Annotated in this window: 41 protein-coding genes and 1 other RNA gene (2 of these 42 only partly in view); 14 read left to right on the forward strand and 28 right to left on the reverse strand. The window is 73.2% G+C overall.

Features of this window, described 5'->3' with window-relative positions:
• Both ACIRQY_RS30255 and ACIRQY_RS30260 read right to left on the reverse strand, forming a co-directional pair.
• Window positions 1-272: the 5' portion of a DUF3039 domain-containing protein gene (locus ACIRQY_RS30255; protein ID WP_351782898.1), read on the reverse strand. 22 nt of this gene lie to the left of the window's left edge; 272 of the gene's 294 nt are visible here — the first part of the coding sequence; the start codon lies at window positions 270-272; the stop codon falls past the left edge of the window.
• A gap of 29 nt (window positions 273-301) precedes the next feature.
• Complete coding sequence (locus ACIRQY_RS30260) at window positions 302-862, reverse strand: YqgE/AlgH family protein (protein WP_351782901.1); 561 nt, start codon at window positions 860-862, stop codon at window positions 302-304.
• Window positions 863-1,152: 290 nt separating this feature from the next.
• On the opposite strand from ACIRQY_RS30260, the gene murA reads away from it, so the two are divergent.
• Window positions 1,153-2,493 carry a UDP-N-acetylglucosamine 1-carboxyvinyltransferase gene (gene murA, locus ACIRQY_RS30265; RefSeq protein ID WP_351782904.1) on the forward strand — a complete coding sequence of 447 codons (1,341 nt, stop codon included), beginning with the start codon at window positions 1,153-1,155 and terminating at the stop codon, window positions 2,491-2,493.
• A 317-nt stretch (window positions 2,494-2,810) separates the two neighbouring features.
• Here murA and ACIRQY_RS30270 read toward each other — a convergent pair whose 3' ends face one another.
• The 6 genes from ACIRQY_RS30270 to ACIRQY_RS30295 form a co-directional block, all read right to left on the reverse strand.
• A complete protein-coding gene (locus ACIRQY_RS30270; RefSeq protein ID WP_351782906.1) occupies window positions 2,811-3,092 on the reverse strand; it encodes an HU family DNA-binding protein in 282 nt (93 codons plus the stop codon).
• A gap of 312 nt (window positions 3,093-3,404) precedes the next feature.
• Window positions 3,405-4,835, reverse strand: coding sequence for an NAD-dependent malic enzyme (locus ACIRQY_RS30275; protein WP_351782909.1), 1,431 nt, complete (start codon window positions 4,833-4,835; stop codon window positions 3,405-3,407).
• A gap of 482 nt (window positions 4,836-5,317) precedes the next feature.
• Window positions 5,318-7,654, reverse strand: a complete 2,337-nt coding sequence (locus ACIRQY_RS30280; protein ID WP_403931001.1) for a HelD family protein — start codon at window positions 7,652-7,654, stop codon at window positions 5,318-5,320.
• Window positions 7,655-7,717: 63 nt separating this feature from the next.
• Window positions 7,718-8,272: a GNAT family N-acetyltransferase gene (locus tag ACIRQY_RS30285; RefSeq protein ID WP_403931003.1), complete on the reverse strand. Its 555-nt coding sequence runs from the start codon at window positions 8,270-8,272 to the stop codon at window positions 7,718-7,720.
• A gap of 416 nt (window positions 8,273-8,688) precedes the next feature.
• Complete coding sequence (locus ACIRQY_RS30290) at window positions 8,689-9,813, reverse strand: uroporphyrinogen-III synthase (protein ID WP_403931005.1); 1,125 nt, start codon at window positions 9,811-9,813, stop codon at window positions 8,689-8,691.
• Between the two features lie 524 nt (window positions 9,814-10,337).
• The gene (locus tag ACIRQY_RS30295; protein WP_403931007.1) at window positions 10,338-11,321 is read right to left on the reverse strand and encodes a LysR family transcriptional regulator; all 984 of its coding nucleotides are present in this window, start codon (window positions 11,319-11,321) and stop codon (window positions 10,338-10,340) included.
• A 317-nt stretch (window positions 11,322-11,638) separates the two neighbouring features.
• On the opposite strand from ACIRQY_RS30295, the gene ACIRQY_RS30300 reads away from it, so the two are divergent.
• A complete protein-coding gene (locus tag ACIRQY_RS30300; RefSeq protein WP_403931054.1) occupies window positions 11,639-13,012 on the forward strand; it encodes an MFS transporter in 1,374 nt (457 codons plus the stop codon).
• A gap of 146 nt (window positions 13,013-13,158) precedes the next feature.
• Here ACIRQY_RS30300 and ssrA read toward each other — a convergent pair.
• The 5 genes from ssrA to ftsE form a co-directional block, all read right to left on the reverse strand.
• Window positions 13,159-13,551: a transfer-messenger RNA gene (gene ssrA / locus ACIRQY_RS30305) on the reverse strand.
• A 151-nt stretch (window positions 13,552-13,702) separates the two neighbouring features.
• Window positions 13,703-14,239: an SsrA-binding protein SmpB gene (smpB, locus tag ACIRQY_RS30310; protein ID WP_351782924.1), complete on the reverse strand. Its 537-nt coding sequence runs from the start codon at window positions 14,237-14,239 to the stop codon at window positions 13,703-13,705.
• A gap of 18 nt (window positions 14,240-14,257) precedes the next feature.
• Window positions 14,258-15,433: a S41 family peptidase gene (locus tag ACIRQY_RS30315; RefSeq protein WP_403931009.1), complete on the reverse strand. Its 1,176-nt coding sequence runs from the start codon at window positions 15,431-15,433 to the stop codon at window positions 14,258-14,260.
• A 78-nt stretch (window positions 15,434-15,511) separates the two neighbouring features.
• Entirely contained in the window at window positions 15,512-16,429 is a 918-nt protein-coding gene (ftsX, locus tag ACIRQY_RS30320) for a permease-like cell division protein FtsX (RefSeq protein WP_351782930.1), read from the reverse strand.
• A 21-nt stretch (window positions 16,430-16,450) separates the two neighbouring features.
• Window positions 16,451-17,140: a cell division ATP-binding protein FtsE gene (gene ftsE / locus ACIRQY_RS30325; RefSeq protein WP_351782933.1), complete on the reverse strand. Its 690-nt coding sequence runs from the start codon at window positions 17,138-17,140 to the stop codon at window positions 16,451-16,453.
• Between the two features lie 234 nt (window positions 17,141-17,374).
• Between ftsE and ACIRQY_RS30330 the strand changes: the two genes are divergently transcribed.
• Complete coding sequence (locus ACIRQY_RS30330) at window positions 17,375-17,557, forward strand: hypothetical protein (protein ID WP_403931012.1); 183 nt, start codon at window positions 17,375-17,377, stop codon at window positions 17,555-17,557.
• Between the two features lie 121 nt (window positions 17,558-17,678).
• Here ACIRQY_RS30330 and ACIRQY_RS30335 read toward each other — a convergent pair whose 3' ends face one another.
• From ACIRQY_RS30335 to ACIRQY_RS30350, 4 genes are all read right to left on the reverse strand, one after another.
• Window positions 17,679-18,428 carry an LPXTG cell wall anchor domain-containing protein gene (locus ACIRQY_RS30335; protein WP_403931014.1) on the reverse strand — a complete coding sequence of 250 codons (750 nt, stop codon included), beginning with the start codon at window positions 18,426-18,428 and terminating at the stop codon, window positions 17,679-17,681.
• A 379-nt stretch (window positions 18,429-18,807) separates the two neighbouring features.
• Window positions 18,808-19,911, reverse strand: a complete 1,104-nt coding sequence (gene prfB, locus ACIRQY_RS30340) for a peptide chain release factor 2 (RefSeq protein WP_351782941.1) — start codon at window positions 19,909-19,911, stop codon at window positions 18,808-18,810.
• A 111-nt stretch (window positions 19,912-20,022) separates the two neighbouring features.
• A complete protein-coding gene (locus ACIRQY_RS30345) occupies window positions 20,023-21,261 on the reverse strand; it encodes a serine/threonine-protein kinase (protein ID WP_403931016.1) in 1,239 nt (412 codons plus the stop codon).
• 107 nt (window positions 21,262-21,368) lie between these two features.
• On the reverse strand, window positions 21,369-23,198 hold the full coding sequence (locus tag ACIRQY_RS30350) for a serine/threonine-protein kinase (protein ID WP_403931018.1): 1,830 nt from the start codon (window positions 23,196-23,198) through the stop codon (window positions 21,369-21,371).
• A 456-nt stretch (window positions 23,199-23,654) separates the two neighbouring features.
• Between ACIRQY_RS30350 and ACIRQY_RS30355 the strand changes: the two genes are divergently transcribed.
• Window positions 23,655-27,926, forward strand: a complete 4,272-nt coding sequence (locus ACIRQY_RS30355) for an FHA domain-containing protein (RefSeq protein ID WP_403931020.1) — start codon at window positions 23,655-23,657, stop codon at window positions 27,924-27,926.
• A 593-nt stretch (window positions 27,927-28,519) separates the two neighbouring features.
• Here the strand turns inward: ACIRQY_RS30355 and ACIRQY_RS30360 are convergent.
• Complete coding sequence (locus ACIRQY_RS30360; protein WP_384863978.1) at window positions 28,520-29,128, reverse strand: TetR/AcrR family transcriptional regulator; 609 nt, start codon at window positions 29,126-29,128, stop codon at window positions 28,520-28,522.
• A 109-nt stretch (window positions 29,129-29,237) separates the two neighbouring features.
• On the opposite strand from ACIRQY_RS30360, the gene ACIRQY_RS30365 reads away from it, so the two are divergent.
• The 3 genes from ACIRQY_RS30365 to ACIRQY_RS30375 all read left to right on the forward strand — a co-directional run bounded on the left by ACIRQY_RS30365 (window position 29,238) and on the right by ACIRQY_RS30375 (window position 32,460).
• Window positions 29,238-30,188, forward strand: coding sequence for an ABC transporter permease (locus ACIRQY_RS30365; RefSeq protein WP_403931022.1), 951 nt, complete (start codon window positions 29,238-29,240; stop codon window positions 30,186-30,188).
• A complete protein-coding gene (locus ACIRQY_RS30370; RefSeq protein ID WP_351782959.1) occupies window positions 30,181-30,975 on the forward strand; it encodes an ABC transporter ATP-binding protein in 795 nt (264 codons plus the stop codon). Before ACIRQY_RS30365 ends, ACIRQY_RS30370 begins: the two co-directional genes overlap by 8 nt.
• Window positions 30,976-31,155: 180 nt before the next feature.
• Window positions 31,156-32,460, forward strand: a complete 1,305-nt coding sequence (locus ACIRQY_RS30375; RefSeq protein ID WP_403931024.1) for a glycosyltransferase 87 family protein — start codon at window positions 31,156-31,158, stop codon at window positions 32,458-32,460.
• Between the two features lie 91 nt (window positions 32,461-32,551).
• Here ACIRQY_RS30375 and ACIRQY_RS30380 read toward each other — a convergent pair whose 3' ends face one another.
• On the reverse strand, window positions 32,552-37,519 hold the full coding sequence (locus ACIRQY_RS30380; protein WP_403931026.1) for an NAD-glutamate dehydrogenase: 4,968 nt from the start codon (window positions 37,517-37,519) through the stop codon (window positions 32,552-32,554).
• Between the two features lie 431 nt (window positions 37,520-37,950).
• Between ACIRQY_RS30380 and ACIRQY_RS30385 the strand changes: the two genes are divergently transcribed.
• Window positions 37,951-38,505, forward strand: coding sequence for a DJ-1/PfpI family protein (locus ACIRQY_RS30385; RefSeq protein WP_403931028.1), 555 nt, complete (start codon window positions 37,951-37,953; stop codon window positions 38,503-38,505).
• Window positions 38,506-38,861: 356 nt separating this feature from the next.
• On the opposite strand, the gene ACIRQY_RS30390 is transcribed toward ACIRQY_RS30385, so the two are convergent.
• Both ACIRQY_RS30390 and ACIRQY_RS30395 read right to left on the reverse strand, forming a co-directional pair.
• Window positions 38,862-39,533 (reverse strand): HAD family hydrolase, encoded by a 672-nt coding sequence (locus tag ACIRQY_RS30390; protein ID WP_403931030.1) that lies wholly within the window; start codon window positions 39,531-39,533, stop codon window positions 38,862-38,864.
• A 49-nt stretch (window positions 39,534-39,582) separates the two neighbouring features.
• Complete coding sequence (locus ACIRQY_RS30395; RefSeq protein ID WP_351782974.1) at window positions 39,583-40,089, reverse strand: DUF6912 family protein; 507 nt, start codon at window positions 40,087-40,089, stop codon at window positions 39,583-39,585.
• 285 nt (window positions 40,090-40,374) lie between these two features.
• On the opposite strand from ACIRQY_RS30395, the gene ACIRQY_RS30400 reads away from it, so the two are divergent.
• Window positions 40,375-40,971: an Rv3235 family protein gene (locus tag ACIRQY_RS30400; protein WP_403931032.1), complete on the forward strand. Its 597-nt coding sequence runs from the start codon at window positions 40,375-40,377 to the stop codon at window positions 40,969-40,971.
• 202 nt (window positions 40,972-41,173) lie between these two features.
• Here ACIRQY_RS30400 and secA read toward each other — a convergent pair whose 3' ends face one another.
• The gene (gene secA, locus ACIRQY_RS30405; protein WP_351782980.1) at window positions 41,174-43,978 is read right to left on the reverse strand and encodes a preprotein translocase subunit SecA; all 2,805 of its coding nucleotides are present in this window, start codon (window positions 43,976-43,978) and stop codon (window positions 41,174-41,176) included.
• A gap of 240 nt (window positions 43,979-44,218) precedes the next feature.
• Here secA and ACIRQY_RS30410 point away from each other — a divergent pair, with 240 nt between their 5' ends.
• Window positions 44,219-44,806, forward strand: a complete 588-nt coding sequence (locus ACIRQY_RS30410) for a GNAT family N-acetyltransferase (protein WP_403931034.1) — start codon at window positions 44,219-44,221, stop codon at window positions 44,804-44,806.
• A 63-nt stretch (window positions 44,807-44,869) separates the two neighbouring features.
• Window positions 44,870-46,039: a winged helix-turn-helix domain-containing protein gene (locus ACIRQY_RS30415; protein WP_403931036.1), complete on the forward strand. Its 1,170-nt coding sequence runs from the start codon at window positions 44,870-44,872 to the stop codon at window positions 46,037-46,039.
• Window positions 46,040-46,375: 336 nt separating this feature from the next.
• Here the strand turns inward: ACIRQY_RS30415 and ACIRQY_RS30420 are convergent, their stop codons facing one another.
• The 6 genes from ACIRQY_RS30420 to mtrA all read right to left on the reverse strand — a co-directional run bounded on the left by ACIRQY_RS30420 (window position 46,376) and on the right by mtrA (window position 53,971).
• The gene (locus ACIRQY_RS30420; RefSeq protein WP_351782989.1) at window positions 46,376-47,128 is read right to left on the reverse strand and encodes a response regulator transcription factor; all 753 of its coding nucleotides are present in this window, start codon (window positions 47,126-47,128) and stop codon (window positions 46,376-46,378) included.
• Window positions 47,129-47,333: 205 nt separating this feature from the next.
• Window positions 47,334-48,014, reverse strand: coding sequence for a ribosome hibernation-promoting factor, HPF/YfiA family (hpf, locus tag ACIRQY_RS30425; protein ID WP_351782992.1), 681 nt, complete (start codon window positions 48,012-48,014; stop codon window positions 47,334-47,336).
• Between the two features lie 296 nt (window positions 48,015-48,310).
• Window positions 48,311-49,123 carry a ComF family protein gene (locus tag ACIRQY_RS30430; protein WP_403931039.1) on the reverse strand — a complete coding sequence of 271 codons (813 nt, stop codon included), beginning with the start codon at window positions 49,121-49,123 and terminating at the stop codon, window positions 48,311-48,313.
• Window positions 49,124-49,412: 289 nt separating this feature from the next.
• Window positions 49,413-51,278 (reverse strand): LpqB family beta-propeller domain-containing protein, encoded by a 1,866-nt coding sequence (locus tag ACIRQY_RS30435; RefSeq protein WP_403931041.1) that lies wholly within the window; start codon window positions 51,276-51,278, stop codon window positions 49,413-49,415.
• A complete protein-coding gene (mtrB, locus tag ACIRQY_RS30440; protein WP_403931043.1) occupies window positions 51,268-53,292 on the reverse strand; it encodes an MtrAB system histidine kinase MtrB in 2,025 nt (674 codons plus the stop codon). Before mtrB ends, ACIRQY_RS30435 begins: the two co-directional genes overlap by 11 nt.
• A gap of 1 nt (window position 53,293) precedes the next feature.
• A complete protein-coding gene (mtrA, locus tag ACIRQY_RS30445; RefSeq protein WP_010356958.1) occupies window positions 53,294-53,971 on the reverse strand; it encodes a two-component system response regulator MtrA in 678 nt (225 codons plus the stop codon).
• 1,072 nt (window positions 53,972-55,043) lie between these two features.
• On the opposite strand from mtrA, the gene ACIRQY_RS30450 reads away from it, so the two are divergent.
• The 3 genes in view from ACIRQY_RS30450 to ACIRQY_RS30460 are tightly spaced (at most 4 nt apart) and all read left to right on the forward strand, a layout consistent with a single transcriptional unit that may run on beyond the window.
• Window positions 55,044-56,258, forward strand: coding sequence for a hypothetical protein (locus ACIRQY_RS30450; RefSeq protein ID WP_403931044.1), 1,215 nt, complete (start codon window positions 55,044-55,046; stop codon window positions 56,256-56,258).
• 4 nt (window positions 56,259-56,262) lie between these two features.
• Window positions 56,263-56,955, forward strand: a complete 693-nt coding sequence (locus ACIRQY_RS30455; protein ID WP_403931046.1) for a DUF4129 domain-containing protein — start codon at window positions 56,263-56,265, stop codon at window positions 56,953-56,955.
• Window positions 56,952-57,671: the 5' portion of a DUF4350 domain-containing protein gene (locus ACIRQY_RS30460; RefSeq protein ID WP_403931048.1), read on the forward strand. It continues 477 nt past the right edge of the window; 720 of the gene's 1,197 nt are visible here — the first part of the coding sequence; the start codon lies at window positions 56,952-56,954; its stop codon lies off the right edge, out of view. Before ACIRQY_RS30455 ends, ACIRQY_RS30460 begins: the two co-directional genes overlap by 4 nt.

Raw genomic sequence — 57,671 nt, forward strand, 5'->3', positions numbered from 1 at the left:
CCCTTGTCCTTGTCGCCGCCGCCCGCGCCCATGGACTCGTAGATCTCCTTGCACATGGGGCAGACCGGGTACTTCTTGGGGTCGCGCCCCGGTACCCAGACCTTCCCGCACAGCGCCACGACGGGCGTGCCGTCGAGGGCGCTCGCCATGATCTTGTCCTTCTGGACGTAATGGGCGTAGCGCTCGTGGTCGCCGTCACCGTGGGACACCTGCGGCGTCGGCTCGACGAGGGTTCCCGTACCTGCCCCGCGCTCGGGCTCGAGAGTGCTCATAACCGCCAAGGGTACTGAAAGCCGGGGCCTCAGTTGAGTGACGGGTCGTCGGGGTACGTGGCGATCATCGCCAGCTCCCCGCGCTGGCGCCGCAGCACCTGCCGCCAGAGCGTCTCGGGGCGGGGCGAGGAGACGTCCCCGGGCTCCGACTCGACCACGTACCAGGCGCCGTCGGCCAGCTCCGCCTCCAGCTGGCCGGGCCCCCAGCCCGCGTACCCGGCGAAGATCCGCAGCGCGCCGAGGGCGGGTCCGAGGAGTTCGGGCGGGGTCTCCAGGTCGACCAGACCGATCGCCCCGAACACCCGCCGCCAGCCGAGGGGTCCCTCGTCGCCGGGGATCACGGCGAGGCCGAGCGCCGCGTCGAGGGCGACGGGCCCGCCCTGGAAGACGACGCCGGGTTCACCGGCGAGTCCGGCCCAGGGGGCGAGGACGTCGCCGACGGTCACCGGTGTGGGCCGGTTGAGGGCCACGCCGAGCGAACCCTCGTCGTCGTGGTCGAGCAACAGCACCACGGCACGGTCGAAATTCGGGTCCGCGAGGGCGGGGGTGGCGACGAGCAGCCGGCCTGTGAGCGAGGACACCTCGGTCATGCGACACATGATCCCGCATCTTCGGCGCGCGCGGGGCCCGTCCGGCCCGAAGGGCGGGCGCGGTGACCGGCGGGTGAGCGGCGCCGCAGATCAGAGGGGACGGCGCGGTCCGCCCGGGAGGACGGGCCGGACCAAGCGGACGGTCACACTCCGCAAGATCACGGAAGCGGAGGGTGTTGTGCCGAATTCATTACATCTGCCAGGCCCCCCGGGGCACCCGATCGGGGTCTCCGGGACCCTTACCCTTTTCACTGGCCACCCGACCGACCCCACTCCGGAACGCGAGATTCATGACCGGCACAGACGATGTCCTGCTTGTCCACGGCGGAACCCCGCTGGAGGGTGAGATCCGCGTTCGCGGCGCGAAGAACCTCGTGCCCAAGGCGATGGTCGCCGCACTGCTCGGCAGCGGCCCCAGCCGCCTGCGCAATGTGCCCGACATCCGTGACGTCCGCGTCGTGCGCGGGCTGCTGCAGCTGCACGGGGTGACGGTCCGTCCGGGTGAGGAGCCCGGCGAGCTCGTCCTCGACCCGACGCACGTCGAGTCCGCGAACGTCGCCGACATCGACGCCCACGCCGGTTCGTCCCGCATCCCGATCCTCTTCTGCGGCCCGCTGCTGCACCGCCTCGGCCACGCCTTCATCCCGGGCCTGGGCGGCTGTGACATCGGCGGCCGTCCCATCGACTTCCACTTCGACGTGCTGCGCCAGTTCGGTGCCACCATCGAGAAGCGGGAGGGCGGGCAGTACCTGGAGGCCCCGCAGCGGCTGCGCGGCTGCAAGATCCGGCTGCCGTACCCCTCGGTCGGCTCGACCGAGCAGGTGCTGCTGACGGCGGTGCTCGCCGAGGGTGTCACCGAGCTGTCGAACGCCGCCGTGGAGCCCGAGATCGAGGACCTCATCTGCGTGCTGCAGAAGATGGGCGCGATCATCTCCCTGGACACCGACCGGACCATCCGGATCACCGGTGTGGACCGGCTCGACGGCTACACCCACCGGGCGCTCCCGGACCGCCTGGAGGCGGCCTCCTGGGCGTCGGCGGCGCTGGCCACCGAGGGTGACATCTATGTGCGCGGCGCCCAGCAGCGCTCGATGATGACCTTCCTCAACACCTACCGGAAGGTCGGCGGCGCCTTCGAGATCGACGACGAGGGCATCCGCTTCTGGCACCCGGGCGGCTCGCTCAACGCGATCGCCCTGGAGACCGACGTGCACCCCGGCTTCCAGACGGACTGGCAGCAGCCGCTGGTCGTGGCCCTGACGCAGGCGTCCGGCCTCTCCATCGTCCACGAGACGGTGTACGAGTCCCGACTCGGCTTCACCTCCGCGCTCAACCAGATGGGCGCGCACATCCAGCTCTACGCCGAATGCCTGGGCGGCTCCGACTGCCGCTTCGGGCAGCGCAACTTCCTGCACTCGGCGGTCGTGTCCGGCCCGACGAAGCTCCAGGGCGCCGACCTGGTCATCCCGGACCTGCGCGGCGGCTTCTCGTACCTGATCGCGGCGCTCGCGGCGCAGGGCACCTCCCGGGTGCACGGCATCGAGCTGATCAACCGGGGCTACGAGAACTTCATGGAGAAGCTCGTCGAGCTGGGCGCCAAGGTCGAGCTGCCGGGCAGCGCGCTGGTCTAGGCGGCGCGCCGGTCCGGGCGGGTCGCCTCCCGGCGCCGCCTCGTGGCGGCCGGGTCGCGCGCGTACGGTCCGGTCCGGCGGGACGCACAGCCGTCCCGCCGGGCCGGACCGTACGTGTCTCCGGCCGGGTCGGACCGGCCCTGCCGGAGCGCCGGGCCCGACCGGGATGGCGTCACCCGTCCCGCCGGTCGCACCGGCCCGTCGTCCCGTCCGGCCGGCGGGACGCCTCCCGGGCCCGTGGACGGCCTCTGACGGGCATGCGGAAGGGCGGCCACCCCCTGACAGGGTGGCCGCCCTTCCGTCGCCTCTGGACTGCCTTACTTGCCCTTGGCGGCTTCCTTGAGCTTCGAGCCCGCGGAGACCTTCACGCTGAAGCCGGCGGGGATGTTGATCGGGTCGCCGGTCTGCGGGTTGCGCGCGGTGCGAGCGGCACGGTGGGTGCGCTCGAAGGTCAGGAAGCCGGGGATGGTGACCTTCTCGTCGCCCTTGGCGACGATCTCGCCGACGGTCTCGGCGAGAGCGGCCAGCACGGCGTCGGCGTCCTTGCGGGTCACCTCGGCACGGTCGGCCAGGGCGGCCACCAGCTCACTGCGGTTCATGTTCTTACTCCCGTGTTCTTCTTGCCTGTGAGGCGTGCCACGCGGCGGAAGCCGCGTGAGGTGGTTCGGCGATGCCGATGCTGCCAGGGCCTTCGGACAGTCCCCGGACCCGGGTCCGATGCCGGACCCTCGCGCCCAAACACGCATCCTGCCCCCACCAGCGGCGGGAACGCCAATCCGGCACCCCCGGGGGTCACACGAAAAGCGCCAGAGCCCCGTGGTGGTGACGTGCTGTCGACCACGCGCACACGACGCGGAGCCGAAAAGCCACCCTAAAGGCGGGTTTACGGCTCCGCGAATCGCGACGCGCCGTCAGCGGTCTTCGGCCGCGAGAGCCGCGGTCGCGGCCTTCGCCGCCTTGCGGACCGCTCCGGCGACCGCGCCAGCGACCTTGTCGTTGAAGACCGACGGGATGATGTAGTTCGGGTTCAGCTCGCCCTCGGTGACGACATCGGCCAGCGCCGTGGCGGCGGCCAGCATCATCTCCGTGTTGACGGTGCGGGACTGGGCGTCGAGCAGACCCCGGAAGACACCCGGGAAGACCAGCACGTTGTTGATCTGGTTGGGGAAGTCGGAGCGGCCGGTGGCGACGACGGCGGCCGTCTGGCGGGCGGCGGCCGGGTCGACCTCCGGGTCCGGGTTCGCGAGCGCGAAGACGATCGCGCCCTCCGCCATCGCGGCGACGTCGGTCTCGTCGAGCAGGTTGGGGGCGGAGACGCCGATGAAGACGTCGGCGCCGACCACGGCCTGCTTGAGGGTGCCGGTGACGCCCTCCGGGTTGGTGTTGTCGGCGATCCAGCGCAGCGGCGAGTCGGCCGGGGCGTCCACCAGGTCCTCGCGGCCCGCGTGCACCACGCCGTGGATGTCGGCGACCACCGCGTGCTTGACGCCCGCGGCGAGGAGCAGCTTCAGGATGGCCGTACCGGCGGCGCCCGCGCCGGACATGACGACCCGTACGTCGCCGATGCCCTTGTCGACCACGCGGAGCGCGTTGGTGAGGGCGGCGAGGACGACGATGGCGGTGCCGTGCTGGTCGTCGTGGAAGACCGGGATGTCGAGGGCCTCGCGCAGCCGGGCCTCGATCTCGAAGCAGCGGGGCGCCGAGATGTCCTCCAGGTTGATGCCCGCGAAGCCGGGGGCGATGGCCTTGACGATGGCGACGATCTCGTCGGTGTCCTGCGTGTCGAGGCAGATCGGCCAGGCGTCGATGCCCGCGAAGCGCTTGAAGAGGGCCGCCTTGCCCTCCATGACGGGCAGGGAGGCCATCGGGCCGATGTTGCCGAGGCCGAGGACGGCGGAGCCGTCGGTGACGACCGCGACGGAGTTGCGCTTGATGGTGAGGCGGCGGGCGTCCTCGGGGTTCTCGGCGATGGCCATGCACACCCGGGCCACACCCGGGGTGTAGATCATGGACAGGTCGTCACGGTTGCGGATGGGGTGCTTCGACGCCATCTCGATCTTGCCGCCGAGGTGCATCAGGAACGTACGGTCGGAGACCTTGCCGAGGACGACGCCCTCGATGCCCCGCAGCTGCTGCACGATCAGATCGGCGTGGGCCGTGGAGGTCGCGGCGATGGTGACGTCGATACGGAGCTTCTCGTGGCCGGAAGCGGTCACGTCGAGGCCGGTGACGGAACCGCCGGACGACTCCACCGCCGTGGTGAGCTGGGAGACCGCGGTCCCGCTCGCGGGAACCTCCAGCCGGACCGTCATCGAGTACGAGACGCTGGGCGCCGTTGCCATGGCCGACTTCCTCTGCTTTTCCTGAGCTTCGTTGCTACGCCGCCCCGGCTGGTTGCCCGGCTGCGCCCTCCGATGGTCGCACCTACCTGCCGGTAGCAGGTAATGCGGTCATTTTGTTTTCGGAAACTACTTTCCACCATACGAGAGAGATCGGGGAAACAGAAGAGGTCCCCGCCACCAGGTGGTGACGGGGACCTCGACTTCGTAGCTACGCACTAGGTGGCACCGACCCGCCATGCTCGCCTCGCGGCAAGTGGTCCCTCTGGGGGACGAAGGTTGGGCCCGGGGGCTTGGATCGAGCCGGTGCCACGACAAGGCTAACAAACCACCCCGCCCGGCGATTCCAGCGCCACAGGTTGACCGGAAATCAGTCCTGCGCCCGCGGGGCGGCCCGGATTCCTGCTAGGGCGTGTCCCGGAAGCAGCACCGTCCGCCCGGCGGGCAGACCCGGCGGGACCTTCGCAACGCGCCCCGGGGCCGCCCTAGTCCCTCAGCAGATCCGGCACCCCCGCCGCGTCCGGCATGTCCCCCGCCGCCGCGACCACCGTGAGCTGCTGCGTCGCCCGGGTCAGGGCCACGTAGAGCACCCGCAGACCGGCCGGGGACTCGTCGGCGATCTCGGCGGGCGAGACGACCACCGTGGCGTCGTACTCCAGCCCCTTCGCCTCCAGGGAGCCCAGCGCCACCACGCGGTCGCCCAGTTCGGCGAGCCAGCGGGCCGCCTCCTCGCGGCGCCGCATGGCGACGACGACACCGACCGTGCCCTCGACCCGCTCAAGCAGCAGTCGCGCCTCGGACCGAACAGTTTCGGCCAGATCCGGCTTCCCGGGCCCCTCCGGCACCGCCACGAACCGGGGCTCGACGCCCGTCGAGCGGACCGCGCGCGGCGACTCCTTGCCCGGCATCGCCAGGGCGAGGACCTTCGCGGCCAGCTCGGCGATCTCCGCCGGGTTCCGGTAGTTCACGGTCAGTTCGAAGCGGCGGCGCGGCCGGGAGCCGAGGGCCTCGTCGCGGGCCGTCGCCGCCTCGTCCGGGTCCGACCAGGAGGACTGCGCCGGGTCGCCGACGACCGTCCAGGTGGCGTGCCGACCGCGCCTGCCGACCATCCGCCACTGCATCGGCGTGAGGTCCTGCGCCTCGTCGACGATCACGTGCGCGTACTCGGTGCGCTCGGCCGCGAGCCGCTCGGCCCGCTCCCACTGCGTCTCCTCCCGCACCGGCATCAGCTCCTCCAGACCGGTGAGCTGGTCCAGCGGGTCGTACTCCTTGCGCTTCCTCGGCCGGGCCGGGGCGCCCAGCAGGGTGCCCAGCTCGTCGAGGAGGGCCACGTCGTGGACGGACAGCGCGCGGCGGCGCAGCGAGCGGGCCAGCCGCCGCACCTCGCCGGGGTTGAGGATCCGGCGGGCCCAGCGGCCGAGCCGCCGCTCGTCGGCCATCGCGTCGAGGACCCCGCGCGGGGTCAGCTCCGGCCACCAGGCGTCGAGGAAGGAGAGGAAGGAGTCCTCGGTGGAGACGTCCTCGTCGAAGGAGGAGCGCAGCTCGGCGGCGAGTTCGGGGTCGCTGTGCCGCCCGACCGCCCCCGACCTGGCGTACAGGGCGTCGAGGAGGAGGCGGCGGGCGCGCGGGCGGAGCAGGTTGACGGGGGCGGTGCCGCCGAGGACGTTGTGGCGGATGCGCCGCAGGTCGTCGGCCTCCAGCTCCAGGCGGCGGCCGAAGGCGACCACCCGCAGCCGGGTGGGGGTGCCCGTGCTGACCGGCTCGTCCTCGCCCAGCTCGGGCTGGGCCCGGGGCGGCGGGGTCTCCAGGGCGCCGCGCGCGGCCTTGCGCAGGACGGCGAGCATCCGGGAGGAGCCCTTGATCCGGGCGACGGCCGGATCGTCGTAGGCGGTGGCCTCGGCCCCGTCGACGAGCGAGCCGACCGCGCGGATGGCGACCTGGCCCTCCTCGCCGAGGGAGGGCAGGACGCCCTCGGTGTACGAGACGAGCAGCGGGGTCGGGGAGACGATCAGGATGCCGCCCGCGTACCGCCGCCGGTCCTGGTAGAGCAGATAGGCGGCCCGGTGCAGGGCGACGGCGGTCTTGCCGGTGCCGGGGCCGCCCTCGACGTACGTGACGGAGGCGGCGGGGGCCCGGATGACCAGGTCCTGCTCGGCCTGGATCGAGGAGACGATGTCCCGCATGGTGTGGCTGCGGGCCTGGCCGAGGGCGGCCATCAGGGCGCCGTCGCCGATGACCGGCAGCTCGTGCCCGTCGAGGGTGGCCCGCAGTTCGGGGCGCATCAGGTCGTCCTCGACGCCGAGGACCCGGCGGCCCTTGGAGCGGATGACGCGGCGGCGCACGACCCGGCCGGGATCGACCGGGGTGGACCGGTAGAAGGGCGCGGCGGCGGGCGCGCGCCAGTCGATGACCAGCGGCGCGTAGTCGGAGTCGAGGACTCCGATGCGGCCGATGTGGAGGGTCTCCCCGATCTCGGCGGTGTTGTCGGGCCGTACGGCGTCCTCGGCGGGCTCCACCGAGGTGTAGGCGCCGTCGGGGCCCTTCTTGCCGTCCTTGCCGTACAACAGGTCGATCCGGCCGAAGAGGAAGTCCTCGAACTCGTTGTTGAGCCGGTTGAGATGGATGCCGGCCCGGAAGACCTGGGCGTCCCGCTCGGCGAGGGCGCCGGGCGTGCCGACCTGCCCTCGCTGGGCGGCGTCGTTCATCAGGAACTCCGCCTCGTGGATCTTCTCCTCCAGTCGGCGGTAGACATGATCCAGATGTTCCTGCTCGACACCGATCTCACGGTCTCCGACCGTGTCCACGGCTTCCTGCGCGGCCACCTAAGGCCCCCTTCTGACGTGCACTGGGCAGCCGTCGAGCGTACGCCACCGGAAGGCCTCGTGTCAGGCGGGACCGGCTGACGGGGCCAGGCCCGCCGGAACCCCGGGCGGCGGGTCGTCGTGGAGGATGCGCTGGAAGAGGTGGTGGTCGCGCCAGGCGCCGTCGATGTGCAGGATGCGGGGCGCGGTCCCGATCGGTTCGAAACCGCATTTGGCGAGGACCCGTTGGGAGGCGTGGTTGTCGAGGAGGGTGCCGGCCTGGATCCGGTGCAGGCCCAGTTCCTCGCGGGCGGCCCGGCAGGCCTCCTCCGTGAGCGCGGTGGCCAGACCGAGCCCGGTGTGCTCCTCGTCGACCCAGTAGCCGAGGGAGGCGCTGCGGAGGGGGCCGAGGACGATCCCGGAGAGGGTCGCCATGCCGACGACGCGCTCCCCGCGCACGGCGAACCACCGCACCCCGCCGTCGGCGAGGACCCCGGCCTGCGCCTCGGGGGTGTAGTAGTCCTCGGTGCGGTACGGCTCCCGGTTCTTCATGTAGGCGCGGTTGCGCAGCAGCGCGACGGCGAGCGCGCCCGCGTCCTCGGGAACGGCGGGCCGGATACGGAGACCTTCGGCGATCATCCGGGTACGGTACCGCGCACTCGAACGGATGTCTGGGTGCGGGACGGGAGCCGCGCCTTACGGGGCCGGGGCGGGGCTCGTGCGGGCCCCGGGACCGGCCCTGTAGGGGAGTTTCCGTACGGGAGGCCGACCCGGGTCCGTGCGGGGAGAGTGGGAACGGGGACCCGCCCAGGGCCGGAGCGGAGGCCCGGAGGGAAGCCTGACCACCCCTTACTGGTCCGGGGGCCTGTCCGGTACGGGCCCTGAGGTCGTCCCTTACGGGTCCGGGGGGCCTGTCCGGTACAGGCCCCCTGAGGTCGTCCCTTACGGGCTCCGGGACCGTCCCCGTAAGGGAAGCGGGAGTCCCCTGCGGGAGGCCCGCCCCGGGCCCGAACGGGAGCGGGACCTTCCCCGCACGGGAGGCGGACCGGGCGTCCTCACCCCTCGGTGTGCGCCGCCGGGTCCACGGCCAGCCGGTAGCCGCGCTTGACCACGGTCCGGATCAGTTCCGGGGTGCCGAGGGCGGCCCGGAGCCGGGCCATCGCGGTCTCCACGGCGTGCTCGTCACGGCCCGCACCGGGCAGCGCGCGCAGCAGCTCCGCCCGGGACACCACCCGGCCGGGGCTCCGGGCCAGCAGCCTCAGGAGGGACATCCCGGCGGGCGGTACGGGCCGAGGGGCGCCGTCGACGAGGACGGCACGGCCCCGCACCTCCAGCCGGTGCCCGGCCACCGGCAGGACCCGGGCGCGGGCGGGCAGTTCGCGGCAGAGCAGCTCGACCAGCGGGCCGGGCCGGGAGCCTTCCGGCTGGTGGGTGCCGATGCCCTCGGCCCGGAGCGGCAGGGCGGTCACCGGCCCGGCGCAGAACGCGGGGACGTCCCGGCGCAGGGCGGCGACGAGCGCGTCCCGGGCGCCCCGGGCCCCGGCGCGGGCGAGCAGAGAGTCGGCGGCGGGGGCGCTGGTGAAGGTGACGGCGTCGAGGGTTCCGGCGAGGACCGCGTCGAGGAGCCGGTCGAGCGGCCCGGTCTCCTCGGGGGGCGTCCAGCGGTGGACGGTGACGTCGTGGACCTCCGCCCCGGCGGCGGTCAGCGCCGCGACGAGGCCGGGGGGCGGCTCCCCGTGCGACTGGACCAGGACGCGGCGGCCCGCCACCCCCCGGCCGAGGAGCCGGGCGAGGAGTTCGGCCGGGGAGCCGGGCGCCCCGCTCCCGGTGAACCCGGCGGCCCGGACGGCGTCCAGGACCCCGGGGTCGCGGGCGAGGAGTTCGGCGCCCCGCAGGACGCGGAGGAGTTCTCCGCCGCACCCCCAGCCGTGGGCCGCCTCGATCCAGTCCCGGAAGCCGGTGGCGGTGGTGGCGACGACGACGTCCGGTGCGCGGGCGAGGAGTTCCTCGGTGGCGGAGCGGAGTCCGGTGTCGTCGGCGGGGGCCACGCCCTGCGGGGCCGGGCCGTGGACGACGGCGGCGCCCCGGCCGCGCAGCAGCGCGTCGAGGCCGTCCGCGCGGCGCGCCGAGGTGACGCCGACCGTGAATCCGGTGAGGGGGCCGTGGGGGTGCTCGTCCATGGGGACCGAGCCTGACGGCGCCGCGTGACGGGCTGGGTTCGCCGGTATTTCCTGCCCGTTACGGTCCGCGCCGGGCAGACGCGCGAGGAGGAGCCGGTACGGGCCCCTGGCGGGCAACGGGACAGGAGGAAGGAGTACCGACGGCGGACACCGAAGGTATACGTCCACCGGGAGCGGCCCGATGACGAGCCGTAACCGGCCGGGCCACACCGGCGGCCCCCGGAACGGCGGACCCGGATGGAACGGCCCGGATGGAACGGACCCCGGACCGGTCCGGTCCCGGACCTGCGGCCCCGGATCGGAGAGGTGGGGGACCCGGCCCCTCGGCCGCGCGCCGGGACCGGCCGGGCCCGCACGACGACCGGACCCCGGACCAGCCCGCTGCCGGGCCGGACGGACCCCTCGGGAGACCGCCCCCGGTCCGGACGGCCCCGGATCGAACGGCCCCGATCAGACGGCCAGGCCCGGACCCACCCCAGGCAGCCCCGGTCGGACGGCCCGGACCGGACCGGACCGGCCCCGCGTCAGGCGGGCGGCAGGCCCGGTTCGTCGGGCGGGAGCCAGGAGTCCGCCGGGCGGGTCCGCCAGCCCTCGCGGGTGCCGACCTCCACGGTGGCGGTCCGCAGCGCGTCGAGCCCCGGATGCCGCACCCCCTTGCGCCACACCAGGCTCACCGGGGACAGGGGTACGGGGTCGACCAGGGGCCGCAGCACACAGTCGGGCATGGGCGGGAAGCCGACGACGGCGAGCACCGGGTGCCGGTGCTTGGCCATGATCCGCCGGAACTCCTCCCGGCCGACCGCGAGCGGCGCGGGCGGGGCGACCTCGATGCCGCGCCCGGCGAAGAGCCGCAGGGCCAGGTCGGTCCACTCGGGCGTGCGGTCGTTCCCGGCGCCCGCGTAGATCCGTTCCCCGGCGAGCGAGCCGAGCGGCACCTCGGGCAGGGCGGCCAGCGGATGGTCCTCGGGCAGGATCACCGCCATCCGCTCGTACCGCATGAACCGGACGCCGAGCCGGGCCCTGAGTGCGGGGTCGAGCCCTCCGTACCGGCCGAAGGACGCGTCGAGGCGCCCGGCGAGGATCTCCCGTACGGCTCCGGTGAGTCCGCTCTCGTAGCGGGCCATCAGCTCGTGGTCCGGAACGAGTTCACGGGCCCGCGCGAGGACGCTCTCCTGGGCGAGACCAGGACTGTTGAGGTCCACGAGGAGGGGCCGGGGCGAGGCCCTGAAGGCCTCGGTCAGCTCCTCGTGGGCGGCGAGGACCCGGCGGGCGTACGGGAGGAGCCGCTCGCCGTCCGGGCTGAGGGTGACCTGCCGGGTGGTCCGTACGAACAGTTCTGCGCCGAGCTCGCCCTCCAGGCGCCTGATGTCCCGGCTGAGGGCCTGCTGGGCGACGTGGAGCCGGGCGGCGGCGCGGGTGAAGTGCAGTTCCCCGGCGACGGCGGTGAAGGCCCGGAGCAGCCGGGGATCGATGTCACGCGGGGCGGGGAACGGGGTCGGAAGGGCCACCGCCGCATTCAACAACACAGATGCGTGAATGGCGACCGAACAGGTGTTGGACCCGCCGGGGCCGGGCGCACGAGCCTGGGTCCATGCCGCAACCGGACCTCATCCTGACCCCGGCGGGCCCGGCCCTCGCCCCCCGCTACCGCGCACCGGGCGAACCCGTCGACCGGCCCGCCCCGACCACGGCTCCCGCCCGGCGCCGGGGCCGGGGCCGGTCCCGGGGCCCCGGGACCGACCGCCCGGTCCCGGGCCCCGGCCGCCGGACGCCCGCCGAGGGCAGCCCCCCGACTCCGGAGAGCGCCCACCCGGCGCCCGGAGAGATCCACCCGTCCACCGGAGACCGCCACCCGGCACCCGTGGGCGAGCGCCCACCCGCCAGGGACGACCGTCCGGCCCCCGAAGACGGCCGCCTGCCTCCCGACAAGGGCCGCCCGGCCCCCGCGAACGGCCACCGGCCCTCCGGCGCCAGCCGCCCGCCCGCCGAGGGCGGCCCCCCGGCCCCCCTCCTCCCCCGCAACCCCTACCTCCGGCTCTTCTCCCTGCCCGGCACCCGGGCCTTCACCACGGGCAATCTGATCGCCCGGCTGCCCGTGGGCATGTTCGGGGTCAGCGCCGTGATCATGATCGCGGCGGCGCACGACTCGTACGCGCTCGCGGGCGCCGTGACGGCCACCGGCATGGCCGCCGGGGCGGTGACGGCCCCCTGGATCGCCCGGCTCGTCGACCGGTACGGCCAGGCCAGGATCGCCGTGCCCGCCACGGTGTACGCGGTCCTCGGCCATCTGGTGCTGGTGCTCTGTGTCCAGGGGAGGGCGCCGGTCTGGACCCTGTTCGCCACCGCCGCGCTCACCGCCACCGCCCCCAACACCGGCGGCATGTCCCGGGCCCGCTGGGCGCACCTGCTGCGCGACCGGCCGGACGAGCTGCACACGGCGAACGCCTTCGAGCAGGCGGCCGATGAGCTCTGCTACATGCTCGGCCCGGTGATCGCCGCGTTCCTCTGCTCGGCGCTCTTCCCGGAGGCCGGCACCCTCACCGGCGCGGTGCTCTTCCTCGGCGGTGTGCTGGTCTTCGCCGCGCAGCGCTCCACGGAGCCGCCGGTCGCCCCGCGCACGGCCACCGGCTCCCCGCTGCGGCTGCCCGGCATGGTCCCGCTGCTCGCGGTGTTCCTCGCCACCGGGGCGGTCTTCGGGTCGATGGAGGTGGGGGCCCTCGCGTTCGTCGACGGTCCCGTCGCCGGGCCCGTACTGGCACTCCAGGCGGCGGGTTCCTGCGCGGCGGGGCTGTTCTACGGCCGGGCCCGCCGCACCGTGCGGCTCCGCACCTGTCTGGCCGCGATGAGCGTCCTGATGACGGTGCCGTTCCTCGCGGCCTCGACCGGTTCCTTGCTCGCGCTCGCGGCCGGACTGCTGGTCGCGGGCATGGCGACCGCGCCGACGATGGTGACGGGGATGGGCCTGGTGCAGCGGATGACCCCGCCGTCCCGGCTCAACGAGGGGATGACGCTGGCCGTGACCGCGCTGCTCGGCGGGATCGCGGTCGGTTCCGCCACCGGCGGCTGGGCCGCCGACCACGCGCCCTTCGCCTCCTTCGGCTTCCTGGTCCCGGCCACGGCGGCGGCCCTCGCGCTCACGCTCTGCGCGGCGACGGGCGTCGGCGGCCGGGGCCGCCCGTCCCCGGGGACGGGGACGTAGCCCGAGCAAGCGCGAGGAAGCGCGGGGCCGGAGGGGCCACCGGGCGCGGCGGGTCCGGGCATGACGAAGGCCCGGCGGTCTGACGACTGCCGGGCCTTCGCCCACATGGGGTGAGGTGTCCGAGAGGGCGGGCCCCCTCGGGCTCTCGGTGGAGATGGCGGGAATCGAACCCGCGTCCAACGGTGCGGAACCAGAGCTTCTCCGTGCGCAGTCCGCTACGAGTTTCTCGGCCCCGGAGATCACGCGGACAAGTCTCCGACGGGCTCAGTCACTGTTTGATTTCCCCCTCACTCCCGTGACCGGAGTGAGAGGTTTAGATCCCTTGATTACGCCAGGATCCGGGTCGGGACCACCCCCGGGCTGACGCTCCTCACAGAGGCTTCTTGTCGTTACCTAAAATTAGGCAGCGAGGGCGAAGCGGGAGTTATCGCTCTTGGAGTTGGCGATTATTGGTTGCGACATATGGTTAACGAGATCATTGCCGCTTCCTCGACACGCTTCCTCTGGCTCGACATCCGCTGTCGAAACCGATCATCCCCATGTTGTTTTTTCAAAGGTCGCACCCGCTGTGAGGTGCGATGCCCATCGTACGTGACCGACGGGCGCCGCCGCCAGCACATTACGCGCGACCGGGCCGCTGGAGCGTGCGTGCCAGGCGTCGCCGGGCAGGCGGGACTTCCGAAAAACGCCCTAGCCCGCCTTGGCCGCGCGCTGCCTGCGCTTGGCCGCCGCGATGGCCCGGCTGGTCTCCCGGGTGTCCTGCTTCTCCCGGAGCGTCTGCCGCTTGTCGTACTCCTTCTTGCCCTTGGCGAGCGCGATCTCGACCTTGGCCCGTCCGTTCAGGAAGTACAGGGCGAGGGGCACGATCGTATGACCGGTCTCCTGCGCCTTCGACTCCAGCTTGTCGATCTCCTCCCGGTGCAGCAGCAGCTTCCGCTTCCGCTTCGCCGAGTGGTTGGTCCAGCTGCCCTGTGTGTACTCGGGCACATGGATGTTGTGCAGCCACGCCTCGTGGTTGTCGATCTGCACGAAGCCGTCGGCCAGCGAGGCACGGCCCATCCGCAGCGACTTCACCTCGGTGCCCATGAGCACCAGACCGCACTCGTAGGTCGTGATGATGTGATAGTCGTGGCGCGCCTTCTTGTTCTGCGCGATCATCTTGCGCTCGGGCGCCTTGTCCTGATTCTTCGCAGGTTTGCCCTGCACGTTCACGAGTCCCTTGGCCATAGTGCGGTCATTTTCGCACTACGAGCCCCCTCCGAGGCCACTCAATACCGTCCGGGCCCGTTCCTCGGCCCGCTCCCCCGCCGCCAGGTCCGGCACGATGCCCCGCCCGTCCACCACGTGCCCGGCGGGCGTGCGGTAGTGGCCGACGGTCAGTTCGGCGACCGAACCGTCCGGCAGCGCGCTCGGCATCTGCACCGACCCCTTGCCGAAGGTCCGCGAACCCACCGTCACCGCCCGGCCCCGGTCCTGGAGCGCCCCGGTCAGCAGCTCCGCCGCGCTCATCGTGCCGCCGTCGATCAGCGCCACCAGGGGCCGTGAGGTGTCACCGCCGCCCTCCGCGTACACCGCCCGCTGCTCGCCCTCCACGTCGTACGTGGCCACCAGGCCCCCGTCGAGGAACGCCGAGGCCGCCACCGCCGCCTCCGACACCAGACCGCCCGCGTTGCCCCGCAGGTCCAGGAGGACGCCCGCGCCCGCCGGGGCCGCCCGGACCGCGTCCCGCACGCGCGTACCGGCGCCCTTGGTGAAGGCCGAGACCCGGATCAGCAGGGTCCCGTCGTCGAGCCTGCTCACCGTGACCGGGTCCGTCGCCAGCCGGGCCCGGCGCAGCGTCTGCGTCCAGACGGCCCGGCCGCGCTCGACCCGCAGCGCCACCGGCGAACCGGCCACGCCCTCGCCGCGCAGCAGGGAGACGACCTCCGAGACCGAGAGCCCGTCGACCGCGCGCCCGTCCACGGAGACGATCCGGTCCCCGGCCCGGAGCCCGGCCCGCTCGGCAGGCCCGTCGGCCCGTACCCGGGTCACCCCGACCCTGCCTCCGGCGGCCCGCCCGGCGGAGAGCCCCACCCCGGTGTAGGCGCCGTCGAGGGCCTGCTCGAACTCGGCGTACTCCCGTTTGTCGTACACCGCGCCCCAGCGGTCACCGCTGCGGCTCACGAACTCCTCGGCGGCCTTCTTGCCCGACTTCCCGTCGGCCATCGCGGCGGCCGCGGCCCGGCTCAGCGCGGCACTGTCGACGGTCGCGCCGCCCCCGGCGGCCTCCCCCGCCCGCACGGCCCCCGCGCCGTCCCGCTCCCGGGGCAGCGCCCCGGTGGCGGCGGCGGTCGCGAGGACACCGGTGAACACCAACGTCAGAACGGCCCCACGGACCACTCCGCGGGGCCGGACACAGCGAAGGCCGCGACCACCCGACACGGCGCCCACTCTAGGACAAGCGAAAGGCGCCACAGGGGCTTCGCCCCCATGACGCCGTCCACCGTCGACGGTGTCCCGTCACACCTTCAGGTACTTGCGCAGCGCGATGAAGGCCGCTACCGCCGGCATGAGGAGGCCGATGGCGATGACCAGGGGCAGCTTGGCGAGGACCGCGTCCCAGCCGATGAAGTTGACCAGCTGCATCTTGTCGGCGAGCGCGATGCCGTGGTCGATGAGGAAGTACCGGCCGACGAGCAGCAGCACACAGGCGACCGCGCCACCGAGGAGTCCGGCGAAGGCCGCCTCCATGATGAACGGCATCTGGATGTAGAAGCTGGACGCGCCGACGAGCCGCATGATGCCGGTCTCGCGTCGGCGGCTGAAGGCCGAGACGCGCACCGTGTTGACGATCAGCATCAGCGCGATGACCAGCATCAGACCCATGACGCAGAGAGCGGCGATGTTCATGCCGTTCATCAGATCGAAGAGGTTCTGCAGGATGTTCCGCTGGTCCTGGACCGACTCGACGCCGTCCCGGCCCGCGAAGGCGGTGGCGACCACCTTGTACTTCTCCGGGTCCTCCAGCTTGACCCGGAAGGACTCCTGCATCTGGTCCGGCGTCACCACGGAGGCGATGGCGGTGTCGCCGTACTGCGCCTTGTAGTGCTTGAACGCCTGGTCGGCCGTCTCGTGCTGGACGGTCTCGACGATGTCCATCTTCTTCAGGTCGGCCTCGATCTGCTCCTTCTGCTGTGCGGTGACCGCGCCCTTGGCGCACTTGGCCGCCGAGGCCGCGTCGGCCTTGTTGCAGAGGAAGATGGAGACGTTGACCTTGTCGTACCAGTAGTCCTTCATCGTGCTGACCTGCTCGCGCATGAGCAGCGCACCGCCGAACAGGGCGAGCGAGAGGGCCACGGAGACGATGACGGCGAAGGTCATCGTGAGATTGCGCCGGAGACCGACGCCGATCTCGGAGAGCACGAACTGAGCGCGCATGGTGATCTGTCCCCTACCTGCTCAGTGCTGGTACCCGTAGACGCCTCGGGCCTGGTCGCGGACGAGCCGGCCCTTCTCCAGTTCGATGACGCGCTTGCGCATCTGGTCGACGATGTTCTGGTCGTGGGTCGCCATGACGACGGTGGTCCCTGTCCTGTTGATGCGGTCGAGCAGCTTCATGATGCCGACGGAGGTCTGCGGGTCGAGGTTGCCGGTGGGCTCGTCGGCGATCAGCAGCATCGGGCGGTTGACGAAGGCGCGGGCGATGGCGACGCGCTGCTGCTCACCGCCGGACAGCTCGCCCGGCATCCGGTCCTCCTTGCCGCCGAGACCGACCAGGTCGAGCACCTGGGGCACGCCCTTGCGGATCTCGCCGCGCGGCTTGCCGATGACCTCCTGGGCGAAGGCCACGTTCTGGGCGACGGTCTTGTTGGGCAGCAGGCGGAAGTCCTGGAAGACGGTGCCGAGCTGGCGCCGCATGTGCGGCACCTTCCAGTTGGACAGCCGGGCCAGGTCCTTGCCCAGGACGTGCACCTGGCCTTGGCTCGCGCGCTCCTCGCGCAGGAGCAGCCGGAGGAAAGTCGACTTTCCGGAGCCGGAGGAACCGACGAGGAAGACGAACTCCCCCTTCTCGATCTCCAGGGAGACTTCCCGGAGCGCGGGGCGGTTCTGCTTCGGATAGGACTTGGAGACATTGTCGAATCGGATCACGAATGCACCACGGTCGGCCGGGAGTAGGTGTGCGTGACCTTACGCGAACGGGGAAGGCCCGCGCAGTCGCGCTCCGGGCTTGCGCCGTTTATCCTTTTCGCCCCATGGGGTGCGACCGGGACGATCCGGTGGGGCGCGCCGAAACGCCGACGAGCTGGCACAGTGGTAGGGGGAACGTCCGGACCCCTCCGGGCGTTGTTCCCCGTGTAGTCCAGTGCGGGAGGAGGAGAGCGTATGACCTACGACCGACTGGTGTGCGCCAACTGCGCGGCCCCGGTCACCGAGGGCCGCTGCCCCGTCTGCCGCGCCAACCGGGAGCGGCTGACCCCCCAGGGTCCCTCGCCCGCGATGCTGCTGACGCTGGCGGTCGCCCTGCTGGCCGCCATCGCGCTGCTGGCCGCGGTGCGCACGGTCTAGGAAGCCCGTCGGCCGGGCCGGACGCCGAGGCGCGAGGCCCGCACGAGCCGGAGACACGACGAAGGGCCGGGGATTCCTCCCCGGCCCTTCCTCATGCGCGGACGCGGATCACACGGCCGGTTCAGACGGCGGCGCGACCGCCACCGACGAGACGCGGCAGCATGCGGAAGCCGATGCCTCCGGCGATCATGGTCGCGGCACCGATGACCAGGAACGAGGTCTCGGCCGCGCCGGTCTCGGCGAGCTCCTCCTTCGCCTGGCCCTGCTGCACGGGCTGCGAACCGGCACCGTCGGTGTCGACGTTGCTGTTGCCACTGTCGGTGCTGCCGCCCTCGACGCACTCGGCGCCGTCGAGGTCGACGGTGCAGGTGCCGGGCTCACCGCCGTCGTCCGGGGTGCCGGTGCTGCCGGGGCCGGGCTCGGTGGTCTCACCGGGGCCCGGCTCGGTCGGCGGTGTGGTGACCGGCGGGTTCGTGGTGGGGTTGTCCGTCGGGGGGTTCGTGGTCGGAGTGTCCGTGGTCGGGGTGTCCGTCGGCGGATTCGTGGTCGGGGTGTCCGTGGTGGGAGTGTCCGTCGGCGGGTTCGTGGTGGGAGTGTCCGTGGTCGGGGTGTCCGTCGGCGGATTCGTGGTCGGGGTGTCCGTGGTGGGAGTGTCCGTCGGCGGGTTCGTGGTCGGCGGCTCGGTGGTGGGCGGCGGAGTCGTCTCGCAACCGGCACCGCCGGGCATGCAGGTGTCCGTCGGGGCCGGAGTGTCGGACTCGCTGAAGACACCCACGGCCTGTGCGGCGCCCGCCGCGGTGAGCGACGCACCGGCCGCGATCACCGCGCCGGCGGCGATGCGTGCGATACGGACTCGCATCTGCTTGGTCATCTGGCTGCTACCCCCAGTAGCTCATCTCGTCATGGGGCAGCGCTCGGGGCACGGGACAGGGGCGGCTCACTGCTGGGCCGGGCCCCCGCGCGCACGCGCCCCGGAAGTGCGCATGCCGGTAGGCCACCTTTCCGAGTTTCCGATGAGGCGTCAAGGTCGTTGCGCGTGCGATGCCCGAAAGATCACCAGCCGCCCCACATGCGACGATGCAACTGTGATGTAAACCCTGAACTACCAGGAGCGCAGGGCCAGTTACCTTGTCGACAAAGCGTCCCGCCGGTCTGGATTCCGCTTGCGGGAGCGAATCCGCCGAGGGGTGCGGGAACGGCACCGGCCCCGCACCGGAGGGTGCGGGGCCGGACGCGGAGTACCGCGCGGGTTACTTCTCCTGCTGCTTGCGCCAGCGGATGCCCGCTTCCAGGAAGCCGTCGATCTCGCCGTCCAGGACGGCCTGCGGGTTGCCGACCTCGAACTCGGTGCGCAGGTCCTTGACCATCTGGTACGGGTGCAGGACGTACGAGCGCATCTGGTTGCCCCAGGAGCTGCCGGTGTCCTTCAGCGCGTCCATCCGGGCCCGCTCCTCCTGGCGCTGCCGCTCCAGCAGCTTGGCCTGGAGGACGTTCATGGCGCTGGCCTTGTTCTGGATCTGCGAGCGCTCGTTCTGGCAGGAGACGACGATGCCGGTCGGGAGGTGCGTGATGCGCACGGCCGAGTCGGTCGTGTTGACGCCCTGGCCGCCGGGGCCGGACGCGCGGTAGACGTCGACGCGCAGCTCGGACTCGTCGATCTCGACGTGGTCGGAGGACTCGACGACCGGGAGGATCTCGACGCCCGCGAAGGAGGTCTGGCGGCGCCCCTGGTTGTCGAAGGGCGAGATGCGGACCAGGCGGTGGGTGCCCTGCTCGACGGAGAGCGTGCCGTAGGCGTAGGGGGCCTTCACCACGAAGGTGGTCGACTTGATGCCGGCCTCTTCCGCGTACGAGGTCTCGTAGATCTCCGTCGCGTAGCCGTGGCGCTCCGCCCAGCGCAGGTACATGCGCTGGAGCCGCTCGGCGAAGTCGGAGGCGTCGACGCCACCGGCCTCGGCGCGGATGTTGACCAGGGCCTCGCGCTCGTCGTACTCGCCGGAGAGGAGGGTGCGGACCTCCATCTCGTCGAGGGCCTTGCGGACGGAGGTCAGCTCCGTCTCGGCCTCGGCGAGGGTGTCCGGGTCGTCCATCTCCTCGGCGAGCTCGAAGAGCACCGCGAGGTCGTCGATGCGCCCGCGCAGGGTCTCGGCCTTGCGGACCTCGGCCTGGAGGTGCGAGAGCCTGCTCGTGATCTTCTGGGCCGCGTCCGGGTCGTCCCACAGGGACGGTGCCGCGGCCTGCTCTTCGAGCACGGCGATGTCGGCCCTCAGCTTCTCGAGGTCCAGGACGGCCTCGATCGACCCCATGGTCGAGGAGAGGGACTTCAGCTCTTCGGATACGTCGACGACTGCCACACGCCCAGCGTAACGGCTCCGGGCCCGGAGCCGAACCCTCGGCCGCCGGGCCCGGCGGGGGCGCCCGCGGGGCGGCCCGGCGCGACCGGCGGGGACCCGGCGGGGACGCCGCTACGGCAGGGAGGACTGCTTGCTGTCCCGCGGCGGGGCCTCGGTGTCCCCGGAGACCGCCAGGTAGCCGCCGACGCCGAGGGCTCCGGCGACCACGACGGCGGCGACGGCGAGGGTGATCCGGCGCTTGCGGACCACCCCCGCCTTGTGGCGGGCCGAGCCGGGACGCCGGGCCCCGGCGGAGCGGGGCGCGCGGGCGGTGCCGAGGGGACCGCCGGACAGTTCGTCGGGGGCGGGGACCCGCATGGAGGTGTGGGTGTCGCGGTGGGAGTCGGCGGAGGCGCCGGGGACGAGCGGGACGGCGGCGCGCCGGGGGGCGGGTTCGCCGGGGGCCGTGGCGGTCGCGTAGGCCTCCTCGTCGTACGGCTCCGGTGCGGGCTCGGAGCCGGGTTCGTCCACGTCGAGCGGCGGGATGCCCTTGAGCGTCGGCAGGACGTCCTTGAGGCGGGCGGCCAGCTCGGAGGCGCGCAGCCGGGAGGCGGGGGCCTTCGCCAGGCACTGCACGACCAGCTGCCACAGCTCCTCGGGGATGCCGGGCAGCGGGACGACGGTCTCGGTGACGTGGCGGCGCAGGACGGCGCCGGGATGGCCGCCGCCGAACGGGGTGAAGCCCGCGAGCAGCTCGTACAGGACGGTCGCCAGGGCGTAGATGTCGACGGCGGCGCGCGGCGGGAGGCCCTCGACGATCTCGGGGGCGAGGTAGTCGGGGGTGCCGATGATCCGGGTGGCCTTGGTGCGGCCGGGCGTGTCGATGAGCTTGGCGACGCCGAAGTCGGTGAGGAGGGCGGGGTGGGCGCCGCCGGGGCCGAGGGGGCCCTCCATGTCGAGCAGGATGTTCTCGGGCTTGACGTCCCGGTGGACGACCCCGGCGGCGTGCGCGGCGGCGAGGGCGTCGGCGACGTCCGCGACGATGGCGACGGCCGCCTCCGGGGCGAGCCGCCGTTCCCGGTCGAGGCGGGTGCGCAGGTCGGTGCCGCGGACCAGGTCCATGACGAGGGCGAGGTCGTTGCCGTCGACCACGAGGTCGCGGACCTTGACCACACGGGGGTGGTCGAGGCCGAGCAGGGCGTTGCGCTCCTGGACGAAGCGTCCGACGAGTTCCTGGTCGGACGCGAGGTCCTCGCGCAGGAGTTTGACGGCGACGGGCCCCTCGGGGCCCTCGCCGAGCCACACCGTTCCGGCGCTGCCCCGCCCGAGGATCTGGTGGGTGGTGTAGCGACTGCCGATGTTCCGTGCCAAGACTGCTCCCTCAGCGGCTGCGGTTGACGCCAAACGTACGCGTCCCCGGCCGCCCGTCTCGACTTCCGAAGGGAAATCACCCTTCGGAAGTCGATAAATCGGCAGCCTTACTGTCCCGTACCGCCGGTAGTGCCCGTCGAGCCGGTGCTGTCGCCGAGGCTGGAGATCCAGTCGGTGACCGAGGTGATGCCGTCCCCGATGGCCTCCCAGTAGCCCTTGCCCTGGGCGACCCAGTCCTGGAGGGGGGTCAGTTCCCAGACGAGCCAGCCCGCGACCACGAACAGGACGATCATGATCAGACAGCCCTTGAGGCAGCCGAGGCCGGGGATGCGCACCGGGTTGGCGCCGCGCTGGCGCGGCGGGCGCGGTTCGCGGGGCGCGGGCGCCTGGGGCGGCGGCTGCGGCGGGGTGTACTGCTGCGGGGGCGGCGGCGGCGCGTACTGCTGGGGCGGGGGCGGCGGGGCGTACTGCTGCTGCGGAGGCCGCTGCTGGTACTGCTGGGGCGCGGGGGGCTGCGGGGGCCGCTGCGGCTGATAGGACGGCTGGCCGTGCTGGCCCTGCTGCCCGTGCTGCTGGCCCTGCTGCCCGTGCTGCCCGTGCTGCGGCTGCTGCCCGTACGGGCCGGGCGGCGGCTGCTGGCCCTGCTGCTGTCCGTACTGGCCGCCCTGCTGGCCCTGCTGGCCGTACTGGCCCGGCTGCGGGGGGCCCGGCTGGCGCTGGGGCCGACGGCGCAGCGGGTCCTCGCTCGGGTCCAGGTACTGGACCTGCGTCTGCTCGTTGCGGTCGCGGACCGCGCGCAGCTGGCTCTGCCACGGGTGCGGGTCCTCGGGCCCGCCCTGTCCCGCCTGGGGCGGGCCGGGCGGTACGGGCGGCAGGACGGCGGTCGGGTCGGCACCGCCCCCCGGGCCGCCGGTCGGCATGACGCTGGTCGCGCCGGCGGGGTCGAAGCGCGGGGGCGCCCCGGCGCCGCTGGGCAGCACCTGGGTGGGGTCGGCGGCGCCGGGGGTCTCCGGGACGGGCGCGGGCGCCGGGTCCGGGGCGAGCAGGGCGCCGACGCCTTCGGCCGCCTCGATCTGGGCGGGGGTGGCGTGCACGCCGATGCCCGCGGCGACCGCGCGCAGCCCGCGGGCCAGGTTCACGGCGCTCGGCCGCCGGTCGGGGTCCTTGCTGAGGCAGCGCTCGATGACCGTCCAGAGCGGTCCCGGCACGGTCGAGGGGCGGCGGGGCTCCTCGCTGAGGTGCCGGTGCAGGACTTCGAGCGCGGTGCCGCCCGCGAACGGGGGGCGGCCGGTGACCAGCTCGTACAGCAGGATGCCCGCGCCGTAGATGTCGACGGCGGAGGTCTGCGGGCGGCCCTCGGCGGACTCGGGCGCCACGTACGCGGGCGTGCCGACGAACTCATGGGTGCGGGTGAGACCCGGGGAGTCGGCGAGGCGCGCGATGCCGAAGTCGGTGAGCATCGGGTGCATCTGGCCGCCCTGCTCGGCGAGCAGCACGTTGGCCGGCTTGAGGTCGCGGTGGACCACTCCGTCGGCGTGGCTCGCGGCGAGCGCGTCGGCGATCTGGGCGGTCAGGAGCGCGGCGGCGACCGGGGTGAGCGGGCCGCTCTCCCGGATGTACCGGTGCAGGTCGGGGCCTTCGACGAGGTCCATGACGAGGGCGAGGACATCGCCCTCGACGACCAGGTCGCGGGTGCGCACGATGTTCGGGTGGGTGAGCCGGAGCAGCACGGACCGCTCGCGCAGGAAGCGCATCACGATGTCCGCGTCGTTGGCCAGCTCCTCCTTGAGGACCTTGATCGCGACGGTCTCGCCGGGCTGGCCGGGCACGGCCGCCTCGGCGCCGGCCGTCTCCCGCTGGCGGGCTCGCCAGACGGTACCCGTGGCGCCGCGGCCGAGCGGCTCCTCGAGCAGGTACTTGCTGCCGATAGGCCGCACGTCACGCGCTCCCTGCTGATCGTGGTCCCGGGGTGTGCCGGAGATGTTCCCGGGGTCCCTGTTCCCTGTGGTGACCCGTCCGGGTGTCCGACCCACTTTAGTGCCGCCGGACGGACTACCGGCCGGTCGTCCGCAAGCCGGTTCCGGGGGTCGCGTCGGAGCGCTTCTGTCCGGAAGAAGACGCTCCGTGGACCGGGAGGGTTGCCGGGCACGTTCCGAAGGCATGGTGAATCAGGCACTTTTACGTCCACGGGCGACCATTCAAGATCACTTCTGGCCGACCCGGGGGCGGGTTGTCGGCGGCAGGTGCGAGGATGCCTCCAGCACGTCGTACCTAGGGGGTCGGGAGCCCCGCGCCGTGCCGACCTGTACCGGGCGACGCGTCCGTGCCGGGTGGGGGGAGACACCGGGCGGTTCCCCCGCCGGCATCGCGCGCAGAAGGGACCGCTGACGGCGATGCAGATCCGGCTGACCGTCCTCGCGCCGTACGCCGGCCATGGCGCCGGGCGCACCTGCGACGTGCTCGTCACGGCCCCCGCCGGTACGGCGCTCGCGGCCGTGGCCTCCCAGCTCGCCGCCGCCGTCACGGGCCCCGAGACCTCCGCCTCGGGCACCACCGTGCTCCATGCCGGCGCCGAACGGCTCGACAACCGGCGCTGTGTGCTCGGGGAACCCCCGCTCGTGGACGGCGCGGTCCTCTCCCTCCAGGTCCCCGGGCCCGACGAGCGCGTCGGCGAACCCGCGTCCGCCCGGCTGCACGTGGTGGCGGGCCCGGACGCGGGCGGAGTGCATCTGCTGCACGGGGGACCGATCAGAATCGGCCGTTCCGTCGAGGCGGACGTACCGCTCGACGACCCGGACGTCTCCCGCGCGCACTGTGTGGTCACCGTCGGCGAGGACGGGACCGTCACGGTCGCCGACCGGGGCTCGACGAACGGCACGACCCTCGACGGCGTCCCGGTCGGCGAGCGCCCGGTCCGCTTCCGCCCCGGCGCCCTGCTCCGGCTCGGCGAGTCCGCCCTGCGGCTGAGCGGCCCCGGCGACGACCCCGTCGGCACGGACGCCCGGGCGACGGCCCCGGACGGCGAGGGACACCTGCGGATCACCCTCGGCCCCGGCGACCGGTCCGGCCGCGATCCGTCCGGCGCCGACCGGCCCGGCCACGCGGGCGGGCCCGGGTCCGCCCACGGCGGCCCGGTGGACGACACCACCCACGGCGGCGCGGGCGGCGCCCTGTCCGGCGGCCCGGTGGACGGCTCCCGCCACGACGGCCCGTACGGCACCCCGTACGGGGAGGGCGCCCACGGGCACGCGCGCGCGGGAGCCCCCGACGACGGCCCCGGCGACGCCCCGGGACACGACGACGAGGAGTCCGGCGGGACCCGGCGGACCCGCCCCGCGGCCTCCGCCGCCCCGCCGCCCCCCGCCCGGGGCGGCGGCAGGCGCGGCCTCGGCGCCTGGGCCCGGCGCCTCACCGGCGGCCGCGAGGACCTCCCGGCGCCCGCCGACGGCCCCCTGACCGCGCCCGACACCCGCACCGGCACCCGGCCGGCACCCGCCGCGCGGGCCGCCGCGCCCGCGCCGGTGGCCGACACCTGGCCCGACCCGGCCACCGTGCTGCTGACCGCCCTCGGCCCGGGACCCCGGCTCTGGGAACGCGCCCCGCACCACCCCGAGGCGCTCGTGGTCCGGCTCGGCACCACCGACCGCGCCGAACTCTCCGGCGTGCCCGTCACCGTGGGGCTCCGCGAGGCCGGTTCCCTCGGTCTGGCGGGCCCCGCCGACCGGCTCGCCGGGCTCGCCCGCTCCGTCGTCGCCCAGCTCGCCGCCCTGCACTCCCCGGCCGATCTGGAGATCGTGCTGATCAGCGCCGACCGCAACCGCTCGCTGGACGAGCGGCGCCGGGCCTGGGGCTGGCTCGGCTGGCTCCCGCACGTCCGGCCCGCCCACGGCCAGGACGCCCGGCTGCTCCTCGCGTACGACCGCGAGCAGGCCCAGGCCCGTACGGCGGAGCTGACCCGGCGGCTCGACGACGGGCCGCTCGGCCCCGGCTGGCCCAGCGCCGACCGCGCCGCCGTCGCCGAGGCCGCCGCCCGCCACGAAGGCCCGGTCACGGTGGTGGTCGTGGACGGCGACCCGGGCTCCGCGGCCCTGCGCGAGACCGTCGCCCGGCTCGCCGGTGCCGGAGCCGCCGCGGGCATCCACCTCCTCTGTCTCGCCGAGGCCCCCGCCGCCTCCCCCGCCTCCCCGGTGGCGGCCACCTACGAGTCGGCCTGCGCCGGTTCGTTCGCGTTCCGCGAGTGCGGGGCCGCCGTGCTCCTCAGCGGTGACGTGGCCACCGCGCTGCGCCTGCTCAGGACGGCGGGCGGACGCGCCGCGGGCCACGGCACCGTGGGCGTGGTGGACGCGGTCTCCGTCGCCTGGGCCGACCGGTTCGGCCGCGCCCTGGCCCCGCTGCGCACGGACGCGGCGGCACAGCCCGGCGCCCGCGCCGCCGCGCTGCCCCCCTCGTCCCGGCTCCTCGACGAACTGGGGCTCGCCCGCGCCACCCCCGCCTCCCTGATGGCCCGCTGGGCCTCCGCCGGGGACGGCACGGCCGTCCTGGGCACGGGCCCGCGCGGACCGCTCGCGGTGGACCTCACCAAGGAGGGCCCGCACCTGCTGATCGAGGGCCCGGCGGGCAGCGGTCGCACGGAGCTGCTCCGTTCGGTCGCCGCGTCCCTCGCGGCCGGTGGCCGCCCCGACCGGATCGGGCTGCTCCTGGTGGACGGGGCGGGCGGCGAGCGCGGCGAAGGACTCGCGGTCTGTACGGAGCTGCCGCACGTCACCGAGCACCTGGTCGCCTCGGACCCGGTGCGGATGCGGGAGTTCGCGCAGGCGCTGGGCGCGGAGCTGAAGCGGCGCGCGGAGATCCTCGGCGACGGGCACTTCGCCGACCGCCGGGGCCCGCGTCCGGCGTCGGCGTCCGGCGCGGGCGACCGGCTGATCGGCCAGCGCAGCCCGAGCGCGGCGGAGTCACTCCCGCAGGCCGCGCGCGCGACCGTCCGGCTCCCGGAGGGCGACGACCTCGCCCCCCGCGCGAGCGGCCGGACGGCCTACCCCGGCGACCTCGACGGCAGGACCACCGGACGGACCCTCCGGACGGGGGACGGCACGACCGAGTCGTCGCCGGACCCCCGGAGCGGGCGCGGGGGCGAGACCGGGGCCCGGGGCCCGTACGGAGGGGACGTCGAGAGCCGGACGAGCGGGCGGCTGCCGTACCCGGCGGAGGAGCGGGGCGGGCGCCCCGGCGGCCGGACCACGTACTCCCCCGGCGCGGAGGACCTGCGCGGGCGCCCCAGCAGCCGCACCCTCCGCACGAACGACAACGACGACGAGCCCGCCGGTCGGCCGGGCGGACGCGTTCCCCGTACCGGGAACGGCGACGCCGCCGGATCCGGGTCCCGCGCGGGCGACCTCGGTGACCGGGCGAGCGGACGTCTCCCCCACCCCGGTTCCGGCGGGTCCGGCGACGGGCGCGCCCCGCGCACGGGCTCGGGCTCGGGTGACCTCGGCGCCCCGCCGAGCGGGCGGGTCCCGCGCGGCGGGGACGGCGAGCGCGGGGGCGGGCACGTGGGCCGCGCCGGAGAGAGCGGCCCCGCCACCCGCACGGGTGCCGAGGACCTCGGTGGCCGTAGCGGCGGAAGGATTCCTCACCCCGGCACCGGGGACCTCGACGGGCCGGGCCCGTGGGCCGGGGGCCGGGGAGCCGACGAGCGGCCCGGAGCACGGGCGCGGCCGGGCGGTGAATCCTTCCTCTCCGACACGCCGAGCGGACGGCTGCCCCGCCGGGACGGCGGCCTCCTGGACGACCGCCCGAGCAGCCGGACGCTCCGCACGGGCGACGGCGACCCCGGCGGACAGCCGAGCGGGCGGGTCTCCCGCACCGGCGCCGCCGACCTGGGCGGACCCGGCAGCGGACGCGTCTCCCGCACGGGAGAGGGCGACCCCGGCGGGTACGGCTCCCGCGACGGCGACCTCAGTGGGTACGGGAGCGGACGCGTCTCCCGTACCGGAGAGGGCGACCCCGGCGGATACGGCTCCCGGGCCTCGGACGGCGGGTACGCGGGCGGGCGGGGTTCCCGTGGCGGGGAAGGCGCGCGGATTCCGGCGCCCGCCACCGGCGAGACCGGTGCCGTCAGGGGCTCGTCCGGTCATCTGCCCCGGCTGGTCGTCCTCGTCGACGACTTCGACGCGCTCGTCGCGCCCGCGCTCGGCGCCCCCGGACGGCCCGCCGCGGGTTCCGTCGTACGGGCCCTCGAAGCCGTCGCGCGGAACGGGGAGCGGCTCGGTGTGCACCTGGTCGCGACCTCGGCACGGCCGGACAGGACCGCCGACACCGAGCTGGCCCACGGGGCCCGGCTGCGGATCGTGCTCGATGCTCCCCCGGCGACGCCGGGACCCCACCTACCGGCCGCGGGGCGCGGACGGCTGGGGCATCCCGACGGGCGGGTGACCCCGTTCCAGGCGGGCCGGGTGACGGGCCGCATCCCCCGGACGGCGACGCTCCGGCCGACGGTGGTCCCGCTGGAGTGGGAGCGGATGGGCGACCCGCCGACCCGGCGCCCGGTGCGGGAACTGGGCAACGGCCCGACGGATCTGGCCCTCCTCGCGAGCGCCCTCGACCGGGCCGCCCGCTCGGTGGAGGCGACCCCGGTGCCGCCGCTCACCCCGGCCACGCACGCGTAGCGCGGCCCGGGGCACCGGTCCCGGCGGTCCGGGCCCGACGGACCGGCCCCGGCCCGGGCGCTCACCGTCCGGTGGCGCGGGGGCTCCTCGGTACGCCCTCCGGCACCTCATGGCGCGGGAGCGCGCCGGAGCGGACGGCCTGCGCACGCGTTCTCGGCGGTTCCTGGACGAACGGTCACCTGGCCGTACCCGGCCAGGTCCCCGCCCCGGGCAGGGTACGGCGGGGACCGGCCCGTACGCCCTCCGGAACCGCACGCCCTCAGGAACCGGGACCGCTCCCGGTCCTCGCGCGGCGCCGTTCCGCCCGCCGCCGACGCCCCACTCCGCCGCCGTGGCCGTCGCGCCCCTGGCCGGGCCCCGGCGGACTGCTGATGACGGGCCGTCCCGCGCCCCGGCCGACCGCCGAGAACCGCGCCCGGCCGCTCGCCCACGAGACGATCACTGATCCACCGCGTCGGCGGCACCGCACCCGGTGATCGGTCCACCCGGCCGGACCGCCTCCACGGCCGTCCGGTGCTCCGGCCGTCGGCCCGGCCCGGCCCGTCGGGGGCCTCCGCACCGACCGCCCCCCAGGGCCCGGTCCCCGGATTCCGTCAGCCCCGGAGTGCCGCCACCGCCGAGCGCGTCAGGTCCTCCACGTATCCCGGCGGCAGCGGCGTACGGACGACGACGAGGCGCCAGTAGAGCGGGCCGACGATCAGGTCGAGGGCGCGCCCGGGGTCGGTGCCCTCGGGGAGTTCGCCCCGGGCGACGGCCTCGCGGACGATCTGGGTGACGACGCCACGGGGCCCGTCGAGCAGGGTCGCGGTGACGGTCTCGGCGATCTCGGGGTGCCGGGCGGCCTCGACGAGCAGATCGGGGACGACCTGCGAGGCGACGGGGTGCCGCAGGGCGTGCGAGGCGACTTCGAGGAGGGCCCGGACGTCCCCGTCGAGGGAGCCGGTGGCAGGGGCGGGCAGGCCCTGGGCGGCGAAGGCGCCGACGAGGTCGAGGACCAGGGCGAGCTTGGACTTCCAACGCCGGTAGACGGCGGTCTTGCCGACTCCGGCGCGGCGCGCGATGCCCTCGATGGACATCCGTGCGAAGCCCACGGCCGCGAGTTCCTCGAAGACGGCGGCGCGGATGGCCTCGGTCACGTCCTCGCGGAGCACGGCGGCCCCGGCGGGGGCGCGGCGGGGGGTCGGATCGGTCATGAACCGCATCCTAACGAAGGCGAGATCCCGCCCCCGTGACGACGATACGGTTGCGTTCCGACGTACTGAGCCCTAATCTCGCCGTAGCGACGATACGGACCCGTTCCATCGCCGACGAATGCCCCACACCCTTCGTCGAAAGCGCCCGCCCGTGACCATCACCCTCGCCCCGCCCCCGTCACCCCCGCGCCAGGACGCCCCCGAGGACCTCCGGGCCCTGGCCCTGCGCCATGGACTGACCGTCAGCGGCGCCCGGCCCTCGCTGCCCGCGTACGCCCGGCAGCTCTGGTCCCGCCGGGACTTCATCGCCGCCTTCGCGACCGCCCGGCTGACCGCCCGCTACAGCGAGGCGCGGCTCGGCCAGGTCTGGCAGCTCATGACCCCGCTGCTCAACGCGGCCGTCTACTACATGATCTTCGGCGTCCTGCTGAACGCGAAGCACGGCGTCCCCGACTACGTGCCCTTCCTGCTCACCGGCGTCTTCGTGTGGACCTTCACCTCCGACACGGTCCTGGCCGGCACCCGGGCCATCAGCGGCAACCTGGGCCTGGTCCGCGCCCTGCACTTCCCGCGCGCGAGCCTGCCGATCTCGCTCGCGCTCCAGCAGCTCCAGCAGCTGCTGCTCTCGCTCACCGCGCTGGCGGCGATCCTGTGCCTCCTCGGCGAGTTCCCCACCTGGAGCTGGCTGCTCGCCGTCCCCGCCCTGCTGTGCCAGGCCCTGTTCAACACCGGCGCGGCGCTCGTCCTCGCCCGGCTCGCGGCGCGCACCCCGGACATCAGCCAGCTGATGCCGTTCGTGCTGCGCACCTGGATGTACGCCTCGGGGGCCATGTGGTCGATCCAGAACCTGGCGAGCGGCGGGCGGTTCCCCGAGGCGGTGGTCCTGGCGCTCCAGTGCAACCCGGCGGCGGTCTACATCGACCTGATGCGCTTCGCGCTGATCGGGAGCTACACCTCGGCGCAGCTCCCGCCGCACGTCTGGGCGCTCGCCGTGGGCTGGGCCCTGCTGGCCTTCGTCGGCGGTTTCGTGTGGTTCTGGAAGGCGGAGGAGACGTACGGCCGTGGCTGAGACCGAGCGGACCCCGACCGTGGTGGTCGACGGCGTCCATGTCACGTACACCGTCAACGGCGCCCCCACGGGCGGCCGGGGCGCCGCGACGGCCGCGCTGGGACGCGTCCTGCGGCGCGGCGGCACGGCTCCGGCCGGGCGCCGGGTGCACGCGGTGCGGGGCGTCAGTTGTGTCGCGTACCGGGGCGAGGCGATTGGCCTGATCGGTTCGAACGGATCAGGGAAATCCACCCTCCTGAAGGCGATCGCGGGTCTCCAGCCCGTCGAGCGGGGCCGGGTCTACACCCATGGGCAGCCCTCGCTGCTCGGCGTCAACGCGGCCCTGATGAACGATCTGACCGGCGAGCGGAACGTGATCCTGGGCGGTCTGGCGATGGGCATGAGCCGTACGGAGGTCCGGGAGCGCTACGACGAGATCGTGGACTTCTCCGGCATCAACGAGAAGGACGACGCCATCTCCCGCCCGATGCGGACGTACTCCTCCGGGATGGGCGCGCGACTGCGCTTCTCGATCGCCGCCGCGAAGAGCCATGACGTCCTGCTCATCGACGAGGCGCTGTCGACCGGCGACGCGCGTTTCCGGCGCCGCAGCCAGGCGCGGATCGACGAACTGCGGGCGGCGGCGGGCACGGTCTTCCTGGTCAGCCACTCGAACTCGACCATCACGGAGACCTGCGAGCGGGCCCTGTGGCTGGAGGCGGGCACGCTGCGGATGGACGGCCCGGCGAAGGAGGTGGTCGCGGCGTACGAGGAGTTCACCGCGACGGGAGCGACGGCCGGAACCTGAGCGGGGCCCACGGCCGTGCCCTGGGCCGAGCCCACGGCCGGGACCGCACTCGGGGCGGGGGCCGGAGCCGCGGTCACGGCCGGGACCACTCGCCGGGAGTACGGCCGGGACCACGACCGGAGTCACCGTCGAGGCCAAGACTCCAGGCAAATAGGACATAGAGGTCTAAAGTGCGGAGGGATGACGAACGAGCACCCCCCTCCGCCCCGGCCGTCCGCGCCCCCGCCGCCCTCCCTCACCGCGTCCCCCTTCGACTCGGACACCTTCACCTCCGCCACCTTCGTCACGGTCGGCCTCGGCCCCCGGCTCGCCCTCGCCACCCTCTGGCTGCTGACCCGCGCGGGCATGGCCCTGCTGCTCCTGCGCGACAACCTCGGCATCGGCGGGGTCGCCCGCGAGGTGGACCTCTACCGGCACTGGTACGGCCAGTTCGCCCAGGGCACCTTCCCGCCCGGGGACGTCACCTGGCAGTACCCGCCCGGCGCCGGAGTCGTGATCATGTCCCCGGGCCTCCTGCCCTGGCTGACGTACTTCCAGGCCTTCGTCGCCCTCGCCCTCCTCGCCGACGCGGTCGTCACCCTCGCCCTCGCCCGCGCCGACAGCTCGCGGCTCACCCACGGCGCCTGGTACTGGGTCTGCGGACTGCCGCTCCTCCTGCATCTGCCGCTCGCCCGGTACGACGTCCAGACCACCGCCCTCGCCGTCCTGGCCCTGCTCGCCCTCAGCGCCCGCCCGACCGCCGCCCACCAGCTCGGCGGGGCGCTCGCCGGAATCGGCGCCATGGTCAAGGTCTGGCCGGTTCTCGCCCTCATCGGCACCCCCCGGGGCCGTACCACCCGCGACGCCTGGACCGCCGCCGGCGTCGCCGCCGCCGCGCTGCTCGCCACCCTCGCCCTGTTCTTCTCCGGCTCGCTCGGCTTCCTGCGCGGGCAGGGCGACCGGGGCGTCCAGATCGAATCGCTCGGCGGCACCGCCCTCGCGCTCGCCCGCGCCACCGGCGTCTGGCCCGGCCGGATCGAGTACCGCTACGGCGCCTTCGAGTACGTCGGCCCGTACGTCTCCAGCCTCGGCCACCTCGCCCTGCTGCTCACCGTCATCGCCTTCGGCTGGCTGCTGCTCTGGCGCGTCCGGGCCCACCGCTGGACCGCCGCCACCCCCTTCGACGCGGCCCTCGCCGCCGTCCTGCTCCTCACCGCCACCAGCCGGGTCATCAGCCCCCAGTACCTGATCTGGCTGCTCGGACTCGCCGCCGTCTGCCTGACCTCCCGCGTCACCGTGATGCGCCCGGTCGCGCTCCTGCTGCTCCCGGCGGCGGCGCTCAGCTCGCTCGCGTACCCCGTCCTGTACGACGAGGTCCTCGCCGGCACCCCCAGGGGCCTGGCCGTCATGGCGCTCCGCAACGGCCTGCTGCTCGCCGCCGCCCTGCTCGCCGCCCGCCGCCTGTGGACCTCGACGGTCCCGGGACCGCCCACGGAGACCGCCTAGGGCGACCGGGGAGACGCGTAGGGCCCCGCCGGAGATCCGGCGGGGCCCTACGCGATCCCGGACCGGGCAGCCCGGTCCGGGATCGGTGCGACTAGCTGTGCGTCCGGAGCAGCGTGCGCATGGTCCGCATCGCCACCGACAGGTTCGCCAGGTCGAAGGTGTCCGAGCCCTGGATCTCCTCCAGGGTCGTCCGCGCGCGGCCCAGGATCGCCGTGTTCCGCTCCTCCCAGCCCTTGAACCGCTCCTCGGGGCTGGTCGTGCCGTTGCCCACCGTCAGGACGTCCGCCGTCAGCGCCGCGTGCGCCGCGAACAGGTCCTCACGGATCGAGGCACGGGCCATCGACTGCCACCGGTCACCGCGCGGCAGCTCGATGATCCGGTCCATCAGATCGGTGATCCGCAGCCGGTCGCCCAGGTCGAAGTAGACCTCGGCCACCGCCGACGGCTCCTTGCCCATCCGGTCCGCGATCGCCACGACGTCGAGGACCGGGAACGCCGAGGAGAAGCCCGCGACCCGCCGGGCCAGCTCCTCCGGCACGCCCGCCCCGATCAGGTCGTCCCGGATCGACTCGTACCACTCCAGGTCCGCGCCGCGCAGCAGACCGGGCAGCTGCGCCCGGACCTCCTCGACCCGCTCGGAGAAGAACTCGATGGTCTCGGTGAGCTGGAGCGGCTGCGGCCGGTTGTTGAGCAGCCAGCGCGTGCCGCGCTCGACGAGCCGCCGCGAGTGCAGCCGCATCCGGGTCTGGACCTCGGCCGGAACCTGGTTGTCGAGCGCCTCGACGGCGTCCCAGACCTGGCCGAGCCGGAAGACCACCCGGGCCGCGGTCTGCGCCCGGACGATCTCCTCGATCGACGCGCCGGTCTCCTCGCGGAGGCGGTGCAGGAAGGTCGAACCGCCGGAGTTGACGGTGTCGTTGACCAGGACGGTGGTGATGATCTCGCGGCGCAGCGCGTGGCCGTCGACCGCCTCGGGGAACTTCTCGCGCAGCAGCGTCGGGAAGTACGCGTGCAGCAGTCCGAGCAGGTACGGGTCGTCCGGCAGCTCCGTGCCGATCAGCTCGTCGGCCACCGTGATCTTGGTGTAGGCGAGCAGGACGGCCAGCTCCGGCTGGCTCAGACCGCGCCCGTTGTTGAGCAGCTCGCGGATCTGCCGGTCGTTGGGCAGGAACTCCAGGGAGCGGTCGAGGGCCCCGTCGCGGCCCAGGCGGCGCATGAACCGCTGGTGGGCGTGGAGCAGGGACGGCGACTGGGCGGCGGCGTTGGCCAGGGCCGTGTTCTGCGCGTAGTTGTTGCGCAGCACGAGCGCGCCGACCTCGTCGGTCATCTCCGCGAGGATCTTGTTGCGCTGCTTGACGGTCATGTCGCCCTCGGCGACGAGCCCGTTGAGCAGGATCTTGATGTTGACCTCGTGGTCGGAGGTGTCGACGCCCGCGCTGTTGTCGATGGCATCGGTGTTGATCTTGCCGCCGTCGCCGCCGGGGCCGCCGGAGCGGGCGAACTCGATACGGCCCAGCTGGGTCGCGCCGAGGTTGCCGCCCTCGCCGACGACCTTGGCCCGGACGTCCTGGCCGTCGACGCGGATGGCGTCGTTGGCCTTGTCGCCGACGTCGGCGTCGGTCTCGGCCGAGGACTTCACGTACGTGCCGATGCCGCCGTTCCACAGCAGGTCGACGGGGGCCTGGAGCACGGCCTTCATCAGCTCGGCCGGAGTCATCTTGGTGATCCCAGCCTCGATGCCGAGGGCGGCCCTGACCTGCGCGTTGACCGGGATCGACTTGGCGCTGCGGGGGTGGATGCCGCCACCGGCGGAGAGCAGCGAGGAGTCGTAGTCGGCCCAGGACGAGCGGGGCAGCTCGAAGAGGCGGCGGCGCTCGGCGTAGGAGACGGCCGCTTCCGGGTTCGGGTCGAGGAAGATGTGCCGGTGGTCGAAGGCGGCGACCAGCCGGATGTGCTCGGAGAGCAGCATTCCGTTGCCGAAGACGTCACCGGACATGTCACCGACGCCGACGACGGTGAAGTCCTCGCTCTGGGTGTCGTGGCCCAGCTCGCGGAAGTGCCGCTTGACGGACTCCCAGGCACCGCGGGCGGTGATGCCCATGCCCTTGTGGTCGTATCCGGCGGAGCCGCCGGAGGCGAAGGCGTCACCGAGCCAGAAGCCGTACGACTCCGCGACCCCGTTGGCGATGTCGGAGAAGGTCGCGGTGCCCTTGTCGGCCGCGACCACCAGGTAGGTGTCGTCCTCGTCGTGGCGGACCACGTCGAGGGGCGGCACGACCTCGCCCGCGACCAGGTTGTCGGTGATGTCGAGCAGCGCCGAGATGAAGGTCTTGTACGAGGCGATGCCCTCGGCCAGCCAGGCGTCCCGGTCCACGGACGGGTCCGGGAGCTGCTTGGCGACGAAGCCGCCCTTGGCCCCGACCGGCACGATGACGGTGTTCTTCACCATCTGCGCCTTGACCAGGCCGAGGATCTCGGTACGGAAGTCCTCGCGCCGGTCGGACCAGCGCAGACCGCCCCGGGCGACCTTGCCGAAGCGCAGGTGGACGCCCTCGACGCGCGGGGAGTACACCCAGATCTCGAAGGCCGGGCGGGGCGCGGGGAGGTCGGGGATGGCCTGCGGGTCGAACTTCATCGACACGTAGGAGTGCGGCTCCCCCTGGGCGTCCTTCTGGAAGAAGTTCGTCCGCAGCGTCGCCTTGACGACCGTGAGGAAGGACCGCAGGATGCGGTCCTCGTCCAGGCTCGCGACCTGGTCGAGGGCGCCGTCCAGCTCCTCCAGGATGCCGTCGGTCAGCTCGGTCCCGGCGCGCTGGCGCTCCGGCGCCATCCGGGCCTCGAAGAGGGAGACGAGCAGCCGGGTGGTGTGGACGTTGTTGCGGAGGGTGTCCTCCATGTAGTCCTGGCTGAACGTCGAACCGGCCTGGCGCAGGTACTTGGCGTAGGCGCGCAGCACCATCGCCTCGCGCCAGGTGAGCCCGGCGGACAGGACGAGCGAGTTGAAGTTGTCGTCCTCGGCCCTGCCGGTCCAGGTGGCGGCGAAGGCCTCCTGGAAGCGTCCGCGGGCGTCGTCACCGAGGTAGTCGCCGTTGCCGGTCGGGGCGGGCATCCGCAGACCGAAGTCGTAGATCCAGGCGTGGGCGCGGTCGGTGCAGCGCAGCTCGTAGGGGCGCTCGTCGGTGACCTCGACGCCGAGCCGGTTGAGCACCGGGAGCACGGCGGACAGGGAGATCGGCTCGCCCGTCTTGTAGATCTTGAAGCGGCGCTCGCCGGGGCCCGCGCCGACCGGCTCGTACAGCGAGAGCGCGAAGTCCTTGCCCTCGGTGCGGGCCAGGGCCTCCACGTGGACCAGGTCGGCGACGGCCGCGCGGGGCGAGTGGTCGGCCTTGTAGCCCTCGGGGATGGCGTTGCCGTAGCGGCGCAGCAGCTCGGCGGCGCGCTCCTCGCCGCACTCGGCGTTCAGCGCCTCGGCGAAGCCGTCGGCCCAGGAACGGGCGGCGTCGACGAGCCGGGCCTCGATGCGGTCGACGTCGGCGTCGGTGAGCTTCGCCAGCTCGGTGCCGGGCTCGACCCGGACGACGAAGTGCAGCCGGGAGAGGATCGACTCGGTGTTCCAGGCGGTGAAGTCGACGCTGGCGCCGCCGAGCTCCTCCTTCAGGATGTCGATGATCCGCAGCCGGACGCGGGTGGTGTAGCGGTCGCGCGGCAGGTAGACGAGGGCCGAGTAGTAGCGGCCGTACTCGTCCTGGCGCAGGTAGAGCCGGAGGCGGCGGCGCTCCTGGAGGTACAGGACGCTGGTGACGATGGCCTGGAGCTGGTCGACCGGGGTCTGGAACAGCTCGTCCCGCGGGTAGGTCTCCAGGATCTGGAGCAGGTCGCGGCCGTCGTGGCTGTTGGGCGAGAAGCCCGCGCCCGCCAGGACCTCCTTGACCTTGCGCTTGACGACGGGGACCCGGCGGACGGACTCGGTGTAGGCGGCCGAGGAGAACAGTCCGAGGAAGCGGCGCTCGCCGATGACGTTGCCGTCGGCGTCGAACTTCTTCACGCCGACGTAGTCGAGGTACGAGGGGCGGTGCACGGTCGCGCGGCTGTTGGCCTTCGTCAGGATCAGCAGCTTGTGCTCGCGGGCCTTGGCGCGGGCGTCGGCGGGCAGCCGGCTGAAGGACGGCGAGACGGGGTGGGCGTGGTGGCCCTCGTCGCCGCCGGTGTGCTGCGGGTCGGAGCGCAGGATGCCGAGGCCGGTGCCGGGGACGGCGGCCAGGGCGTCCCCGTCGACCAGTTCGTACTCGCGGTAGCCGAGGAAGGTGAAGTGGTCGTCGGCGAGCCAGCGCAGCAGCTCGCGGGCCTCCTCGACCTCGGTGGGGCGCAGGTCGGACGCGGTGGGCTCGGCCGGGAGGCCGTCGGCGATCCGCAGGGCGGCCTCGCGCATCTTCTCCCAGTCCTCGACCGTCTCGCGGACGTCGGACAGGACGCGCAGCAGGTCGGCGGTGATCTGCTTGAGGTCGGCGCGGTCGGTCTCGCGGTCGATCTCGACGTGGATCCAGGACTCGGTGAGCGCGTCGTGCGGCAGCTCGCCGTGGATCTGGGCCGAGAGGACCTCGATGAGGCGCCCGGTGACGTCACGGCGGACGAGGACCTGCGGGTGGATCACGACGTGGATGCCGCGGCCCTGGCGGGACAGCTCGTTGGTGACGGAGTCGACGAGGAAGGGCATGTCGTCGGTGACGACCTCGACGACGGAGTGGCTGCTCGTCCAGCCGTTCTCCTCCACCGTGGGGGTGTGGACGCGCACGTTCGCGGTGCCCTGCGGACGGTTCTCCGCGAGGCGGTAGTGGGAGAGCGCGGCACCGAACACGTCGACCGGGTCCCGGTCGCCGAGGTCCTCCGGAGCGGTGTGCAGGTAGTAGCGCTGGAGGTACTCGAGCACCGTGTCCCGGTCCGGGCGCTCCCCGGCGCCCTCGGCGCCCGTCGGGAGTCGCCCCCCGACCGGGCTGTGCTCAGCTACCCGGGCGGCCCTTTCGAGCAGCTCGGCCTTGGCTTCGTCCAGCTTGGTCTGCATGTCCTCTGACTCCTGTCGCGCGCCGTTGCGTGACGTCGGTGGAAGAAAGGGCACAACGCCACGACGCGGTGATTCCGGTCGACGTCGACGTTATGCCCGGATGAGAGATGCCCGGGTCGTTATCGGCCACGGAGAGCGGCACGCCCGGACGGAAGGGATCGGCGAACGCACGGTGGGCCCGGCCGCCGTGGCGGGTCGGGCGGCGGCCGGGGGCTTCACTGCCCCCACGGCGTATCGCGCTGATCACGGCAAAAGCCTATCGCCCCCAACCCCCGAACCGTCATGAGCCGCATGTGTACAAAAGATGAGGGGGAAGTTTGACGTTCTGGACAGCGACACATGTCCTCTTGGCAAAGAGGCCCGCCGGGGACGGCATGTGCGCGAGCATGGGCGCAGCAGGGCGGACCGACCATCTGCGAGCTGGGAGAGCCATGGCGAAGATCCTGATCGTGACCGGGGACGCGGCGGAGTCGCTGGAGGTGCTGTACCCGTACCAGCGGCTCCTCGAAGAGGGGTACGAGGTGGACATCGCGGCCCCGGCGCGCAAGACGCTCCGCTTCGTCGTCCATGACTTCGAGCCCGGTTTCGACACGTACACGGAGAAGCCGGGCTACACCTGGCCGGCCGATCTGGCGTTCTCCGAGGTGGACCCGGGCGCGTACGCGGCCGTGGTGATCCCGGGCGGCCGGGCACCGGAGTACCTGCGCAACGATCCGGAGCTGCGCGCGATCCTCAAGGCGTTCTTCGACTCCGACAAGCCGGTGGCGCAGATCTGTCACGGACCGCTCATGACGGCGGCGACGGGCAGCCTGGAGGGCCGTCGCGTCACGGCGTACCCCGCGCTGGAACTGGACATGCGGGCGGCCGGGGCGTCCTTCGAGGACAGCGAGGCCGTGGTGGACGGCCTGCTGGTCTCCTCCCGCGCCTGGCCGGACCACCCGGTCTGGATGCGCGAGTTCCTGAAGGTGCTCCGCGCCAAGGGCTGACCCGCGCGACTCCGGCACGGCCGGGCCCCGACGAACCGGGGTCCGGGCTGCGGGCTGCGGGCTGCGGGCTGCGGGCTGCGGGCTGCGGGCTGCGTCATGATCCGGGCCGGTGCCGGTCGCGGTGGTGCCGGGGGGTCGGCGCGGTCAGGGCCCCGGTGCGGTCAAGGCCCCGGCACCGCCGGACTCGCCGGGCGGTGCCTTCCGCGCCCCTGCGACCGGGGCCCCGCACCACCAGGGCTCCGTCGGTGAGACACCCGGGTCACCAGGGCCCCGGCGTGACCAGGACCCGCACCACCGGGCTCGGCACCGCCGGGACCGTCGGCCCCGGCACCCGCCGGGACCCGCCCCAGGACCCGCTAGACCAGCTCCTCCGCGACCGCCACCGCCTCCGCGAGTGAGTCGACCACGGGGACGCCCACCCGCTCCAGGGACGCCCTGCTGTGCGAGCCCCCGGTGTAGAGCACCGCCTTGGCGCCCACGTGGGCCGCCGCCAGCGCGTCGTCCGCCGCGTCCCCGATGACGACCACCCGGTCGGCCCGGACGCCGCCCAGCGCCGCCAGGTGCCGCACCATGTGCCCGGACTTCCCGTCCGTCGAGGCGTCGGCCCGGCCGTCCATGCGGACGAACCGCTCGGCGATCCCGTGCCGCCGCACCAGCGGTATCAGCTCGGCGTGCGGCGCGAGCGAGAGCAGTGACTGGGTGAACCCGGACTCCTGCCGGACCGCGAGCAGCTCGGCGGCGCCGGAGGTCAGCCCGCAGCCCTCGGCCCGCGCCCAGTAGTGCCGGTGGAAGGCGCCGTCCATGACGCTCCACTCGTTGTCGGTGGGCAGCCGCCCCATGAGCCGCTCGTAGAACTTGGGCACCGGCACCGTGTACAGCTCGCGGTACCGCTCCAGAGTGATCGGTTCGAGTCCCAGCTCGGCGAAGGCGGCGTTGGTCGCCCCGATGACCGCGCCGATGTCGTCGAGCAGTGTGCCGTTCCAGTCCCAGACCAGATGCTTGCCCCGCAAGCCGTCGCGCTTCCCCATGGAGAGGACCGTACCCGGCGGCTCGGACAGTCACGTGCCGGGCCGGGAATCAGCCCAGGAGCGCGGGGATCTCCTGGACGCCGAACCAGAGCAGCTCGTGGTCCTCGGCGCCGTCCACGACGAACCGCGCGTCGTCGTCGCCCTGGTCCGCCGCCCCGAGCGCGGCGGCGGCGGCCGTGACGTCGGCCTCGGCGTCGTCCGCGTCCGCGTGCACGGCCGCCGCCTTGGCGAGCGGTACGGGCCCGGCGATCCGGACCTCGCCGACGGAAGCGGCGTCCAGCCCCGGGCCGGGGTCCGTGGCCGCGTCGCGGTCGGCGACGTCCACGGCGACGACGATCCGGCGCCTGGGCGCCCCCGGGGCCCCCGCGAGGAGGCGCAGGGAGGCGGCGGCGGCCCGGTTGAGCGCCGCGTACTCCAGCTCCTCGATGTCGTCGGAGACGTACCACTCGCGCAGGGCGGGGGTGACGGCGTAGGCGGTCAGCGGGCCGGGACCCAGCTCGCCCGCCTCGTGCGCCTGTGCGAGACCGGGGAGGGTCAGGGGGACGTACACGCGCATGACTGGCCGCTTTCGTAGACGCATCCGTGGTCGGAGAGCCTCAGGATACGTGCGGAGTCCCCCTTCGGGGATTCCGGCCGGAGCGGGCCCGCGTCCACCGCCGGGACGGACCTCCGGGGACCTCGGTGACCCGAATTTTCGGGCCATCACCCGGATAGGTGATTCCGTTTTCGGACGACTTCGGCGCGGGCCGCTCCTTGCGGGGGCTCCGGCCCCACCCGTACAAGATCCCCAAGGAAAGTTACTGACTGGTATCAGTCGGTTACGCAACGACAGGGGGCCCTCATGACCAGCACGCTCGCCGCCGCACCGCCCGCCGGACCCGGGCACGCCCCCTCCGGCGCCCCCGCGCCGCGCCCGGCCCCCGCACCCGCCGCCCGGCCGCACCCCGCCACGGCGGCCACCCGCCCCCGCACACCACGTCCCCGCACCGCCCCCGCCGGACCGGCCGGCACCCGCCCGCGCGGCCACACCGGCACCCACCCCGGTCACCACCCCCGCACCACCGTCCCGCGCCCCCGCACCTCCCCGGCGCCCCGCGCCCTCCCCCCGCACACCGTCTTCGCCGAGCGCCTGCTCGCCGTCCTCAGCGGGGAGCGCCCGGTCCACTGGATGCTCGGCCACACCGTCGGAGAGGCGTACGAGCAGCTCGTCCGGATCGCCCCCCGGACGCCGCTGCGCTCGCTCGGTCCCCGCCCGGTGCTGCGCCGCTGCTCGGCGCAGGCGCACGACGGCCGGACCGTCCTCGAAGCCTTCGCGACGATCGCCACGGGACCGCGCCTGCGAGCCATGGCCTTCCGCCTGGAACTGGGGGCGGACCGCCGCTGGCGCTGCGCCGCCGTGGAGCTCGACGGACTCGGTGCGGCGGACCGCCCCGCATGACGGAACGCACGGACCACCGGGCCCGGCCGCCCCGCGCGACGGAACGCACCAACCGCTCAGCCCGGCCGCCCCGCACGGACCGCCCGGCATGACGGACGCCGGCGGACAGGGCCGGACCGCCCGGCATGACGGAAGGGGCCGACCGCCCCAACGGGCGACCGACCCCTTCCGTCATCGGCTCAGGACCTCGGCGGTCCCGGCCTCACTTCTTGCGGCGACGCCCGCCGCCCGCGTTCTTCTGGGCCTTGCGGCGCTCGGCACGGGTCATCCCGTCGCCACCGTCCGCGTCGTCGGAGGCGAAGTCGCCCTCGACGACACCGCCGTCACCGTCCACGCTCGGCGCGGAGAAGTGGAGCCGGTCGGGCCGCTGCGGGGCGTCGAGGCCCTTGGCGCGGATCTCCGGACGCCCGGCGGGCACCGCGTCCTGCTTGTCGAGCGAGGGAGAGCTCGCCTGCACCGGGACCTCCTCGACCTGCTGCTCGACCTGGACCTCCAGGTTGAACAGGTAGCCGACGGACTCCTCCTTGATGCCCTCCATCATGGCGGTGAACATGTCGAAGCCCTCGCGCTGGTACTCGACCAGCGGGTCCTTCTGCGCCATGGCGCGCAGACCGATGCCCTCCTGGAGGTAGTCCATCTCGTAGAGGTGCTCGCGCCACTTGCGGTCCAGGACGGACAGGACCACGCGCCGCTCCAGCTCACGCATGATCTCCGAGCCGAGCTGCGTCTCGCGCGACTGGTACTGCTCGTGGATGTCGTTCTTGATCGACTCGGCGATGAACTCGGCGGTGATGCCCGCCCGGTCCCCGGCCGTGTCCTCCAGCTCCTCCACGGTGACCTTCACCGGGTAGAGCTGCTTGAACGCGGTCCACAGACGGTCGAGGTCCCACTCCTCCGCGAAGCCCTCGGCGGTCTCCTGGCGGATGTAGTCGTCGATCGTGTCGTCCATGAAGTGCTGCACCTGCTCGTGCAGGTCCTCGCCCTCCAGGACGCGACGGCGCTCGCCGTAGATGACCTGGCGCTGCCGGTTGAGCACGTCGTCGTACTTCAGGACGTTCTTACGGGTCTCGAAGTTCTGCGTCTCGACCTGCGACTGGGCGGAGGCGATGGCCCGGGTGACCATCTTGTTCTCGATCGGCACGTCGTCCGGCACGTTGGCCATGGCCATCACGCGCTCGACCATCTGCGCCTTGAACAGGCGCATCAGGTCGTCGCCGAGCGAGAGGTAGAAACGGGACTCGCCGGGGTCGCCCTGACGGCCGGAACGACCGCGCAGCTGGTTGTCGATACGGCGGGACTCATGGCGCTCGGTGCCCAGCACGTACAGCCCGCCGAGGTCCTTGACCTCCTCGAACTCCGCCTTCACGGCCTTCGCGGCACGCTCCAGGGCGCCGGGCAGGGCCGCGGCCCACTCCTCGACGTGCTCGACCGGGTCCAGGCCCGCCTGGCGCAGCTCGGCCTCGGCGAGGTCGTCCGGGTTGCCGCCGAGCTTGATGTCCGTACCACGGCCAGCCATGTTCGTGGCGACGGTGACGGCGCCGCGGCGACCGGCCTGGGCGACGATGCTCGCCTCGCGGTCGTGGTGCTTGGCGTTGAGCACCTCGTGCTGCACACCGCGCTTGGAGAGCTGCTGCGAAAGGTACTCGGACTTCTCGACCGAGGTCGTGCCGACCAGGATCGGCTGCCCCTTGTCGTGCTTCTCCGCGATGTCGTCGACGACGGCGGCGAACTTGGCGACCTCGGTCCGGTAGATCAGGTCGGACTGGTCCTTGCGGATCATCGGCCTGTTCGTGGGGATCGGGACGACGCCCAGCTTGTAGATCTGGTGGAACTCGGCCGCCTCGGTCATCGCCGTACCGGTCATGCCGGAGAGCTTCGAGTACAGCAGGAAGAAGTTCTGGAGGGTGATCGTGGCGAGGGTCTGGTTCTCGTCCTTGATCGCCACCCCTTCCTTCGCCTCGATCGCCTGGTGCATGCCCTCGTTGTAGCGGCGACCGGCGAGGATACGGCCGGTGTGCTCATCGACGATCATGACTTCGCCGTCCATGACGACGTAGTCCTTGTCCTTCTTGAACAGTTCCTTCGCCTTGATGGCGTTGTTCAGGTAACCGACGAGGGGGGTGTTCACCGACTCGTAGAGGTTGTCGATGCCCAGCCAGTTCTCGACCTTGGCGACACCGGCCTCATGGATGGCGACGGTCCGCTTCTTCTCGTCGACCTCGTAGTCGCCGGTCTCCTCGATGCCCTTGAGCTGGTTGCCGGGCTCGCCCTTGGAGAGGCGGGTGACGAGCTTGGCGAAGTCGCCGTACCACTTCGTCGCCTGGTCGGCCGGACCGGAGATGATCAGCGGCGTACGGGCCTCGTCGACGAGGATGGAGTCGACCTCGTCGACACAGGCGAAGTTGTGGCCGCGCTGGACGAGCTCGTCCTGGGACCACGCCATGTTGTCGCGCAGGTAGTCGAAGCCGAACTCGTTGTTCGTGCCGTACGTGATGTCGCAGTTGTACTGCTCACGGCGCTGGGCCGGCGTCATGTTGGAGAGGATGCAGCCGATCGACAGACCCAGGAAGCGGTGCACCCGGCCCATCATCTCGGAGTCGCGCTCGGCCAGGTAGTCGTTGACCGTGATCAGGTGCACGCCCTTGCCGGAGAGCGCGTTGAGGTACGCGGGAAGGGTGCCGACGAGGGTCTTGCCCTCACCGGTCTTCATCTCGGCGACATAGCCGAGGTGCAGGGCGGCGCCGCCCATCATCTGGACGTCGTAGTGGCGCTGACCGAGCACACGCTTCGCGGCCTCGCGCACGGTCGCGAAGGCCTCGGGAAGCAGGTCGTCGAGGCTCTCGCCGTCGGCGTACCTCTGCTTGTACTCATCGGTGAGCGCCCGCAACTCGGCGTCGGAGAGGTTGACGAAGTCCTCTTCGATGGAGTTGACCTGGTCCGCGATGCGGTGCAGTTTGCGCAGGATCTTTCCTTCGCCTGCACGCATGAGCTTGTTGAAGACGGACACTGAGGCTGGTCTCCTTGCCGGTCGGGCCTGGCACTGGGTCTTGTCATGGACGCGAGCGCGGGCACGGCAGGTGGTCCCCACCGCAACGGCCATCGTAAGCGAGACCGCCCTCGCAGAGGGAGGCCCACAGTGCCGCAGCCCGTACGTCCGCCCGGAAAGAGAACGCACGAGGTGGGCGGAAGGTGCCGCCCCACCCGAAAAGTGTTCGCTTCCGGTGCCCCGGGTCACCACAATCCCGGCATGGATCCGATCACCCTCACCACCGACCGCCTCCGGCTCCGGAACTTCGTCCCGGAGGACGCCGACGCGGTGCACGCCATCTGCCAGGACCCGGACATCCTGCGCTGGACCGTCGTCCCCTCGCCGTACACCCGGCAGGACGCCGAACTGTTCCTCCAGCGCCTGGTGCCGGACGGCTGGCGCGAGGACACCGAGTACACCTTCGCGGTGGAACCCGTGGCCGGGGGCCCGCTGCTGGCCGCCGTCTCGCTGAGCAGCCGCGACGGGGGCGTCTGGGAGGTCGGCTACTGGCTGGCCCGGGAGCACCGCGGCGCCGGGTACATGACGGAGGCCGTCCGCGCCCTCGCCCACTGGGCCTTCACCCAGCTCGGCTGTGTCCGTCTGGTGTGGCGCGCCGAGGTCGGCAACACCGGCTCGCGCGCGGTGGCCGAGCGCGTCGGCTTCGTCGTCGAGGGCGTCCAGCGCGCCGGGCTCGCCTCCCGGGGCACGCTCCGGGACGGCTGGGTCGCCGCCCTCCTCCCCTCCGACTTCGGCCTCCCCAGTCCCCTGCCGCACCTCCCGGCCCAGGAGCGGCCGGCCACCCCCTGACGAGCGGGTACGGGCCCGGGACCGGCAACTCGGCTGTCAGTGCCGGGGCCTAGGGTGCGGTCCATGACGACTGCGCCGCGCCCCGCCGCCGAACTGTCCGCCGACGAAGCCCGCCGCATCGCGCTGCGCGCCCAGGGCTTCCTGGGGACGCCCGACCGCCGTGCCGGGGTGCGCGGGGTGCTGCGCGCGCTCGGCCAGGTCCAGCTCGACACGATCTCCGTGCTCGCCCGCTCGCACGAGCTGATCCCTTACGCGCGACTGGGCGCCGTCGGCCGCGGGACGGTCGAGGACGCCTACTGGACCGGCACCCACGCCTTCGAGTACTGGTCGCACGCCGCCTGTGTCCTGCCCGTCGAGGAGTGGCCGCACTTCGCCTTCCGCAGGCGCGCCTACCGCGACCGCCCGCACTGGGGCCACGAGCTGTCGCCCGGGGCGTACGACAAGGTCATCGCCCAGCTGCGGGCCGAGGGCCCCCGGACGGCGTCCGAGCTGGGCGGCGCGAAGAACAAGGGCGAGTGGTGGGACTGGTCGGACGCCAAGATCGCCGTCGAGCGGGCGCTGATGTACGGCGAGGTGGTGGTGGTCGAGCGGCGCGGCTGGAAGCGGGTGTACGACCTGGCGGAGCGGGCCGTCCCCCAGTCGCTGCTCCATGACGACCTGGACGACACCGAGTGCGTACGGCGTCTGGTGCGACAGGCGGGTGAGGCGCTGGGCGTGGGCACCCGCGCGGACATCGCCGACTACCACCGGCTGAAGGGCGAGCAGTTCGACGCGGTGGTCGAGGCGGCGGGGCTCGTGCCGGTGACGGTGGCGGGCTGGTCCAAGCCCGCCTGGGCCGACCCGGCGGCGCTGGCCTCGGAGCCGCGCGGCCGGCACCGTACGACGCTGCTCTCGCCGTTCGACTCGCTGATCTGGGAGCGGGCGCGCACGGAGCGGATCTTCGGCTTCGCGCACCGCCTGGAGGCGTACGTGCCGAAGCAGAAGCGGGTCCACGGCTACTTCGCGATGCCGGTGCTGGCCGGGGGCCGTCTGGTGGGCCGGGTGGACCCGGCGCGGGAGGGCCGGACGCTGGTCGCCCGGCAGGTGACGCTCGACGGCCCGAAGGCGGTGCCCGCGGTGGCGCGGGCGCTGCGCGAGGCGGCCGAGTGGGTGGGCTGCGACGCGGTCTCGGTGGTACCGGACCGGGTGAGCCACCCGGAACTGGTGCCGGAGCTGATCCGCGCGCTGGGCTGACGACAGGGGGCGAGGGCTCGCCCCAGGGGCGCACGAGGAGCTTGAAGGGGCCTGGGGCCGCCCGAGCGGCCCGTGGGCGGCCTGCTGCGGCGGAAGGGACTCGCAGAAGCCGCAGGAGACACCGGGACACTGCGACACCTGGGCATCCAGGCACCCGGGGATCGGGGCACGGAAGGTGTGGGCGCCGTCCGGGAGGGCCCTGGAATTCTCCGGGCCCGGGCCCCGGACAGGGCCTCGCGGGGAGTGCCCCGGGCGCCGCGGGGAATGCCGTGCCCGGCCGGAGAAGCCCCGCCCGGTCGAAGTGACCGGGGCTCCCCCGGAGAGCGGGACCGGCCCTTACCGGATCTCCAGGATCTTCTCCCGCATCGCGTAGACCACGGCTTCCATCCGGGAGTGCAGCTGGAGCTTCTCCAGGATGTTCCGGACGTGGTTCTTCACCGTGTTCTCGGAGATGAACAGTTGCTTGGCGATGTCCCGGTTGTTCATTCCGGTCGCCACCAGTTTGAGGACCTCCAGCTCGCGGTCGGTGAGCCGGGGCGCGGGCACCAGCCTGCGTTCGTCGGTGCGCTGGATCATCGACTTGAACTCGGTGAGGAGTTTCGACGCCATCGAGGGGCTGATCTGCGACTGGCCGTCCGCGACCGCGCGGATCGCGGTGGCGACCTCGTCGGTGGAGATCTCCTTGAGGAGATAGCCGGTGGCCCCCGCCTTGATGGCGTCGTAGAGATCGGCCTCCTCGTCGCTGATCGTCAGCATGATGATCTTCGCGCTGGGGGCCACCTCCTTGATGGAGGTGCACGCCTCGATGCCGCCGCGCCGGGGCATCCGTACGTCCATCAGGACGATGTCGGGCAGCAGGTCCGCCGCCTTGTCGACGGCCTCGGCCCCGTCCCCGGCCTCGCCCACGACCTGGATGTCCTCCTCCTGGGCGAGGACGATCTCCAGTCCCCGGCGGAAGAGGGCGTGGTCGTCCACGACGAGGACCCGGATCGGCTCCTTGCGGAAGGTGCCGCTGTCCGGTTCCGATCCCTCCGGGACCGCGCCACCGTGCTCACGCCCGCTGAGCACCGGCCCGAAGCTGTCCGCCATCGTTCCTCCCCCTGAAGGCCGTGGCCTGAATTCGTATCCGGTCCTCCAACCGGTGCCCAGTAAGCACCGGTTGGCGTGCACCACATGATTTCATGCCCCGGCGGCGGCGGAGACTTCCCGCACGCGCGGGGGTGCCCCCGGGAGCGCGGAGAGCGCTCCGGGGGCACCCCGGGGACACCGTACGAGCGGTGCGGGCGACGGCCGGTCAGCCGCCGAGCGCACCACCGGCGCCGCCGCCCTCGGCGAGCGGGTCGCTCTCCAGATGGATGACGCCGTAGTCGTACGCGTGCCGCCGGTAGACCACGCTCGGCTGCTTCGTGTCGGAGTCGACGAAGAGGTAGAAGTCGTGCCCGACCAGTTCCATCTCGTAGAGCGCCTGGTCGAGCGTCATCGGCGCGGCCGCGTGGGTCTTCTCGCGGACCACGAGCGGGCCTTCGCCCTGCACCTCGATCGAGCCCATCATCGTGGTGGGCACCTTGTCGGTCTCGTCGGCGACCAGCTGACCGTTGCCGTCGAGCTGGGCGGCGCCGGGCACCACGTCCCCGACCTCCGCCGCCGAAAGCCTGCCGTTCCCACGGCGGGTGTAGCGCTTGTCGTGCTGCTTCCGCAGGCGCGCCTCCAGCTTGTCGCTGGCGAGGTCGAGCGCTGCGTAAGGGTCGCCTGCCGCGGCTTCGGCCCGGATCACCGGACCTCGGGAGTGGAGGGTGATCTCCACGCGGTCCGACCTGTCGGCCTGCCGCGGATTCAGCTCCTTGGACACCTCGACGTCGAGGCTGATCACCTTGCCGTCGAGCTTCTGGATCTTCTCCAGCTTCAGCTTCTCGGCCACGTGCTTGCGGAACCGCTCGGGCACCTCGGTCTTGCGGCCCTTGACGACGATGTCCACGCAGAACTCCGTTCCCGGATCGCCCGGACCGGCTCCTTGGCCGCCGGGCATCTCCCTTTGCACCAGATGCTCCGGTGGATTACCGGAGCTTCGGACTCGGCGTTTTCACCTCCTCCTCCCCAGCCGACAAGATCCCCACCCCGTCGACATGAGGTTAATTCGCCCTGAACTCCTGTCCTGTAGGCGCAACCATGTTTTCGGCGAGCGATGGCTTTCACCATTCCTCACAACCGAACATAGCCCCTTCGGACGGGTGTCGGCACCCGCTACCGCGACATACCTCCGTTCGGGTGCTCTCACCTCTCACCACCTGCAACGATCCAAGTTCCCGGAGAGTTCCGGTTTAATTCGAACGAAGTGGGAGAGGATGCGATCACGGCCGCGACCCGCTGTTCGAATCCGTGCTGCGTGAAACCAGTCGCGGAGCCTCCCGGTATTCCGCCGGAAATGAACGGCAGGTGTACGGCTCCGAGGGCGCGGGCGGCCTCCGCGAGCGACGCCCCCGTGGTCATGATGTCGTCCACGAGGACCACCCTTCCGGCCGCCAGGAGCCGTCCGCCGCCGGGCACGACCTCCAGCGCCCCGGCGAGGTTGGCCAGCCGTCCGCGCGCCCCGAGGCCCGCCTGGTCCGCCACGAACCGGCGCTGCCGCAGCACCGGCACCACCCGCGCCGGGCGCCCCGACCGCCGCAGCCGCGCCGCCGCGGCCCGTGCGATCCGTCGCGTCGGATCGTGGCCACGCGTCCGCACCGAGCGCCGTGAGGACGGCACCGGCACCAGGAGCAGCGGACGCGGCCCGAGACTCTCCACGGGCCCGGCAGCGGCCTCCACGGCCCCGGCCAGCGCCCCGCCCAGCGGTCCGGCGAGCGCGAGCGCCCCGCGTTCCTTGTGGGCCAGGAGCACGTCCCGTACGGCCCCGGCGTAGGGCGCGGCGGCGTGCACCACCGGGAGCCCGGCGGGCTCGGGCGCGGGCCGCACCCGGCGCGGCCCCTCCGCGCCCCCGGCCAGCTCGTCCGCGCACACCGGGCACAGCTCCGTCCTCGGCAGACCGCAGCCCGCGCAGGCGACCGGCAGCACCAGCCCGGCGATCTCGTGCCACCACCCCCGCATGGCTCCACTCTGCGCCCTCGCCGACTCCCGGACCACCCCTGTGGAAAACCCCCGGACCGGCCACCGGAGTACGTCAGGTACAGACGGGCCGGGCCGGGCGGTTCGGGTCGGGAAAGGACCGGTTGGGAACGGACGGGTCGCGCCAGGGCCGTCCGAACGGGCCACCGGCCCCACCGGCCCTGTCACCCCGGGCGTCCCGGAGACCTCGCCACCCGAGCAGTCACTGGCATCCCCGGCCGCCCCAGACGCCCCAGACGCCCCAGACGCCCCAGACGGATGGTCCGGATCATCATCCGGGGTAGATCGGCGACCGGCCCGTCTTGACCACCGGCTGCCAGTTCATCCCGGGTGCGAGCCGGACGATTCCGTCGTTGCCGGAGTAGGCGACCAGCGGTGTGGTGTCGCCGTGCGGGGCGGCCACCGACTTCACCCCGTTGAGGCCGGGGAGCACCGAGGTCGCGGAGGTCGAGCCGTCCGTCTGGAGGTAGCGGATCTGCTGGACGCCGCCCGCCTCCCTGCCGACCACGACGAGCCTGCTCGGCCCGGCCCAGGAGACGGCCGTGACGGACTCCATCCGGGGCGCGGCGGGCTGGAGGTCGAGGACGGAGACGACCGGGTCCGTCTCCGTGATCTCCCGCTGGACCCGGCCGATCTGGAGGGTCGTACGGCCGTCCTGGGTGACGACGAGCGCGATCCGGACACCGTCGGCGGAGACCTTCAGCGAGTCGATCCTGACGTCCGGCGTCAGCCACGGCGCGTTGACCCGGACGGGGTGGCCGGTGCCGTCGGGCACCATCCACAGCCGGGGCGCGGAGCGGTCGCGGTCGGCGACCCACAGGTCGCCCCGGCGGTCCCAGCTGGGTGCGGAGAGCCGGTCGTCCGGCTTGGCGCCCTTGCTGCTGAGGATCGCGGGGGACGGTTCCTGCTCGGTGGTGATCGAGGAGACGAACAGGTCGCGGCCGTTCTCCCCCACCCCCGCGGCCTTGGTCTCGCCCCGGTCCACCGCGGCCGACCGGAGCCGCGCCGTGTCCTTGCCGAGGGGGCCCGGCAGTTCGGCGGACCTGTCCGGCACCTTCTCCCCGACCACCAGCATCATCAGCTTGCCGTGCTCGTCGACGAAGTACGGGTTCTCGCTGCGGTCGGCGGTGCGGACGGCGGCGAACTCCGCCGCCTGCCCCTTGCCGAGCCTGCACAGCGACCGGTCGGCCGAACCCAGCAGTTCCACCTGCTCGACGCGCACGGACGTCAGGTCACGCAGGGTGAAGAGCAGTTGCGCCGCCATCCGCCGGCACACGTCGCCGCTCACCTGGTCGGCCCGGTCGTTGAGCGGCACCTTCAGCGTGGACTGGTCGTCGGTGGTCAGCGTGGTGACGCCCTTCCGCAGCTCCGTACCGGAGGGGAAGCTGGACTCGACGGCGGGCTTCAGCCAGTTCGTGGGGCCTTCCAGGAGTGCCTTGACCGTCTGCGTCACCGGGTCCATCCGGGTGACGGGGTCCTGCCGCTGACGGATGTAGACGGGGTCGGCGACGACCCAGTCCTCCCGGGAGGCGAAGTAGTACTTGTTGACCGAGCGGTAGTTGCGCAGGAAATCGGCCTCACCGAGCACCAGACCGGGCGGGAGGCTGTCGATCCGCCACTCCTTGCCCTTGCCGTTGGCGGTGGGCTGCTGGACGACGTGGATCGCCCTGAGGTACTCGACCGGGCTGTTCGGCTGGTACGCGTGCCGGGCGTCCACGGTCGCGATCTTGCGGCCGGAGAGCGGATAGGCCTTGCCCCGCTCGTCCGGGTCGGCGTTGCGGTCCGCCTGGTCACGGTTGGGCGCGGTGGTGAGCACGGTGATGCTCTGCTCCGGCTTCCAGCTCGCCGCCGCCTTCTTCGTCAGGTACTTGCGGGCCGTGGCGAATCCGGGGTCGTCGCTGGTCATCGCTTCGAGGAAGCCGTCGACGATCTCGTCCGGGTCCGCGCTCTCCCGGGGGGCCACGGCGTACACCCGTACCTGCGAGTCGCCCTGGTTGGCGCCCCGCACGGGCTGTACCTCGCCGCTGTCGGGCATCGTCGCGCACCCGCTCACCAGGATTCCGCCGCAGGCGGCGAGCACCGCCGCCCTCGTCCGCGTCCCGCGTCCCACGAGCCCCTCCCGGGAGTCAGCGCCCACGTGTCCCGTCCTCCCGCTCGGTGTTCCCGCCGCCCCCGGCCGTCGTCCGACCGGCCCCGGCGCCCGCCCCGTCGCCGTCTGCCGCGCCCCGCGCCACGACCCGGGCACCGCTCCCGGGCAGCGCCGTCGGATCGACGGTCGCCCGCGGCGGGGCGGGCAGCCTCGGCGGTACGGGAAGCTGCGCGCGGTCGCCCCCGGACTGCGCCGGTACGGCCGACAGGCGCGCGTTCTCCTGCGCCCGCCCGGCCGCCGCCTGCTCCCGGTTGCGCCGCGAGTCCTCGGGCTCCAGGGGTATCGGGGAGCCCCTGAGCGGTTCGTCGGCGGTGCGCGGCAGGGTGAGCCGGAACTGCGAGCCGCCTCCGGCCTCGCCCCACGCCTGGAGCCAGCCGCCGTGCAGCCGCGCGTCCTCGACGGCGATCGAGAGACCGAGACCGGTGCCGCCGGTGGTCCGCGCGCGGGCGGGGTCGGCACGCCAGAACCGGTTGAACACCCGGGTCGCCTCGCCCGGCTTCAGCCCGACGCCGTAGTCCCGGACGGCGACGGCCACGGCGCCACCGGCGGCGGCCAGTTTCACCACCACGTCCTTGCCCTCGCCGTGCTCCACGGCGTTGACGACGAGGTTGCGCAGCACCCGCTCGACCCGGCGCGCGTCGGCCTCGGCCACCACCGGCTGCCGGTCGCCGACGACGACGATCCTGCTGCCCTTGCGCTCGGCGAGGGGCTCGGCACCACTGATGACCCGGCGCACGACCTGCCGCAGGTCTATCGGCTCGGCTTCCAGGGCCGCCGCACCCGCGTCGAAACGGCTGATCTCCAGGAGGTCGGCGAGCAGCGACTCGAACCGGTCGAGCTGGTCGCCGAGCAGTTCGGCGGAACGGGCGGTGACGGGGTCGAAGTCCACCCGGGCCTCGTGGATGACGTCGGCGGCCATCCGGACCGTGGTCAGCGGGGTGCGCAGCTCGTGCGAGACGTCCGAGACGAACCGCCGCTGCATCCGCGACAGCTCCTCCAGCTGCTGGATCTTGAGCTGGAGGCTCTGGGCCATCTTGTTGAAGGCCTCGCCGAGGCGGGCGATGTCGTCCTCGCCGGTGACCTTCATCCGTTCCTGGAGGCGCCCGGCGGAGAGCCGTTCGGCGATCCCGGCGGCCATCCGGACGGGGGTGACGACCTGGCGGACCATGAGCCAGGCGATGGCGCCGAGGAGGGCGACGACGAAGAGCCCGGCGGTCGCCAGGGTGGTCTTGACCAGGGTGAGGGAGTCCTCCTCCTGGGTGAGCGGGAAGAGGTAGTACAGCTCGTACTGAGTGCCCTCGGCGTCGTTCATCCGCTTGCCGATCACCAGCCCGGCCTCGGGGGCCTTCCCGCTGGTGTAGTGGATGCTGGTGAACTTCTGGAAGGTGTCGGTGCTCTGGGCCACCGAGTGGCGCAAGGTGACGGGGATGCTCGTGGTCGGGTCGACCTCGCCGGAGGCGCGGGCGCCCCGGCTCGCGGTGTCACCGGTGTCGAGGGAGAGCGCGACCACGTTGAAGGCGCTCTGCCCACCACTGGCGAGCTGCTCGACGAGCGTGGACCGCCAGTTCACGGAGGCTCCGGCCCGCCCGCCGTCCTGCTGCCCGGGGGCGGAGGAGGTGGTGGCGGCCCGGTCCTGCGCGGCCGAGAAGCCGCCGGCCGCCTGGCTCTGGGCGGCCTTCTCCTTGGCGTCGAGGAGCCCGTTGCGGACCTGTCCGATGACGACGAGGCCGAGCAGCAGGACGACTCCGAGGGACATCAGCAGGGTGCCCGCGACGATCCTCAGCTGGATGTTCCGCCGCCACAGCCGCACGGCGGGCAGCAGCGGTCGGCGCACCCACCGGGCGACGAGCCGGATGACCGGCCCGCCGGGCGCCCCGTCCTGGAGCAGCCGTCGGCCGCGCGGCAGACGGCCGGAACGCGAGCCCCCCCGCCCCGGTCCGGCAGCCCGCCCCGTACGGACTCCCGGGTCACCGGGCTTCGGAGCAGCACTGCCCGTACTCATGTCAGCTCGGTCCCGCCTTGTAGCCGACGCCCCGGACGGTCACCACGATCTCCGGGCGCTCCGGGTCCTTCTCGACCTTCGAGCGCAGCCGCTGGACGTGCACGTTCACCAGACGGGTGTCGGCAGCGTGCCGGTAGCCCCAGACCTGCTCCAGCAGGACCTCGCGGGTGAAGACCTGCCACGGCTTGCGGGCCAGCGCGACGAGCAGGTCGAACTCCAGCGGGGTCAGGGCGATGGACTGCCCGTCCCGCTTCACGGAGTGCCCGGCCACGTCGATGACCAGGTCACCGATGGTCAGCTGCTCGGGAGCCGGTTCCTCGGACCGCCGCAGCCGCGCCCGGATGCGGGCGACCAGTTCCTTCGGCTTGAACGGCTTCACGATGTAGTCGTCGGCCCCGGACTCCAGGCCCACGACGACATCGACCGTGTCGCTCTTGGCCGTGAGCATGACGATCGGCACTCCCGACTCGGCCCTGATGAGCCGGCACACCTCGATGCCGTCCCTTCCGGGCAGCATCAGGTCGAGCAGCACCAGATCGGGCTTGGCCTCGCGGAAAGCGGCGAGCGCCTTGTCACCGTCCGCGACGAACGACGGCTCGAACCCTTCACCCCGCAGCACGATGCCGAGCATCTCGGCCAGTGCGGTGTCGTCGTCGACGACAAGAACGCGTCCCTTCATGTCGACATCATCCCATTTCCGTATCAGTCTGAAGGCGGCTGGTGAGATACCTCACCGGCCTGCGGCGACGTCCGACTTCGCGCGCCGTGAACCGCCGGTGTCCGTGGGTGTTGATGCCAGACATGGATGTCAGCCCGTGACCCCCGTGGTCGCCCCGAACCGTACCTTGCGGGGCCTGGTAAAGCCCATGGGAGGGCTGGCCCGATCGACGGCCTCGCCCCCGGCCGAGGAGACCTGCCGGGCAGGACCGCCGACACGCCCGAGGAAGACCCGCTCAGCCCCTCTCGGCTCCGAGCCCGCCCACGAACACCCACCGAACCAGGCTGTACGAACCCGGGCGCGGCCGCCGAGGGCCCTTACAGCAGCCTTCCCGGTCTCCCTCCTCTCCCACGCGGGACCACACGAGGGGACGGAGCGCAGGGAGGCGGATCAGCCGTCCACGCGCCACCCGAAGCGGGGACGGAAGGCCCGGGACTACGGGCGACAGGAGCGACAGGAGCGACAGGAGCGACAGGAGGATCATCAGAGGGATGAGGCAGGTGGAGCCGCATGAAGCCCACCGCCGCTCCACCCGCCACACCCTGGATCAGCACCCTGAATCAGCTCTCGATCAGACAGGAATCCCTCCCGGCGCTCCCCAGGCACCTCGGCGACTTCCCCGGTACCTCGGCGGCTTCCCGCCCACCGGCCGACCGGAATCCCGTGGGCGACGATCTCGCAGAGCGCCAGGGGCACCCCCTCGGGCCGATCGTCATCTGCCGTGACATGCCGTGATCCGGCCTGAGCCGACCCACGGCGGTCCCCGGCCCGGATCACGCCCTGCTGGACCATGACCGACTAGCCCGTCGGCGCGCGGTTCGCGTGCTCCGGCCGGGCGTCCACGGGGTGCGCCGCCCACCGCCCACCCGCCGAAGGTCCGGACAAAGGTACGAACGAGGGCACCTGTCCGGCCCACGGGCGGGTCCCGCGTGGCACGATGGCACCCGGCCCGCCGCCATGTCCGGTGTCGGCCGCCGTGACCGAGCCGGCTCGCCGATCCGGCACCGCGACCATTCCTCCGAGGTGGACGACCGTGAACGACACTCCGGGCTGGACCTCGCCCGGATCCGCCCCCTCCGACGGCCAGGACGGCCCCGGTGTGCCCAGGCCCGCGGCTCCGGCCGACGAGAACGGCTCCGCCCCCCAGTGGTCGAAGGACCAGCCTCCCGGGGGCCAGTGGTCCCCGCCGACCCAGCAGGCCCCGCCCCCGGCGCAGGGCCCCGGCTGGGGCGCCCCGCCGCCGAACGTCCAGTGGGGCAAGCCCCCGGCCGCCAAGCCCGGTGTGATCCCGCTGCGCCCGCTGGGCATGGGCGAGATCCTCGACGGCGCCGTGAAGACCCTGCGCACCTACTGGCGCACGGTCCTGACGATCACCGTCCTGGTCGCGCTGTTCTCCCAGACGGTCAGCGTCCTGGCCCAGCGCTACCTCGTCCCCCAGGTCCCGGCCACGAACCCGGACGCCTCTCCCGCCGAGCTGCTCGAAGAGTCCATCGAAGCCGCCCAGGTGTCCCTGATCGGCATGGGTCCCTCCCTGCTCGTCACGCTCATGGCGTCCGTGGCGAGCGCGGCACTGCTGACGGTCGTCGTCAGCCGCGCCGTGCTCGGCCGCCCGGTGACGCTGGGCTCCGCCTGGCAGGAGGCCCGCCCCCGGCTGCTCCAGCTGATCGGCCTGACCCTGCTCCTGGCCGTCCTCGGCGCGGGCGTGGTCACCGTCGCCCTGCTCCCGGGTCTCCTCGTCGGAGGCGGCGCGGGGGCGTTCCTGGCCTTCTTCGGCGCCCTCGGCGGCCTCGTGGCCGTCGTCTGGCTGATGGTCCGCTTCAGCCTCGCCTCCCCGGCCCTGATGCTGGAACGCCAGGGCGTGTTCCCCTCCCTGAAGCGCTCGGCCAAGCTGGTCCAGGGCTCCTGGTGGCGGATCTTCGGCATCACCGTCCTCACCCAGCTGCTGATCTTCGTCTTCGCGATGATCATCGCGATCCCGTTCACGATCATCGGCATCGCGGTCGACGGCAACGGCTTCTCCGGACTGCTCTCCGGCTCCAGCACGACGTTCGGCTGGCCGTTCCTGATCGTCACGGGCATCGGCGGAGTCATCACCAGCGCGGTCACCTACCCCATCTCGGCGGGTGTGACGGTGCTGCTCTACGTGGACCAGCGCATCCGGCGCGAAGCCCTGGACCTCGAACTCGCCCGGTCCGCGGGTCTTCCGGGCTACGGCCCCGCACCGGGCACCCAGACCGCCGGAGGCTGATGCCGTGACGGTCACGGGGGGAACGACCACGGCACCGGCGCGGCTCCGCGCCGAGGGTGACGTACCGGTGGACCTCTCCCGGCTCCCCGCCCGCGAGGCGGCGGAGCGGGAGCTGTCCGAGCCGATGTACCACGAGAACGACCCGAACCTCCTCCAGCGCGGCCTCGACCGCTTCTGGGAGTGGATCGGCGACCTCTTCGCGTCGGCTTCCGGAGCCACCCCCGGCGGAATCGTCGGGCTCGTCGTGGTCGTCCTGCTCGTGGCCGCCGTCGCCGTCGCCCTGTGGTGGCGGCTCGGCACCCCCCGGCGTACCCCAGGAGCCACCGCCGACTCCCTCTTCGAGGACGGCCCCCGCACCGCCCGGGAACACCGAGCGGCCGCCGTCCGGCACGCCTCCTCCGGCCACTGGAACCAGGCCGTCCAGGAACGGATGCGCGCCATCGTCCGCTCCCTCGAAGAACGCACCCTGATCGACCCCCGGCCCGGCCGCACCGCCGACGAGGCCGCCGCCGAGGCCGGCCGCTCCCTGCCGTCCCACGCCGACGCCCTGCGCCTCGCGGTCCGCGCCTTCGACGACGTCACATACGGCGGCCGCACCGCCGACGAAGCCGCGTACCGCCGGGTCGAGGAACTGGACACGGCCCTGGAACGGACCCGCCCCACGTTCGACACCACCGTCTCGGGAACGCCCGCATGAGCCGCCCGGCCGTCAGCGCCACGTCGACCGCCGCCACCGCGCACCAGTCGTGGACCCGGACCCGGGGCGTGCTCCTCCTCCTCGTCCTGGTCCTCATCGGGGGGATCGTCCTCGCCACGGTGCGGTCCACCGGCTCCCACGGAGCCCTCGATCCCCGATCCGCCGACCCCCACGGCAGCCGGGCCGTCGCCGAACTCCTCAAGGACCGCGGCGTCACGGTCACCCTCGCCACCACTCTCGACGAGGCCACCGCCGCGACCGGCCCCGACTCGACCCTCCTGGTCACCACCCCCGACCTCCTGACGAAGAGCCAGCAGTCCACACTGCGCCAGGCCTTCGCGGACACCACCGCCCGCACCGTCCTCATCGGCGCGGGCGCCGCCTCCCTCCCCGTACTGGCCCCGGAGGCCTCCACCGACCTCAGCACCCCCGTGCGGAACCGCGCCCCCGCCTGTACCTTTCCGGGCGCCGTCCACGCGGGCAGCGTCGACCTCGGCGGCGAGCGCTACCGCGTCCGCCCCGGCACCACCGCCGACTCCTGCTATCCCGCCGACGGCCTGCCGACCCTGGTCCGCCTCCCCGGCTCCGGCGCCACCGACACCGTCCTCCTCGGCTCGCCCGACATCCTCCACAACAACCGTCTCGACCAGCAGGGCAACGCCTCGCTCGCCCTCGGGCTCCTCGGCTCCCGGCCCCATCTCGTCTGGTACCTCCCC

This window comes from Streptomyces sp. NPDC101490 (assembly GCF_044767145.1).
In the GTDB taxonomy this organism is placed as follows: domain Bacteria; phylum Actinomycetota; class Actinomycetes; order Streptomycetales; family Streptomycetaceae; genus Streptomyces.

Bases quoted from the DNA above. Each gene is read 5' to 3' on its own strand.
- ACIRQY_RS30385 (WP_403931028.1), top strand. From the start codon at position 37,951: ATGGCGAAGATCCTGATCGTGACCGGGGACGCGGCGGAGTCGCTGGAG.
- ACIRQY_RS30430 (WP_403931039.1), bottom strand. From the start codon at position 49,123: ATGCGGGGGTGGTGGCACGAGATCGCCGGGCTGGTGCTGCCGGTCGCC.
- murA (WP_351782904.1), top strand. From the start codon at position 1,153: ATGACCGGCACAGACGATGTCCTGCTTGTCCACGGCGGAACCCCGCTG.
- ACIRQY_RS30270 (WP_351782906.1), bottom strand. From the start codon at position 3,092: ATGAACCGCAGTGAGCTGGTGGCCGCCCTGGCCGACCGTGCCGAGGTG.
- smpB (WP_351782924.1), bottom strand. From the start codon at position 14,239: ATGGCCAAGGGACTCGTGAACGTGCAGGGCAAACCTGCGAAGAATCAG.
- ACIRQY_RS30410 (WP_403931034.1), top strand. From the start codon at position 44,219: ATGGATCCGATCACCCTCACCACCGACCGCCTCCGGCTCCGGAACTTC.
- ACIRQY_RS30375 (WP_403931024.1), top strand. From the start codon at position 31,156: ATGACGAACGAGCACCCCCCTCCGCCCCGGCCGTCCGCGCCCCCGCCG.
- ftsX (WP_351782930.1), bottom strand. From the start codon at position 16,429: ATGCGCGCTCAGTTCGTGCTCTCCGAGATCGGCGTCGGTCTCCGGCGC.
- mtrA (WP_010356958.1), bottom strand. From the start codon at position 53,971: ATGAAGGGACGCGTTCTTGTCGTCGACGACGACACCGCACTGGCCGAG.
- ACIRQY_RS30290 (WP_403931005.1), bottom strand. From the start codon at position 9,813: ATGGACGAGCACCCCCACGGCCCCCTCACCGGATTCACGGTCGGCGTC.
- mtrB (WP_403931043.1), bottom strand. From the start codon at position 53,292: ATGAGTACGGGCAGTGCTGCTCCGAAGCCCGGTGACCCGGGAGTCCGT.
- ACIRQY_RS30355 (WP_403931020.1), top strand. From the start codon at position 23,655: ATGCAGATCCGGCTGACCGTCCTCGCGCCGTACGCCGGCCATGGCGCC.
- ACIRQY_RS30400 (WP_403931032.1), top strand. From the start codon at position 40,375: ATGACCAGCACGCTCGCCGCCGCACCGCCCGCCGGACCCGGGCACGCC.
- ACIRQY_RS30380 (WP_403931026.1), bottom strand. From the start codon at position 37,519: ATGCAGACCAAGCTGGACGAAGCCAAGGCCGAGCTGCTCGAAAGGGCC.
- ACIRQY_RS30415 (WP_403931036.1), top strand. From the start codon at position 44,870: ATGACGACTGCGCCGCGCCCCGCCGCCGAACTGTCCGCCGACGAAGCC.
- ACIRQY_RS30420 (WP_351782989.1), bottom strand. From the start codon at position 47,128: ATGGCGGACAGCTTCGGGCCGGTGCTCAGCGGGCGTGAGCACGGTGGC.
- ACIRQY_RS30360 (WP_384863978.1), bottom strand. From the start codon at position 29,128: ATGCGGTTCATGACCGATCCGACCCCCCGCCGCGCCCCCGCCGGGGCC.
- ACIRQY_RS30390 (WP_403931030.1), bottom strand. From the start codon at position 39,533: ATGGGGAAGCGCGACGGCTTGCGGGGCAAGCATCTGGTCTGGGACTGG.
- ACIRQY_RS30365 (WP_403931022.1), top strand. From the start codon at position 29,238: ATGCCCCACACCCTTCGTCGAAAGCGCCCGCCCGTGACCATCACCCTC.
- ACIRQY_RS30285 (WP_403931003.1), bottom strand. From the start codon at position 8,272: ATGATCGCCGAAGGTCTCCGTATCCGGCCCGCCGTTCCCGAGGACGCG.
- ACIRQY_RS30330 (WP_403931012.1), top strand. From the start codon at position 17,375: ATGACCTACGACCGACTGGTGTGCGCCAACTGCGCGGCCCCGGTCACC.
- ACIRQY_RS30395 (WP_351782974.1), bottom strand. From the start codon at position 40,089: ATGCGCGTGTACGTCCCCCTGACCCTCCCCGGTCTCGCACAGGCGCAC.
- ACIRQY_RS30335 (WP_403931014.1), bottom strand. From the start codon at position 18,428: ATGACCAAGCAGATGCGAGTCCGTATCGCACGCATCGCCGCCGGCGCG.
- ACIRQY_RS30260 (WP_351782901.1), bottom strand. From the start codon at position 862: ATGACCGAGGTGTCCTCGCTCACAGGCCGGCTGCTCGTCGCCACCCCC.
- ACIRQY_RS30275 (WP_351782909.1), bottom strand. From the start codon at position 4,835: ATGGCAACGGCGCCCAGCGTCTCGTACTCGATGACGGTCCGGCTGGAG.